Below are 57,671 nucleotides of genomic sequence, written 5' to 3' on the forward strand. Positions count from 1 at the left end.
TCAACGAAGGAACCATAGAACCCAAATCCATTGCGTTATGATGCGTCAATCTGAGAAAAAGCTAGCTAGTGTCCAATATTAAGGGGTTGAACCGTGAGAAACGCTATTTCACTCACAATCGTCGAAAAACAGCCTATTTCTCGCTTTTTCGATGAAATAACGTCGCTGGTGATCGTTAGAATTCTGATTCACCTTATTTTGCTCAAATAAGCTCACCTGTGATCGTTAGATACTTAGCGCAATAATTCATACAATTAATACACCAACTTACTCCTTAATGCTCCTTAATGCTTCTCAACGATTCTTAACACTTCTCAAAATTCCCTTAATTTTTATAACGCCTCTCACTTCTCCCCAATAAAGTTACAACTTCGTGGAATCATTTCATTTTTTTAAACACACATTGCAATTTCCCTCAAACTATCCTCTTCTTTAACATCAAAAAAACCTTCCTACCCTAGAAAAGGTGGTGGACTATCATCCACAGCCTATTTGCCAGGTAAAGAAGGCTTACATTTTTATTCCAACTCAGTATCTAATTAAGCAGTCCTAAAGCACAGCACCGCGCTCTGGTGTCGCGTGCCGTGCAAAAAATCTCACAACTCCACGGTCTAGAGTGTCACACACGCCATAGAGCATCTGCGTAATTGACTATAAGTAATTCAATTTACAGATTTGCTACGCTCTTACTCTTACGCTGACTACTCCGCCAGTTGCAGAGCTCTGCTCCGCTCTGTATCGCGCTCCAGTACAGGTTTTAGATACTTACCCGTATAGGATTCCTGCACTTTAATAATATCCTCTGGTGTTCCTGTTGCTACAATTGTACCGCCGCCGCTTCCACCTTCTGGACCCAGGTCAACAATATAATCGGCTGTTTTGATGACATCCAGATTATGCTCAATGACAAGCACAGACTCTCCTGAATCGACGAGGCGATGCAAGACGTTCAGCAGTCGGTCGATATCATCGACGTGCAGACCAGTCGTAGGCTCATCCAGAATATAGATCGTCTTGCCAGTACTACGTCGATACAGCTCGGAAGCAAGCTTCACACGCTGTGCTTCACCACCGGACAGTGTTGTTGCAGGTTGACCGAGATTGATGTAACCAAGGCCTACATCAAGCAACGTTTGCATTTTGCGATGAATTTTCGGAATGTTCTCGAAAAACTGAGTTGCATCCTCTACGGTCATTTCAAGCACATCTGCAATATTTTTGTTTTTGTACTTCACTTCAAGTGTTTCGCGGTTGTAACGTTTGCCTTTGCAAACCTCACACGGCACATATACATCCGGCAAGAAGTGCATCTCGATTTTTATAATTCCATCTCCACGGCAGGCTTCACAGCGTCCACCTTTGATATTAAAGCTAAACCGGCCTTTTTTATATCCGCGTACTTTTGCTTCATTGGTCTGTGCAAACAGGTCACGAATGTCGTCAAATACACCGGTATAGGTTGCCGGATTGGAACGTGGAGTTCGTCCGATCGGGGACTGATCGATATCAATAACTTTATCGATATGCTCCAGACCACGAATCTCCTTGTGTTGCCCTGGACGTACTCGTGCACGATTCAAATCACGTGCCAGCGTTTTGTACAAAATTTCGTTGATCAGTGTAGATTTACCTGAACCGGACACTCCCGTTACAGCGGTAAACACACCCACCGGAATCTTTACATTCAGATTCTTCAAGTTGTTCTCTTTGGCTCCGCGCACTTCCAACCAGCGATCGCCAACACTTCGGCGTTCGGTACGAATCGGGATAAACTTCTTGCCACTGAGGTACTGACCTGTCAACGAATTCTCGTCATTCATAATCTCTTCAGGTGTACCTTGTGACATTACTGTCCCGCCGTGAATACCTGCACCTGGGCCAATGTCGATAATATAGTCCGCTGCCATCATCGTATCTTCATCATGTTCGACAACGATCAACGTGTTCCCGATATCCCGCATATGTGCGAGCGTGGAGATCAAACGATCATTATCCCGTTGATGCAGTCCGATACTTGGCTCGTCCAGAATGTAGAGCACTCCCATCAGGCTGGAACCGATTTGAGTCGCTAGTCTGATCCGTTGTGCTTCACCACCGGACAACGTTCCCGCAGCACGGCTTAGCGTCAGGTAATCCAGACCTACGTTAACGAGAAAACCCAAACGGCTGTTAATTTCTTTTAAAATCAGTTTGGCAATGGTCTGTTCTTTTTCGGTCAGTTGAAGTGACTCAAAGAAACGTCCCGCTTCACCGATGGACAAACTAGTCACATAAGCCATGTTGTGGTCATTAATGGTTACAGCAAGACTCTCTCGTTTCAGACGTTGCCCTTTACATGTACCACAAGGCTTGGCACTCATGTATCCTTCAATGAACTCACGGATACCTTCTGAACCTGTTTCGCGATATCGACGCTCCAGATTATTAACGATCCCTTCGAACGTAACTAATGCTTCTTTACGCTGTCCGAAGTCATTTTCATAACGGAAACGAATTTTCTCAGACCCTGTTCCTTGCAGCAGCTTGTTCATCTGTTCAGCAGGAAGATCCTCTACAGGAACATCTTGCGGAATGTTGAAATGTTCGCATACGGATTTGAGAAACTGCGGATAATACGTGGACGTTCCTCCTGTCCAGGCATCAAACGCTCCTTCTTCAATCGATTTACTGCGATCCGGCACAAGCAGATCCGGATCAACAATCATTTTGACACCCAAACCGTCACAATCCGGACATGCACCAAATGGACTATTAAAAGAGAACATCCGAGGCGCCAGCTCATCAATACTGAATCCACACACCGGACAAGCAAAGTTGGAACTGAAGCGCAGTTCTTCTTCACCGATAATATCCACGAGCAGCTGCCCACCAGACAGATTAAGTGCCGTTTCAATGGAATCTGCCAATCGAGCTTGAACATCATCCTTCACAACGATCCGGTCAACGACAACATCGATGGTATGTTTTTTATTTTTCTCTAGCTGGATGTCCTCTGACAGGTCTCGTAATTCCCCATTAACCCGTACACGGACAAACCCTTGTTTAGATACATCGGCAAAAACACTTTTGTGCTCTCCTTTGCGTCCCGCAACAATGGGAGCCAAAATCTGCAACCGGGTACGTTCAGGGTATTGCATGATACGATCCACCATTTGTTCTACGGTTTGGGATGTAATTTCGATCCCGTGATCCGGACAATGCGGATGACCCACACGAGCAAACAGGAGACGCAGATAATCATAAATTTCAGTAACGGTTCCTACTGTGGAACGCGGGTTACGACTTGTTGTTTTCTGATCAATGGAGATCGCAGGCGATAGCCCCTCAATCGAATCGACATCCGGTTTCTCCATCTGACCTAAAAACTGACGTGCATAGGCAGACAATGATTCTACATAACGCCGTTGTCCTTCGGCATATATCGTATCAAACGCCAGCGAGGACTTGCCTGATCCGCTCAAACCGGTCAATACGACAAAGCGGTCACGCGGAATAGTAATATCGATGTTTTTTAAGTTATGCGCTCGTGCGCCTTTGATGACAATGTTCTCGCTCGCCAATGGTATTCATCCTCTCATTGCTTTTCTATAAACCTCTTAACCAAATTCGTCATTTTTATCAGTATAGACCTGATTTTGCGATTTCAACATGTCTTATTATCGGGTCAATGGATACATTTATTTACTTCGATTTACTCAATAAGAGAACGGCCAGACTGGCCGTTCTCTTATCATCCATGTTCAATCAATGAAGCTTCCTCTATCGATTTACATCTATTCTGCTCGCAATTCCAGCAATGCATCACGAAGCTCGGCGGCACGCTCAAACTGCAAGTTTTTGGCTGCATCTTTCATCTCCGCTTCCAGACGCTGAATAAGCGACTGGCGCTCCTTCTTCGACATCTTCTCGGCGGCGCCAGTCAGATACTCGTTTTTGGATTCAGCAACCTTCGTTGCCTCAATGACATCACGCACTTTTTTGCGAATGGTCTGCGGTGTAATGCCGTGTTTTTCATTGTACTCCATCTGAATGGTACGGCGTCTCTCGGTCTCTTTTATCGCTTTATCCATGGAATCCGTTACTTTGTCACCATACAAAATAACTTTACCCTCACTGTTCCTTGCGGCACGCCCGATTGTCTGAATCAGGGAACGCTCGGAACGCAGGAAACCTTCCTTATCCGCATCCAGAATAGCTACCAATGAAACCTCCGGCAAATCCAGACCTTCCCGTAGCAAGTTAATACCAATCAATACATGGAAGGTACCCAGCCTCAGATCACGCAGAATGGACATCCGTTCCAATGTTTTGATCTCCGAGTGCAGATATCTAACCTTAATGCCAACTTCCTTCAGGTAATCCGTCAGGTCTTCCGACATCTTCTTGGTCAGCGTAGTGATCAGCACACGCTCGTCTTTGGCAATCCGGTCGTTAATCTCTGCAATCAGATCATCAATCTGTCCTTTTGTTGGACGCAGCTCAATAACAGGATCAAGCAGGCCAGTCGGACGAATGATCTGTTGCACCATCGTATCGGTATGCTCAATTTCGTAAGGTCCTGGCGTCGCCGATACATAGATGATCTGGTTCATCTTTTCTTCAAACTCTTCAAACTTCAGCGGACGGTTATCCAGTGCAGAAGGCAAACGGAAACCGTGATCCACCAACACCGTCTTCCTCGCTTGGTCACCATTGTACATCGCACGGATCTGCGGCAATGTAACGTGTGACTCATCCACCACGATCAACATATCATCCGGGAAGTAGTCCATCAGGGTGTATGGCGTATCCCCGCGTTCACGGAAGGTCAGCGGCCCGGAGTAGTTCTCGATCCCTGAGCAGAACCCGACTTCCTTCATCATCTCGATATCGTAACGTGTACGCTGCTCCAGTCGCTGTGCTTCCAGCAACTTGCCTTGCTCACGCAATACTTCAAGCCGTTCTTCCAATTCACGTTCGATGTTCACCAGTGCCACACGCATCGTTTCTTCTTGGGTTACGAAGTGAGATGCCGGGAAAATAGCAATATGCTCGCGCTCACCGATTAATTCTCCGGTTAAGACGTCAATCTCGGTAATTTTCTCGATCTCATCCCCGAACAACTCCACTCGAATGGCATGTTCACCCTTGGAAGCCGGGAAAATCTCAATAACATCGCCACGGACACGGAACGTGCCACGGACAAAGTTAATATCATTCCGCTGATACTGTATCTCTACAAGACGGGACAGAATCTGATTACGTGGTTTCTCCATTCCAACCCGCAGAGACAACAACATACTGGAGTAGTCATGAGGTGATCCCAAACCATATATACAGGATACACTTGCTACGATAATGACATCACGACGTTCGAACAAGGAACTGGTCGCGGCATGTCGCAACTTATCAATCTCTTCATTAATACTCGAATCCTTCTCGATATACGTATCTGAGGAAGGAATATAGGCTTCTGGTTGGTAGTAGTCGTAATAACTGACAAAATACTCAACCATGTTATTTGGAAAAAATTCTTTGAACTCACTCGCCAACTGTGCCGCCAGTGTCTTATTGTGTGCAATAATCAACGTGGGTCGCTGTAGCTTGGCAATAGTCTGTGCAATGGTAAACGTCTTACCCGTACCCGTTGCACCCAAAAGCGTCTGGTATCTCTTCCCTTCCTGAACACCCTTCACCAATTCCAGAATGGCTGCTGGCTGATCACCTTGGGGAGAAAACTCTGACTCGATTTCGAACGTTTTGTCGCTCATAATAATATCGCTCATTGCCGTATCTCACCCTATCGTCTAAAATAATAGTCACTATATATTGTCGAAGTTCCCCGAATTTCCAGTTGGGAAAACTTATAGTAATAGGAATATTTGTTCCCGTTCAATTATACCTTGTTCGTTTTAGTGATGCAAACGTGAAATGAAGATAGGAGTGGGTTAATTTATGGATATTGCGACACTTATCGGTATAATTGCCGGAATTGCCGCAGTTATCAGCGGTTTTTTGTGGGAAGGCGGCCATATGTCCGGCCTGTTACAAAAAACGGCTGCTCTAATCGTGTTCGGCGGCACCATCGCTGCCGTTGTAGCCAGCTTCCCTGCACATCGTCTGCGAACGATCCCTGCTGCTTTACGTATGGCCTTTGGACGTCGTGCTCAGGATTCCAAACAATGGGTCGAAGAACTGATCGAGATGTCATCCATTGCCCGCAGATCCGGTGTGCTTGCTCTGGAACGCAGAGTTGTGGATCATCCCCATCCCTTTTTACAAGATGGCATCCAGATGGTTGTCGACGGTACAGACCCGGATGTTGTTCGGCAGATTCTGGAGATGGAAATTGATTCTGTAGAGCAGAAACATGAGGGTTATGCCAAAATATTCGAATCTGCCGGTGGTTATGCCCCAACGATGGGGATCATCGGAACCGTAATGGGACTTATTCAGGTACTCGGAAGCTTAACCGATCCAACCGGACTCGGACCAGCCATTGCCGTTGCTTTTACAGCCACTCTATATGGAGTTGCCAGTGCTAACCTGATCTTTTTACCTATCGCTTCCAAAATCAAATCCAGAGGTGCTGACGAGGTGCAAGAAATGGAGATGATGCTTGAAGGAGTGCTTGCCATTCAAAATGGCGAAAATCCACAGCTCGTTCGCAAACGGCTAGAGTCTTTTACACTGTCGCACCGCCAGGTCTTGCAATCTCCGCTCGCAAAGGAGGGATTAGATGAGTCGTCGCAGTAAACGGCGTGCCAAACGCGAAGCTGCTGACCATCGGGATCGCTGGATGATTACCTATGCGGATCTCATTACGTTGCTACTGATTTTTTTCGTCATCATGTACGCCATGAGCAATCTGGATACCGGTAAATACGACGTCGTGACCCAATCCCTTCAAAGCACTTTTAATAAATCCGACTCCATACTTGAACTGGGGAACGGACTCGGCGAGACACCAGGTCAAACCATCACCAAGCCCCCCCAGGGAAGCTCAGAGGATGATCAAGATTCGTCATCAGATTCGGACAAAGATACCCCGGATGATAGCAACCGTCCGCTCACGGAGCGGGAAGAACAATTCAGGACTCAGGAACAGGAATTACAAAATCTGTTCAATGTGATTACCCAATATATCGAAGATAATAAACTGGATAATCAAATTTTCGTGGCAGACAAACCGCAAGGTATCTCCATTACGCTCAGTGATCGTTTTCTGTTTGATCAAGGACAAGCTGCCTTGAAAAAAGATGCTGCTCCTACACTTAGCAAACTCGCCAGTTTGTTTCGTAATCTTCAAATGGTGGTCAGTATTGAGGGACACACGGATAACATCCCAATAGGAGCCAATTCCGCGTACAAGGATAACTGGGAGTTGTCCGGTGAACGTGCGTTATCAGTACTACGCTTTTTCATCGATCAGGAGAAACTCGACCCCGACCACTTCCAATATGCAGGGTATGCGGATACCAGGCCAACCGGAGACAATACAACAGCAACTGGAAGACAGAAGAATCGCCGGGTTGAAATTACGGTGCTTCGCCAATTACAGCCATAGTCAGTTATCCCGCAAAAAAATACATGCATGACCTCAGCCTCTATTAACCGACTACGAAGTCATGTTACAAAAAAACAACTCAGTAAAAAGCACGTTTGACTGTATTCATCCCGTCAAACGTGCTTTTTTGACTGTATTCTAAATTACCCTTGCTCTTGCTCCTACTCTTGCTCTTGCTTTAACTCTTAACTCCTAACTGACTCCCTCTATCTCTTTTCCTATTTACGCCGCCACCAATTTACGCATCCATCCCCGGTTGATTGGGACGAAGAATCACGGAACCGACAGCCAGCAGGATCACGGCCATGGCAAACAGGATCAGCAGCGGCAGGGTGATGTCTGCCAACGTGCCTCCGGCAGAGATCGTTTCGACTGCCTGAATCGTCCATTTTTGCGGTACGAAGTTCGCCAGCTTCTGCATATACTCCGGCATGATGGATAACGGCCAGAAGCAACCTCCAATCATACATGTTGGTACAATGATAAGAGAATTCAGCATACTGGCATTTTTCGATTCACGAATCAAACCGCTCACAGCACTCGCTAATCCCATCGATACCAGCATAAACGCTCCAAGAATCAGAAAGTGAATACCAAACGGAATCCCTGCATCATAATGCAGCACCCAACGGCTTATACCGAGCACGAGCATAATCTGGATGACTCCAATCGCCAGACTACCCAGAAAGTTTCCTAGCGCGATCTCATATGACCTAACTGGAGCGGTATACATTCGAGCCATCGTACGTTGTTTTCGATCGTCCATAATAACAGCCACTGCACTCGTTAACAGTCCCATCATGAACATAATCGTGAATCCGGTGACGTTATTTAAACCTGGCTTGGGATACAGTTGCAGATGTGATGCTTCCCCGGATAGATGATGCCTCCCAATCTCTTGCAGGAGCTGTTCGAGTTTCGCCTCCTGACTCTTAGCGTCAGCTTTAGAAGGCAACATGGTAGCAGATGTTTGTACGGCAGCAGCAGACTGTTTCAACCCATCCGCAACCCCTTCGGCGGCTGCTCGTAGGATGTATGAGCTTTCGCTGACACGCATTTCAATCCACTGGATCTCCACGGGCTTCCCCTGTAACAGCGATTCGGTGTAATTGGCGGGAATTACAATTCCCATGCTTGCTTTTTGGCGAACGATATCCGATTTCACTTCTGCCTCGTTACTCGCAGCTTTGAAGCTGTAGTCCTTCGTACGAGCGAGCTCGTTGATCATCCATGATCCAGCGATCCCCTCATCCATATTGACATAAGAAACAACCGCACGACTGGCCTGCTCACTTCCAAAAAGAGCAACTGCACCTGTCACAACAAGGCATGGTAGCAGTAAAAATGCAACAAACCCACGTTTACGTCCCAGTGTTCTCCGGATCATTAACCAAGCGATATGCAGACTATTCATAACGATATCCAACCTTTCTGTATATCACTGCAGCTGCTGCTGCTAGCACTGCACACACGGCCCCAAGCATGAAAATATTGTGCATGACCTCCTGCAAAGTTGCACCAAGCATCATACTCAGAAAACTTTGAAGCGCCCAATGATTCACCGTGAATTCGCTAATGCGCTGTACAAAATCGATGGCGATCGGAGTAAACCCGCCGCTAATAAAAGTCATCACGATGATAATTCCCTGCATTAATGCAGTAGCTGAAGTAGCGCTTTTACTAACCAAGGCTACAATAATGCCCAAAGTCATTGACGCCAGCGTAATAAGTATACAGATTAGTACAATCAACCACGGATGACCACCCCAATTCACGCCAAATAACAGGTTGGTCATGACGATAATAATGATCGCTTGTAAAAAGGCAAGCAGACTGTTACCTGCAACTTTGCCAGCAAAGATGACTCCATTGCCTACTGGTGTTGCCTGAAGACGCGCGAGCGTTTGTTTGTCGCGCTCCGTAAACAGGCTGTTAACGGTGGTCATGCCAGAGTACAGCATAAACATCGCCAGCATGGCTGCTGCGTAATATTGTGAAGCGCTGTAGGATTGACCGGAATGTCCTGGGCTGCTGACCTTAATATTTGGCTGTGCTGATGGCAATCCAGTCCCATCTTGCGTTGAAATCGCCATCACCGTTTCTGGTCCAAGGACTTTTGCAATGGCAGCCTGTCGATTCAACTCATCCGTAAAGCTAGTGAATAATGTCTGCCCCACTACATTAAGTGTATTATCTTTTCCAAGTATCCATTGTAGCTTAACGGTTTTTCCTACCATCCATTGTTGCACCATATCCGAAGTAATGATTACCGCAAAATCAAGATCTCCTTGTTTTAACGCATCCATCGTTTCGTCCTGTGAAGACATGTTTTTCACTTTTACCATTTGGGCTACTTCAGGTGCAGCCACAAAGGCTTTCAGGGCTTCACCTACAGGAGAGGATGCCGCTTCATTTGATTGCACAATCCCCACGCGCAACGTATCAGGCGTCGTATCTTTTCCTGTTCCCATCGCGCTCGATAATGCCGTTCCCAAGATGAAAATTAATAATAAAGGCAGAATGAATAGATTAATCACTACAGAACGAATTTTCAAAATACGTCTGAGTTCAAAGATACAAATATGCCATATGCTCATGCCATCTCCTCCTAGTCTCGAAGCGTTCGCCCGGTCAGATTGAGGAAAAGCGTTTCGAGATCCGGTTCTTCGACCTGGAGGGATTGAATGGATATGTCATGTTTACTGCAAATAAACAGCATATCTTGCAGTGCCTGCTGTGCGGAAGGTAGCATAATCGTTATTGTGTCTTCGGTGACTTCTACTGCCCGTACACGCGGGTGAAGTTTAAGTTCTTCCACAACACCGACATCCAGGCCGGAGGTGGTAAGTACAATTTTTTCCTCCGATGCAACGCGTTCCCTTAACTCAGCCTCGGTTCCACAAGCAATAATCCGGCCTTGATCCATGATAGCCACCCGATTACTGATCGCTGCAACCTCCTCCATATAATGACTTGTATAGATGATGGTCGAGCCCATCTTGTTGAGCGTTCGCACCGATTCAAGAATGTGATTGCGAGATTGTGGATCAATGCCCACGGTAGGCTCATCCATAATGATCAGATCCGGCCTGTGACTGAGCGCACATGCGATGTTGAGTCTGCGTTTCATGCCGCCCGAGAAGGTGGCTGGAGCATCCTTGGCCTTATCTTGCAAACCAACAAATTCAAGAGATTCCTGCACTCTTTCTTTGAGCTTTTTCCCTCGTAATCCATAGAGCCGGGCAAAAAAAGTAACATTATCCACGGCACTCATCGTTTCATACAAAGCCAAATCTTGCGGAACCAGTCCAATCTTACGCTTCACATCGAGTGGTCGCTCCTTCACCGATATGCCATCCAGTCTGATCTCTCCCTGATCCATGCTGAGCAGACCTGCAATCATGCTAATGGTGGTGCTTTTTCCCGCTCCATTCGGGCCAAGCAGACCAAAAATCTCTCCCTTTTGCACACTTAAGTTGAGGTGATCCACCGATAACTTGCTGCCATACCGTTTTACAACGTGATCCATTTCCAGTATGTTCATCTACGTATGCCCCTCCCATATGAGCTCTTACCGCGATATTTCTAAGTCTATTGTATCGAATGTCTCCCCTTGGCGAAGGTACATAAAGTCATCATTCAAAGGTGACTTAAGTCATCTCCTGATGTTGCGGTGGCCTATGTTATAATCAAGGATGCGTTATCGTCTTATTCTCCATTATGTTAAAAAAGGATGTCATCTACATATGCCCTTGGGATCCCTGCAATATGGTTTATTGGTTGTACCTGCTGTGTTGTTCAGTTTGACCCTACCTTTACATGGCGAAGCACTGTACACCTTTTACATCCTCATCTCGACCTTACTCGCTGTAGCGAACCGCTTTACCCGTTCAGGCGCACAGCAATCACTGTTATTTCTGGCAGAAATAATGTGGGCCAGCTGGTTGATCGCGCTATACGGCCCCTTTATGATTTTCATCTCTCTATCGGTTCTTTATGTTTATATGTATCGGCTCGGTGGATCTATAAGATGGTTCATATTAGGGTTTCAGCTGATTACAACGAATCTTGCACTGTATTGGCATGTTGCAACTCCAACTACGCTCAGTTCTGGAGCGATGGAAGTTCAAATAAACACCATTAGCTGGTTCTCGGACTCTGTGAAGATAAACATTGGCGTAAACCTGCTCCTATGGATGACAGCGGCTCTCTCCTGGCAAGGAGCCAAAGCGGCAAACCGTCGTCAGCAACTGGAGCATGTGTATGACGAGTTACGGCATAAGCATTATGAGCTACAAGAGACGCGTGCACAATTGCTGTCATTTTCCAAACAATTAGAAGATGCGGCTCAGGCAGAAGAGCGTATTCGAATATCCCGTCAGCTTCATGATGATATCGGACATCGGCTAATCCGCACCAAAATGATGTCAGAAGCTGCATTGCTCACGCTACCTTTGAATAACGAACAGGGCACTGAAATGGTCAAGCAGATTCGAGACCAGCTGGCTGCAAGTATGGATGATATGCGTAACACCCTTCATAAACTTCGTCCTGATTTTCATGCATCCGATGCCTACGCTTTGGATCGTCTATTAGAAGAAGTCGGCCGCGATACAGGGATACAGACTCATTACGAAATGGTTGGTCAACCACACACTCTCTATCCGAGTATACAGATTGTGTTGTACAAAAATGCCAAAGAAGCTGTAACGAATGCCATTAAACATGGAAAGGCCACTTCCATTCGTTTGCAGCTGGCTTTTGGGCATCAGGAGATTCGTATGAGCATCAGTAATGATGGCAGCATGCACTCCCTTTTAGATACAAGTGTAACAACTGGCCTTGGGCATGAGGGTATGCGTCAGCGTACACAGTTCATTGGAGGTACCATTGAGGTTCAACCCACCGCCCCATATACCGTTATCACTCGAATCCCCATGACAAACAAAATGAATTTACTGTAAAACGGAAAGGAATATGCTCATGCCAGAACCGAACAATAGCACTCAGAAAACATTGTCCGAGCAACCTTCAATGATTCAAGTCCTCCTTGTCGATGACGATCCCTTCATCCGGGAAAGCCTGAAAGTGGTGCTCGGCCTCGATGCGGATATCCACATTACAGATACGGCTTCCAATGGGACGGAGGCACTTGCGTGCCTTGAATCAGGAACACCTGCAGATGTTGTACTCATGGATATACGTATGCCCGAATGTGATGGGGTCGAAGGAACTCTTCTGATCAAAACCCGTTTCCCCGATATCCAGGTACTGATGCTGACAACCTTTGACGACGATGAATATATCATTCAAGCTATACAGAACGGAGCGAGTGGTTATCTACTCAAAAACCTCCCTCCTGCCCGTATCGTGCAGGGCATCAAAACCGTCCATAACGGGGATATGCTGATCCACCCGGATATTGCACGCAAACTCGCGGGTTTGCTTCGAACGCCAGCTTCTCCTCCGGTAAACGAGCCACTTGAAACGCATGGGCTTACACGCATGGAGCTTTCCGTTGCCGAAGCTATATCAGAAGGACTATCCAACAAAGAAATTGCCACTAAACTGTTTCTCAGCGAGGGTACCGTCAAAAACTATGTAACTGAAATCCTGGGTAAGCTGCATTTGCGTGATCGCACCCAAATCGCCATTTTTATTTTGAGAAAATAAAGCAAAAAGGTACTTCCTCACGCCAGCCAAGGCGTTTGGAAGTACCTTTTATTACATTTCGACTGACCCTTTGTCACTCACTACAGGGGCCGGTGGTAAAGCCAGTGGAGCTTCGTCGATACGCTGCTGCTCTTTCCGGCGTGTGAATAATTTGAGGGTAATCACATGAAACAACGTCACCGGACGTGGCTGAACTGCCCATGCTTCATGTTTATCCGGTGCCATAATCACACCAAGTTGGTGGTGCTCGCCTTCGTAAATCGCTCGTTGCATAAACTTGCTCTCTCCCTGATGATTACGCACCTCCAGCTTGCAAAAAGCCGGATTCATCCGCAGTGCCCGGTGTAGCTCTTCGGGAGAATGAACGAGTATACCGTTCACTTTATACAATGTCTCCCCTGCCTCAATTCCGAGCTCTGCTGCAGGACTCTCTGGAATCACACTAAGTACCTTAAGTCCATGCTGAGGGTGAACAAATGCAGGACTAAGTTGCTGCTCTTCCAATGCGCTGTACCACACCAGGAGTTCATGTCCGGCAAAAGCTACCAAGGCTGCAATCACTGTCAATGGTGACCACCATACGGCAAGCAGACTGAATACAAGTAATGCCAAGCTATATAGCATCAAACGTTTAGCTGAAACCTGGAGTTTACGCCCAGGTAGCATACTTTGTGTATTTTCGCTAAATCCCAGCAAGATGGGCAGTGCCATTAGCGTGTAGCCCTGACCTGCATGAAGTAGCGGAGTCCACGCCAGTTCTGTGATACCTCCGGTTGTCGGAACAAGAATTAGTAGTGGAACCGCCCAGAAGAGTTGCATCTGATATCCGCCTACCAACTTCCCGCGTTTACCTTCCATCAGAAACGGTGAGGCCATAGATACACCCTGCATTCGTGCCAGTATAGCTTCGCCAAAATGCAGCAATGCAGCCAGCACGAGCAATGCAGGCATGTCCAATGCACGCACCGTCTCCACAGCATGTCCAAGCATACCGGAAGGTTGCCAGCTGGAAGCCACATTCAAAGCAAATTGCAGTATTCCCAGCGCCCCTGCTGCATAGGCGAAACATAAATAGCGGATACGAATAAGAGCTAAGACCAATGCTGCAATCCATATGCTAATCAGACTTCCCAGCGTAAGATAAGTGCCAAGGAAAAGAGATATCATGGACACAATTACACCAATGACAATTCCCCCAAGAACCGCTCGAATCGCCTGCGTGATCGAACTCTGCATACGTACATGGAAGAGTTTCCGTTCCTGGAGCAACTGACGATGATAAATTAAAGCAATCAGAATCACTGCCATATAATAAAACGGCTGAATCAACAACTGTAACAATGCTTCCCCTAATACAGTTAACCAAGGCCATACCCATTCCATTGTAGCATTTCACTCCTCTCCATCAGCCGGTTCAGAAAAAAAGAAGGCTGAAAATCAGCCTTCTTTATGGCTTCGACACAGCGGACGAAATATCCTTTGAGACATTTTCGATCGCGCGTTTCAGCTGTGCATCATATTGAGGATTGGCAATACGTTCAATCAGAGATGCTTCCAGAGACTCTGCCGTTTTCTCATCGATTTGGCCAGTAACCTGAATGCCTTTTTTCTTCTGGAACGCCTTGACGGCTTCTTCGGTCTTCTGGTCGTAGTATCCGTCTACACGATCCGGCTTGAAGTCAAGTCCTCTCAGCATCGTCTGCGCGCTCTTCACATCCATGCTATTGCTGGCATATTTCAGTGGCAACTTCTCTTTATTAATCGGCGCAACCGAGAAATAGTCTGGCTGGTTCACTGCAATATCCGGTTTGATGCCTTTTTCATGAATCCAGGTACCGTTTGGTGTCAACCACTTGGCGATCGTAATCTTCAGCAGGCTACCGTCGCCCATCTGTTTATCGTAGCTGGTCTGCACCGTTCCTTTACCAAATGAATTTTCACCTACCAGTGTAGCACCAGCAGATTGTTGCAAAGCTCCTGCCAGGATTTCGGAAGCACTCGCGCTACCTTTGTTCATCAAGACGGTAATAGGATAAGGTTTGGCTGATCCATTCGATTTACTTTGTTCCTTCTTGCCATTTTTATCTTCAACCTGAACGATGACTTTACCTTTCGGTACAAACTGTTCTGCTATATCGATAACGACTTGCAGTACACCGCCCGGGTCATTCCGTACATCGATAATCAGGCCTTTCATATTCTGCTTCTCGAGCTTAGCAAGTTCTTCTTTGAAGCGTTCACCTGTATTCAGAGAGAACTGCGTAATGTTGATGACACCAATACCGCCATCTTCCATATGCGCATAGACGGTTTCCAGATCTATATCATCACGAACAATCGTGAATTCAATTGGCTCTGTTGATCCCGCACGTTTCACCTGTACTTTAGCTTCGCTACCCTTTGGACCTCTAATCTTGTTAACCGCTTTGTTGAGCTCAAGTCCTTGAAGTGATTCGCCGTTAACAGACATAATGATGTCTTTCGCACGGATACCTGCTTTTTCAGCAGGTGAGCCTTTGATTGGGGAAACGACAACGACATTACCGTCTTGCGAGGAAACCTCTGCACCAATACCGGTAAATGAACCTTCGATAGACTCTTCAAACTGGGCAGCTGTTTCCTGTCCCATATAGTTGGAGTAGGGATCACCGAGAGATTCCATCATGCCGTTAATCGCACCATCAATCAGCTTGGTACGGTCGACATCTTTATAATAGTTACTGGAGATCAAATCCATTGCGGTTTCAATCTTCTTTAAATCGTTTTTCTGCTGCGAGCTGCCGGTTACACTTGCCAGCAGTCCTTCGCCGGGTTTTACCTGGCTTGTAATGCCCGGGTAAGTCATTAACACGATGGTTAACAGACTCCCGCCAAGCAGTCCCAAAATAACGAACAGCAGCGCCGATCTTTTTTTCATCATCCGTATGTCACCGCCTTTAGTATTGAAGCGCATCCGATTCGAACTGCCCCGAATCATTCCCTGAACATGCCAGCTTAGTATATGTCTAGCTTGTACGGATTATGATTTTTCCATTCGAAGTTTAAACTATATAAGTTGCAACGCATTAAATCAGACAATCTACAAATAGTTCATCGGATTCACAGCTGTTCCATTATCACGCACTTCAAAGTGCAAGTGAGGCCCAGTTGAGTTCCCTGTATTGCCAGACTCGGCAATCGTATCGCCTTTATTTACCGTATCTCCCTTGCTAACCTTGAATCCACCTTCACGCAAATGGCCGTACAATGACCACAGACCTCCGCCATGATCAATAATAACCGTGTAGCCATAGCCACTATACCATTCAGCCATAATGACAATCCCGCCGGAAGCCGCATGAACGGATGTGCCTACTGGAACGGCAAAATCGACACCTGCATGTAGTTTGCCTACTTCCCCTGTAATCGGGTGAATTCGCGGACCGAACGGTGAAGAAATGCGTCCACCAGACACCGGTCTTGCAAAAATACCGCTACCTGACGAATAAGTTACCTCACCGTTGCTGCTTGAACTTACACGTGTTGGCGCCTTGGCTGCTGCTTTGGCACGTGCCGCAGCTTGGGCCCGAGCTTTGGCTGCAGCTGCGGCCTGTTGCTCACGCAATTTATTTTTCTCCTGTAACAGAGCTGAGCGTTTGCCAGCAATCTGCATCAACACAGCTTCCTGCTCAGCCGTCAACTCTTCGGATTGTTCAATTTTAGCATCATATGAAGCCAGGAGCACCTGCTTTTCTTTCTCTTTATCGTTCAGCTGCGACTTGCGCTGTTTCTTCTGTGAATACAGGCTTTTGGCCTCCGCATATTGTCGGTCCAAATCTGCCTTTTTCTCTACCACAAGTTGCTTGTCCTTTTTATGTTCATCCAAGAGATGCTGATCCTGATCCACAATCGTTTTAAGCGAGTCCGCACGGGTCAGAAAATCGGTAAAGCTGGTGGAAGATAAAAGGACATCAAGGTAGGATACTGCCCCATCCGTATACATCAGGCGTACACGTGACTCTAGCAGTTTTTCTCTTGCGACGATCCGGTCTTCTGCTGCTTGCAGATCTTTTTTCGTTGTACGAAGATCTTCCTCCGTATTTTCAATCTGCAACGATACACTGGCCAGCTCATCACTCACGACATTGATCTGTTCCAAGACAACCTTCAGGTAAGCATTGGTTTTGTTCTTGTAATGTTGCGCTTCCTGTTTATTGGCCGCAGCCTTTTTTTGCTCCTGCTTGGCGGAAGCCGCCTTGCTCTCCAGTTGCTGAATCTGTTGATCAATATCGCTGATGCTATTCTTGGCATATCCGTCAGAAGGTTGAAACGTCATACCGGCCAGTAACATAAAGGCCAGCAGCGAAGCGGTTTTTTTCAAAATGATGATCCCCCATCCTATGAATTCACAAGAAAGCAACCTGCACAGGTGGTGAACAGCATGTTCTTTGCTTTCTTTCATCAAAACAACAGTTGCGTCTTTTCTACATATCGTCAAACAGCGTTCAATAATGAACCTGTTTTTTCATTCTTTTCGACATTTTCTACACTTTGAGCGACTTGCGAATGGACAGTGTACTGCCCAAAATGCCTACGAGCACACCAAGACCAATCAGCAACGTTCCCATCAGTGGCCAGATCTCGCTGAGTGGAATTAGATTCAGCATCTGCATGAAGACATCCTGACCAATCGTTGACATCAATTGACTATATCCGAAGAACAGAACCGCGACCGTAATGACGGAACCGATCAGTCCAATTAACGCCCCTTCAATAAAGAAAGGCCAGCGGATAAAGGTGTTGGTTGCACCCACCAGTTTCATAATGCCAATCTCCCGGCGGCGCGCCAGAATCGTTACGCGAATCGTATTCGAGATCAGGAACATCGACATCAGGCCCAGTCCCCCGACAAAAATAAATCCGATATTACGAACAAGCTTCGTAAATTTGAATAACACATCTACCGTTTCCTTGCCGTAGTTCACTTTCATGATCGGCTTCTCGGCATGTTTCTCGTTCAATGCTTCAATCTTCTGCGCGACAAAATTGACCGTTTCCGGTTCAATTACTTTAACTTCAATCGTATCTGGCAATGGATTGTTATCTACATCGAAACCACCGAGAACATTATCCGCATTTTCGCCTAGACGTTCACGAAATTCTTTTAATCCTTCATCCTTCGGAACAATTCGAATCTCGCTGACTTCAGGCATGGCACTGATCTCCTGACCAATGACATTGCGCAGGTTCTCGTCCACATTCAGCTCCAGAAACGTACTGATCTCTACCTGGCTGTCTACCTGATTGGCCATAGAGTTCACGTTAAGCACAAGCAACATAAACACGCCAAGAATAAACAGAGAGACGATAATCGACATGACGGAGGCCACTGACATCCAGCCATTGCGGAATACGTTCTTGAAGCCCTCCCGCAGATGTCGCAAGAGAGTACTAAAATTCATAACCGTATTCCCCTCTCATCTGATCCCGTACAATCTGTCCGCGTTCAATGGCGATAACCCGTTTACGCATCGTATTAACAATATCTTTGTTGTGTGTTGCCATTACAATCGTTGTGCCCCGGAAATTGATCTCGTCCAGCAGTTGCATAATGCCCCATGACGTCTCCGGGTCCAGATTCCCTGTAGGCTCGTCCGCAATAATGACGGAAGGATTGTTCACAATCGCACGTGCGATTGCAATCCGTTGCTGTTCCCCGCCTGATAGCTGTGAAGGTTCGCGATTAGCCTTGCTGCGCAGTCCTACCAGATCGAGCACTTCCATAACCCTTTTCTTGATGTGACGCTTCGGCGCTTCAATAACTTCCATCGCAAAAGCCACGTTCTCATATGCTGTCATCTTCGGTAGCAGGCGGAAATCCTGAAATACAACACCGATATTACGACGTACATAAGGGATTTTTCGTGGTTTCAACTTGCCAATATTAAATCCGTTAATGGATATTTGCCCTTTGGTTGGCACTTCTTCTCTGTACATCAATTTCATGAATGTCGATTTGCCTGCACCGGATGGACCAACGATATAGACAAATTCATTGCGGTCGATCTTCACCGACACCCCTTGTAATGCGTGGGTACCATTGGCGTAGGTCTTCCACACGTCCTGCATTTCTATCACATCATCACTTCCTGCTCACATAGTTAGCCATTATGATTTCGACACAATCCCGGCATTTCCTTTAAAAAGGCCTGAAATTCATCAGGAAAAATCCATCCTGTCCCTCTTTTGCTGGTGAAGCATGGATTCATATGAAGTTTATTGTAACAAATTTGTTACCTATTGAGTACCCGAAAGTTTTCCACCCTTGGATCATATAGATAGAGAGTGTTACGAATTCCGGAACAACAGAAGCCAAAAGGAGCGTTTGGTTATGAAAAAAATACATGTAACGGTCATCGCCCTGTTCTCCCTGCTCTTGATCGGCTCCGCGTCCTATGGATTGCTCTATATGTACGTAAACCAGCCTACTTTGCCAAAAGGGGTACAGATTAGCGGCTGGGCCATCGATGGCAAACATCGCAAAGAGGTACTGGCAGAACTGCACACTCGCATTCAACAATTACAGGACTGGCCTGTCACACTGGAAGTGGCTGAACCAAACCCGATAACGATGTCACATACTGCCGCCGAACTAGGAGTGAGTTACAGTGCAGACAGCTTCAAGGCCGCAGTACAACAGCTGGATGAGGGGAACCTGTGGGAACGCGCGTATGCACGGTATCAATTTCCCCAGACCTTCTCTTTGGATATGAACTACAATGAACAAACCTTTCAACAATTGCTTAGCCCTGCCTGGGAAAAAGAAACCTTCGGTACGCCGACCGAAGCCGTCCGCCGCATCACCGCAAATGATCAAGTGCAGTACATTCCGGAGAAAAGCGTGCGCCGGATTGATTGGAAAACACTTAGCACCCTCATGCAGACCAGGTTGCACAGGGAGCTGAGCGATGTGATGGATGGAGTAAAACCAGAACCCATCCGCATTCTTTTACCTCTATACACCTTGAAACCAGAGGTAACGATCGATTCACTAAAGCAGGAAGGCATCGAGCGAAAAATCATTCAATTTTCCACAGGGCTGGGAAACAGCAGCCAAGGTCGGATACATAACGTCAGCGCGGCGGCTCAGGCCATCAACGGGATGATTTTGCCGCCTGAAGGTGTGTTCGACTATGAAAAGGTGATTCGCAAAGCGGAGAAGGAATATGGTTTTCGGGAAGCACCAGTCATCGTGAATGGCAGGCTGATGCCCGGAATTGGCGGAGGAATCTGTCAGGTATCCAGCACCGTATATAATGCCGCTCTGCTAACGGGCCTGGATATTGTGGAACGGCGTAATCACTCGTTGCCCGTTAAATATATACCGAAAGGGTTAGATGCCACCTTTGCCTCGGGCGCCATTAACTTTCGTTTTCGAAACAGCACCGAGAAATCCCTGTTGATCCATGCCAAGGTGCAAGGCGGGCGCATGGTGGTGAAGTTTTTCGGCACATTCCCCGAGAACGTCAGTTATGCGCTGGAGTCTCGTACGATTGAAACGCTCAGTGCACCTGTAAAGTATGTATCCAGTAACGTGCTACCTGACGGTGCCCAGCAAGTGCTTCAGAATGGACAGCCCGGGTACATCGTTGAGACGGTACGCACGAAGCGAGTTGATGGCAAAGTCGTTGAAACCAAAACAATCTCACGCGATACCTACAAAGCACAGAGCCGTCTGATTGCCCGCTCAGGTCATATTAGCATGCCTGATCCACAGCAACCTTCCGTGGTGGAGGATGGCATTCGTGAGGGGAATCAGCCTTAAATTCAGGTGGAAATATAAGTTAAACGGGGAAGCTTTACACTGGACACTTCGCTGACAGAATAACCTTCCGATCGCTGTTATCCCCGGATTTTTTGGATTCCCTTTTCCAAAGGGGAAAATCCAGGGATAAAGGCGAGCGCTTCGCTTCTTCAGGTTTTTTCTGTCCTCTCCGTTATTGTGTAAATGAAAGTTCAACTTATTTTAGTTTAAAGTAAATGTAAGCCTTAAAAACAACTAACGAATGATCCTTAAAAAGTAAAAATGCACCTGTCTCATACCCTTGTACGGGATATGAGACAGGTGCACTAGATTTACGGATTTGTAAAATCCGTTTATTGCATAACCTTTTGTTTCCTTAGCTTAAAGCTTGCAAAACGTTATAACTCAAGCTCACCGGATCTATGCTTCAAATACACGGTCGATGATGGCTTAACTTCGTTCTCATCTGCTTTAGTGCCCACCTGTATACTCGTGTTGCTCTTCTCCAACAACCATTTTCTCTTTCCCCATGAAGAAGGACGCGATAAGTGCAAGAGCTGCCGGAATAACCGCCCAGGCAAACAGCTGTACAATGGAAGAGGATAACGCATGTGTGATGGACTCCAGCACCTGTGAGGGAATCCCTTGACGCAGCTCTGGTGATAACAGTGCATGCGGATCTGTCAGATCCATCCCGGCAGGCAGACCACCTGCAGGCGCCCCAGCCGTTGCACCAGCTTCTCCAGCGGCACCAGCCATGCTGTCTGTCATTTTGCGCGTAAACACTTGACTCTGTACAATGCCAAAGATCGTGATGCCCATCGTCATGCCCAAGGAACGCAGAAAGTTCAGCGTTGAACTGGCGGCACCGCGTCTTTGCGGTTCGAAGGCATTCATAGCTGCATTGCTAAGTACGGAGAAGGATGCACCGACACCAAGGCCAATCAAGACCATGTATACCCGAATTGTCCATAGGGATGAACCTTCATTCAATGTCGTGAGCAACCCCAGACCCACTACAAGCAATGCCAGCGTTGGAATCATAATATTGCGGTATTTCGTTTTGGTCATGAGCACACCGCCCATAGAAGCCGTCACGACGGAACCCAGCATCATAGGCAGAAGGACAAGACCCGAGTTGGTTGCTTTACCACCGAGTACGCCCTGGATGAAAATCGGGATATATACCGATGCCGTAATAAACGCAGCGCCACTGAACATGGCAATGACGTTACTTGACCAGTACACCCGCTTGCGGAACATACCGAATGAAATAATTGGCTCTTTGGCCTTCGTTTCTGCATACAAGAAAATCAACGCCAGCACGATAAATCCGGCAAACAGCCCCAAGATCTGTGCAGAGTCCCAAGCAAACGTCTTGCCACCCAGCTCCAGCGCAAAGATCAGGCAAACCACAGCACCGATAAGTGTAATGGCACCCAGCCAGTCAATCTGCTGTGACTGATGCTGGTGAGATTCCTTATAGAAAAATGCGATAAACAGAAATGCAATCAAACCGAGCGGCAGATTGATGTAAAACACCCATTCCCATGTGGCATACTCTGTAATGTACGCACCTAGCAGCGGCCCGAATACACTCGAAAGACCGAACACTGCTCCAAACAGACCACCCAGCTTGCCCCGCGATTCAGGCGCAACGACGTCGAACATAATCGTGAACGCAATCGGCACCAGTGCTCCTGCACCAATCCCTTGAATTGCTCTGTACATCGTCAGTTCCACGATGGATGTCGCAGTTCCACACAAAGCGGAGCCAAGCATAAATACGATGATCCCGAAGACAAAAAACTTTTTACGTCCATACATATCCGACAGTTTACCGAAAATCGGCATACCTGCCATCTCAGCCACCATGTAGGCAGAAGTTACCCAGACGAACTTGTCGAGCCCGCCGAGCTTGCCCACAATATCCCCCATGGCCGTAGCCACAATGGTATTATCCATAGAGGCCATTAAGATGCTGAGCAGCAAACCTGCCAGCACAAATCCAATTTTATTGTTACGCGCAGCCATTGTTGTTAATCTCTCCATTCCCGTTCTATTCATATGACTGCATTAGTATATCCGAAAAGAAGTAACAAGCAATCAGTCCAAGGACCGATTGCTTTATGGCAAAACCTTCTACCTTGGGGATAACCATAAGTTCTACTTTTATAAGATTATACGAGCCGTCTCTTGCATCTTGCCTCTTGGCTAAATTCGCTCGCTGTTGCCAACCTTCGCTTCCGGATCAACGGATAGTTCGCCAGAGTACTCCACAAACCGGATATTACAGCCGCGCCCAATATGGACTCGACTCCCTCGAACCGTATCCGCTTCGGTATCTTCCAGTACAATCTCATCGCCCTCGATCAATTGAGCCCTGAAGGATGGCGCACCGCCCAATCCGAGTGCTTTCCATAATCCGCTGCGTTCCTTGCGCCGAATGTCGATACGCTCACCGCCTACTTCTCTTGCTGAAGAGGACGTGTATAAACGAATCTCCACACTGTCTGCATTAAGAAGTCCGCCGACCTTAATATTGCCCTGAACGTTGATCACTTCACCCTGCACATCTCCATCAATCGTCGCCATACCACCGATATCAATACGCTCACTGTCCACTCTACCGCGCACATTACACTTTCCGTTCACAGTAAACTCAGGCGTAGATAAGTCTCCATTAATCGTGGTCATGCCATCCACACGTACCCGATTGCTGACCAATGGACCATTAATGGTACACATTCCGTTAACCATCGTACTCTCGGCACGCGCTGCACCATGAACTCCCAATGTTCCATTGACATCTAGAGATTGGGTCCGCAGTTCTCCCTCCACTTTGGCCATTCCGTTGATCGTTGTGCTCTCGGAGACGAGGGAACCGTAGATTTTCAGCGTCCCGTTAACGCTTAGGGAGGAACAATCCAGATCACCATCCAGTTTAGCCATACCGTCAATATTTACTCGGTGATAAGAACCGCCTGTTGTTTTGCGAGAGCCTGTGACATTCAAATCATTTCTTAAGTGACGTTCTTCCATTCGTAAAATCCCCCTCAGCCCAATTTAAGTTTTAATTCTTCCATGAACGTTGCAAGCGGAATGCGAAGTACCACTTTTACCCCTTGATCAAAATAAAGTTCAGCTCCCGAGTTCACCACCATAAAGGCAGGTACGCCCATCTTGCGAATAAGCAGCAATTCACTAGCACGGTCACGGAACCGGTAATAGTGTTCAGACATTACATCAATAAGGAGTAACCCCTCCTGTTGAGTGATATCCCCGCTGAGAAGCAGCTTTTCAAGCACATAAAGCATCATAATCTGTTCGAGACCATATAATGACTGCTGGCGACCAGCCTCGTTTAACAGATCAAGCGAAGCTAACGAAACAATGTTTCGATCCAGCAGTTGTTGGTCTGACATCTCCACCTCACCAAGTGTTGGCGAGAACACATCTGCCAGTTCATCCAGCGACAACCCGTCTTTCATATGAACAATCTTGTCGATCCGCTGTAAAATCTGCTGTTTAGGAAAAAATGTTTCCTGTCCCGTAAAAGAAGACTTTCGAATAAACCACTCCTCAGGAATGAGGTTTTTTCGTTTCCAACGATATAATTGACCGTATGAAATGCCTGTCAGGTCAAGTAGCTCTTTTTTGGAGATCAAATCATCCGTCAAATTCAGGACCCCCTTTTCATTAAAGTCAGTGTAACAAAACATTGTTACGTTGTAAAGATACGAGGGTCATATGTAATGAAATAATCTATTCTTTGTTTATTTATTTCTTTGTTTTGTCCAGAAAATGGATTATACAAAGATTATTTACGCAGATATCGAATACGTTTTATATCCCGTCATTGCGTTTACTTTATTTTGAGTATAACCTTGAATAGTAGCTGATATTATTCAGCTTTCGTACCTTTTCCATTGCATAGAAACATCCTTTTAAACTTCCATATATGAAAGGGGTTACTTTTTGGTATGGCACTCATTAAATGTGATTTCTACTCGGATGCCCTCGGATTAAGTACAAGCATGCATGTGATTCTGCCACAGCAGACCCACAATCAGATCGGAATGGAAAACGTCACTGGTTCTGTTCTACACCCAACCCTGTATTTGCTTCACGGGATGTCCGATGACGATTCCATCTGGCTACGCCGCACTTCGATTGAACGTTATGTCGCTTCACTCGGAATTGCGGTCGTTATGCCTCAGGTTCATCGCAGCTTCTACACGGACATGGCAGAGGGAGGACAATACTGGACATTCATTAGTGAGGAATTGCCTAAACTTGCGCGCTCCTTCTTCCCGCTGTCACCGAAACGCGAAGATAATTTCGTTGCTGGCCTATCCATGGGCGGATACGGTGCCTTCAAGCTGGCTCTGCGAAAACCGGATCAGTACGCTGCGGCGGCAAGCCTTTCGGGTGCTCTTGACATGGCCGCTCATTTGAGCAACGACGCCCCATCCGCTTTACGGCAGGCCGAACTGTTACGTATCTTCGGGCCTCAATTTGCAGGCTCAGAGAACGATTTAATCCATTTGCTCCAGGAGAGTAAACATAACCCGGCTCCACGGCCACTCCTCTATCAATGCTGTGGTACAGAGGATTTTCTGTATGAAGATAATCAGACATTCCGTAAAGCCTGCGCCGAGACAGACTTCAAGTTAACTTATGAGGAAGAACCCGGGGAACATGAATGGGGTTACTGGGACCTGAAAATTCAGAATGTGTTGAAGTGGTTACCGCTGTCTAAAAGAGACTGAGGCACATAAGAGAGGCCTCCCTCTCCTGTATTAATTGCCAACTAAAAAAGCAGGCTTAAAGTGGACTGTGCCTCCTCGGTTACTATAACTAACCTGGGGGTACAGTTTATCTCAGCCTGCTTGTAATCATATTTGGTCACTCTCTCAATACGCCGCTTTTCCTTCTTCTGGTAGCAACGCTTTGATCCGAAAGGCCATCCGAAGACGCAATGTCTCCTCAGGGTCTTTCAGGCTACGACCAATAATCTCTTCGCATTTTTCCAGTCGATAAATTACAGTATTCCGGTGAATATAAAGCCGCTTTGCCGTTTCGGCAAGATGACAATGCGTTTCCAGATATACAGACAATGTATGAAGCAACATATGGTGATCCTTAAGTGTCTCATCTTCGAATCCTTGCATCGTATCCACATAAAATTTTCTCAGATGATCATGGGGGATCAAACGCAAAATTTCAGATACTTCCTTCGGCTGATACATTTCGATAAAGCGTATTTTTCCCGATATACTCCCGAAATAGAGAGCTTCATTCGCCTCTTTAAAAGATAAAGGAATCTGGCTAAGTGGCTGGGCATAACTGCTAAGACCAAATGACAGCTCCGATTCGTAATACATGGCAATTTTACGTTGCAGACGTTCCAGTAGCTCGATAAAGGAAGGTTTGACCATCTCCCACTCTTCAACCAGCGGCATGAGTAGCACATAGGATCGGTCATGGGTGAACAAATATATAGGATGGCGGAAGTGTGCTAACTCCCCTTGAAGATGTTCAGCAATCTGATCCTGTTCTGCCTTGTATTGCATGAATGACGTCGCTCGATCCTTGCTATTCAGCTTGCCGACCACACAAAGGTATCGTTGATCACTGGACAGTCCGAACTCCCTTGCCCGGTTTGCAATCTCCTCGTTGCTCGAGAAGACCCCTCCAATAAAGTTAGTAAAAAACTCATTCTGGATCCGGCGCCGATTCTGCTTCAATGCATTATCCTTCATTAATTCAAACGCAATCACATTCGTTGCCTGTTCAATGGTCAGAATGCTTGAACGTTCAGCAGGTGATATGAAACCGGTAATACACAGGAAATGCACTTGTCTATGGGTGTATACGGGAAATAATGTTAACGTTTCACGTTCCTCACCTAACAAGGAAAATGCGGAGAACACGGAAGGCGCAACATGAATTTGACCGCCGCCAGATAATAACATCTCCAGTTGCGCAGCCGTTTTAGCAGGAACTCGGCCGAAGATTGGCTGCAGATACGGCCCGAGCAAATATACAGGAAATCGCAGCAAAGCAGATAATTGATCAAGCAACTTAGGTATACCTTGACCGCTCATAATTTGTTGGGTGAACTGGCGATGGGTCTGTATGGCATTATGCAACTCCGTTGTTCGCACATCGAGGATATGGCTCAGCGATTTGTTGACAATATCACCTAGCGAAGGATCAACAGGCAGTTCCACCAGAGGCAGATCCAACTCGTTTGCCAGCTGAACTGCGGATTCAGGAATGTTGCCGAGAAATCTTTTGCTTTTGATACCCAGTCCTGCACATTCCTGTTGCCCCATCTCACGAATCAGTTCAAGCAGAGCCGGCAGGTCATCCTTGAAGTGAAAAGCCGTCGTAATCAGTAACTCATTTCTTTTCAAGTACGGAATAATATCAGGAGCATCCATCATATTGACGGTATGAACCTCCCGATTCAAACCACCGCTTCCCCCTACCACGATTGTGCCGTTGAATACACCCAGCTTCAGCAGGTCACTCATTTTCATCCTTCTCCACCCCTATGGTTAACATGCACAACGAATTCAGCTATTCTTCTACATTTTCGTGAATGCTTTTTAATTTTTTTTATTTTACGATGAATTAAACGCAATGCCAAGTTAATTAATCTAACATCGGTCGGAAAGCTAGCGTTGCCGGAATGGGGGATACTGCACTTGATGATTGAACAACCAAAACCATCTGCCTTGTCTAAGCAGATCGAAGAGATGGTCGAATGGCTGGCTTCGTACGGAAAAGACAACAGCGGCGGTGTAACCCGTTTGCTCTATGACCCGGCTTGGAGCGCAGCTCAGAAGGCGATTCAAGCTAAAATAGAACAACTTGGTTTATCCGCACGCTATGACGATGTCGGCAATTTGTTTGGTCGGCTCTCTGGACGTGATCCTGAAGCAAACGTAGTGTTAACCGGGTCTCATGTCGACACCGTGATTGGCGGTGGCAAATATGACGGAGCCTATGGGATCATTGCAGCACTCATTGCTGTGGAACATTTGCTCACACATTATGGTCAGCCACTCAAACCTATTGAAGTGGTATCGTTGTGTGAAGAAGAAGGCAGTCGTTTCCCAATGACTTATTGGGGCTCAGGCAACATAACGGGAGTAAAAGAGCGCGAGGCCATCCACCACATCAACGATGTAAACGGAATCCCCTTCGAACAGGCCATGCACGAGGCAGGATTCGGACTCGGACTTCATGCGCAGCCAACACGCAAAGACCTGGAATGTTTTATTGAACTGCACATCGAACAAGGCCAGGTGCTTGAACGCGAAGAGAAATCAATCGGCATCGTCAGTCACATCGTGGGGCAACGCCGTTATAACATTACGGTATACGGTGAGAGCAACCATGCCGGGACAACACCTATGCAGTGGCGTCGTGATGCGATGTTTACTTCAGCCGAGTTGATCCGAATATTGATGCATCGGGCCAAAGCCCATGAGTCTGGACTTGTCGCCACCGTTGGACGCATGGAAGTTAAACCGAATGTAGGTAATGTCATTGCACGCGAGGTCACCTTTAGCCTGGATGTTCGTCACAGTGATGCCAAGATCATTGAGCAATTTTGTGAGGCATGCTTCAGTGACTTCGAGACCGTCGCCTCTGAACATGGAACAACGGTCGCTTGCCATAAGTGGATGGATGAACCTCCCGTTGCGATGGATTGCACGTTAAACCAAACGGCTGAGGACATTTTAAAAAGCGAAGGTATTTCATACAAAAGAATGACAAGTGGCGCAGGACATGACTCACAGATTTTCGGCACGTATTGTGCAACAGGATTATTATTCGTTCCAAGCCAGGGCGGCATTAGCCACTCCCCTGCTGAATTCACCCATACGGAAGATTTGCAGCGCGGAGTTCGCCTGTTAATCGACCTGTTATATAAGCTGGCATATTGAATGAACAACTAGAACCAGGAGGCGATGACGAGATGACACAGTACCGGGAAATTCATGCACCTTTGAGAACCATTATGACCCCAGGACCAGTCGAGGTTGACCCGAGAGTTTTAAGAGCCATGGCAACACCCATTCTGGGCCAATTCGATCCGGAATTCACCCGAATGATGAACGAAACGATGGACATGTTGCGGCAGACATTCCAAACGACGAACCAGTGGGCCTTTCCGGTTGATGGCACTTCACGTTCCGGTCTGGAAGCCGTGCTGTGCAGCCTGATCGAGCCAGGGGACAAAGTGCTTGTTCCTATCTTCGGACGCTTCGGACATCTGCTGACTGAAATTGCCGAACGTCACGGCGCAGAACTCCATCTCATGGAATGCCCATGGGGAAAAGTATTCGACCAACAAGCAGTAATCGATGAGGTAAAACGAGTTCAGCCGAAAATTTTAGCCATCGTACATGGCGAGACTTCAACAGGTTGCATGCAGCCACTGGACCAGATCGGTCCAGCTTGCCGAGAACGTGGTGTATTAACGGTCGTTGATGCTGTTGCTTCCATTGGCGGCGCCCCAGTCAAAGTAGATGAATGGCAACTCGATGCCGTGATTGGCGGCACCCAAAAGTGCATATCCGTCCCTTCTGGCATGGCTCCTGTAACTTACAATGAGCGGGTAGAACGCATTCTGGCAAGTCGGAAAAAGGTAGAACGTGGTGTTGCACTTGAGAGTGATCGCCGGGATGTCGCACATCCAATCCGCAGTAATTACTTTGATCTGAGCCAGTTGCAAGATTACTGGGGGCCACGACGGCTGAATCATCATACAGAGGCAACATCCATGCTGTACGCACTGCGTGAAGGCTTGCGCATTCTGCTGGAAGAAGGGCTTGAAACACGCTTCGAACGTCATCGATTACATGAAAAAGCACTGATGGCAGGTATCCGCGGCATGGGTCTGGAGCTGTTCAACGATAAAGCATGGAAGCTTCCAGTCGTCACCTGTGTAAAAATTCCTACAGGGATAGATGGCGAGTCTGTACGAACTACACTTCTGACCCAGTTTGGTATTGAAATCGCTAGCTCATTCGGACCGTTGCATGGGCAGATCTGGAGAATCGGCACCATGGGTTACAGTTGTCGGAAAGAAAACGTACTATTCGTCCTATCCGCACTGGAAGCTGTGTTAATCCGGCATAAAGCTCCGATTGTGATCGGACGCGGGGTGCAAGAGGCCCTTGACGTTTACGAGCAAGCAGAATAAAGCGCCGAGGGATTTAAACATCGCATAGGAGCACTGTTATTGGTCAATTAGAATCAAGGCTATTTATTAATATTGAAAGGATTCCGGGAACTGCCGGAATCCTTTTGTACAATTCAGACTTCGTTAAAATACATCAACTGCATCATGGATTGCCTGAATGCACAAGAAACATTTTCAACGAAGATCCACACGGAAGGTGACACATGCTTAAAATCAACTGGCTCCGCTCCGGTCTGGGCGGGCTGCAATGGCTGTTTTTCTTATTTACCAATACAGTAGTTATACCTATTACAGTTGGGGCGGCATTTGCATTGCCACAGGAACGAATTCAATTTCTGATCCAGTGTTCATTCATCCTCACCGGAATCACATGTGCTGTACAAGCATGGCTTGGACATCAAAGATCCGTCATGGAAGGACAGTCGGGGTTATGGTGGGGTGTCATCCTGAGCCTTAGCGCATCCGCCCCCTCCCTTGGTATATCCTTGACGGAACTCGGGGGTAGTCTCGCCGTCGGCATTCTGATCTCGGGTGTGATCACAATCCTGATTGGCTTATGCGGTCTGGCTACGCCTTTATCGAAATTATTTACGCCAGGAGTCATGGCTGTATTTATGTTCTTACTTGGTTGCCGACTGAATATCATTTTTCTCGAAGGTATGCTTGGTATCTCATCAGGTTCTTCCGACAAGGCGAACGTCATCCAACCTGCCATCTTCCTACTAGCCGCAGCAGTGGCTGTTTTGGTTGCTGTCTTATCCATAAAAGCACGGCCAGCCATAGCGCAGTATGCTTTGCTGATTGGTATTTTGGGCGGCTGGGCATTACATGTATTTATCTTCGGCAGCTCTGGGGGAACATCCAATTCAGGAACACTCGATGCAGTCTGGTTCCCGCTTGGGGAACCTGCGGGTGGATTGAACACTGGCGTAATCGCGATCGCCGTGATTGCCGGTTTAATCAACACTTCAAACACATTTGGTGCCCTGAAAGGTACGGATGCTATCTATGAGCACGAAGCGGCCAGCAGCCAGTATAAACGTTCTTTTACAATCAGTGGCATCCTCGCAGTGATATCAGGTGTGCTCGGACTCGTTCCATACGCTCCATATGTTAGTTCTGTCGGCTTTCTCCAACAAACCCGTATGCGAGAAAGACTTCCATTTGTTATTGGGGGTCTGATGTTTGCAGCTATCGGCCTGATTCCAGCCGTCACCGGTTTACTGACACAACTTCCGCTCAGTATCGGAAGCGCTATACTATTCGTGACATACCTTCGCCTGTTAGGTTCTTCACTCCAGTATTTCGGACAGCTTCATATGGATGCGGCAAACCTCTACCGGACGGCTGCGCCATTATTCATAGGTATTATCGTTATGGGATTACCGTCGGAAATTTTTACAACATTACCCCCACTGCTACGTCCACTGCTCGGAAACGGGCTTTTGGTAGGTATTTTACTGGCTTTGTTATTGAACCAAGTCCACTCCCGCTCCTCCCTGAGTGCACTAAGCCCTAGTATAAGAACGAAAGGGGAATAACTAATGAAACATTCAAATCAGGAACAGACAGAAACATCTGCAATGAAAACGGGTCCAAAAAAAACAACCGATGCGCTCCAGCCTAATCACTGGGGGGCATACGTTAATGCAGACATCAGACTTCCAGCTAATCAAGCCGGCTCACTAAGTGGACTAACCTTTGCAGTCAAAGATGTTTTCAATATTCAGGGAGAAATAAGCGGAGCAGGCAATCCGGATTGGCTTCGCACACATGATCCTGCAACCTCTACTGCCCCTGCATTGCTTACCCTGCTGGAGAATGGCGCAATTCTCGAAGGCACAACACAGACGGACGAACTGATGTACAGTCTGAATGGGGAAAATGCTCACTACGGTACACCAACCAATCCCCTCGCTTCGGATCGGATTCCAGGCGGTTCATCGAGTGGGTCTGCCGTTGCAGCAGCGGCAGGACTGGCCGATTTCGCCATCGGAACGGATACGGGTGGGTCCGTACGTATCCCCTCTTCGTATTGCGGACTATACGGCTTCCGCCCAACGCATGGAGCTGTATCGACAGAGGGGGTCATTCCTCTTGCACATAGCTTTGATACAGTTGGCTGGATGAGTCAGGATGTAACTATTTTACGCAACGTAGGCAACGCGCTACTGAAAGAAAAACTTCTTCTAAAAGACAACGGTTCGGATTCTACATCTGAAATAGATACGAAGCCGTTCACTCAGTTCTTCATAGCGACAGAAGCATGGGAGCTGCCAGAAGCTGAAGATTGTTCGCTTTTGCTCTCAACATTACACGGAATTGAGGGATGGCAGCCGGAAGGTTATCAATGCATTAATCTAACCGAACCCGCCGAGAGCTTGGCAGACTGGTCAGCGGCGTTCCGTGTTCTTCAAGGGCTGGAAATTGCGAACGAACACAACGACTGGCTTACAAAAGAACGCCCGACATTTGGCCCAGGAATCGCAGAACGTTTTGAGTGGGCTTGCTCCCTTGAAAAGTCTGCTAGCGAGGCCGAAGTGAAGTTGCGCGCTCGCGTACGGCGTAACCTCGTTGACTTGTTAGGAGAAGAAGGTCTGCTGGCTATTCCAACCGCACCGGGCCCGGCTCCCCTTCTGGGATTGAAAGGTCCTGAAGCAGAAGCCTACCGCGCCAAAACGATGCAACTCTCCTGTATTGCAGGGCTTTCGGGGCTACCCCAGGTTACGGTTCCTGTTCTCCGTCCCGATGGACTGCCCATAGGGTTATCTTTTATCGGTGGTACGAACACTGATCCTAGGCTATTGCATTGGACAGCAAAACAGTTTGCGGAAGAGGTGTGCCGATGAAACTTGTAACGATTGAAGATAAAGGGCGGGAGCAAGTTGCTTTTTGGACGGATCGAGGCATTACTCCACTGGCTTGGCTGAACGAGCAATTCGGCACGAGCTGGGATACAGATCTGTTTACTTTGCTGCAAAAAAATCAATTCAACGCACTACGTAACTGGTACCGCAATGAACACGGGCAACTTGCTTCACTGGCTCCTCTGCCCGCCAGTGACGTATCCTATCGCGCACTGTATCGCCGTCCAGGGAAAATTATTGGTGTAGGCATGAACTACTGGGACAAAGCCATCGAACTATCTGGACGCCCACCCGAAGATGAACCTGTTATTTTTCTCAAACCTGACTCATCCCTGATCGGCTCGGGGGAAATGATCCGTCTGCCGGTTGGAGCGGGACAGATCACCGCTGAGGCAGAACTCGCAATTGTCATCAGACAAACATGCAAAGGCATTGGTGAAGAGCAGGCAATGGACGTTATAGCAGGTTACACGACCTCACTTGATATGACCGCCAAGGATATTCATGCCCGCAACCCCCGGTTTATGCAGCGTGCCAAAAGTTTTGACACGTTCCTAAGCCTTGGCTCTTCTCTCTCAACGCCTGAAGAATACGAAAATCTGAACGAACTTGAGATTCAAACGGTGCACAATGGTCATGTTGCCCACAGCAATACCGTTAATCATATGATCTTTTCTCCTGCGTACCTGATTTCTTTTCTGTCGAACGTGATGACACTTCATCCGGGAGATGTCATCTTAACAGGCACCCCGGGATCAGTCACCATTCAACCAGGCGATGTGGTTAGCTGTCAGATTGATGGACTTCGGAAACTAGATAATAAGGTAGAGAGCGAAACCCGAACATTGTAAGATGTTTTGAACACAAAAATGCGTTTTTTACACCATTTTATCCTAACTTCACATAACACGTCATATTTTTTCATACAAATTCAACAGAAATTACGAGAACAATCTACGTTTTTGTCAATGAATTGTACAAACAAGATGATAAAATAAGAGATACAAAGAACAAGTAAGGATACATAACATTATTAAGTTATTTTATCTTACATGTTTAATATCATCTGTGGTGTGCAGACAGGAATGGATGGAACGACTCGTTAATTCAGAGATCAACCAGCCTTGCGGCACCCCATATCAAAGAGGAGTGGGGCAGATATGTCAACGAATTTGGCAGGACAAGTACTGAAACAGACGCAGCTACACGAAGAAATCAGCATCGACGACTCCTTAAAACCGAAACAGGAGAGCGAGAGAACAATCGGATCAGTACCCTACATGTTCATGTGGATCGGGGATGGCGTGAACCTCGGTAACATGACCCTCGGAGCGAGCCTCATTGTTGCTGGTGTCGCCACGCTCAATGTGTTTCAGACATTTGTAGCTGCGATGATTGCCATTGGTATTATTTCCGTGATCTTTGCGATCAATGACCGGTTTGGTTATCGAACAGGCATCCCCTATGTTGTTCAACTGCGAATGTCCTTTGGCATCAAAGGATCGATCATCTCCTCCTTTTTACGTGGTGTGCCCGCCATCGTGTGGTACGGCTTCCAGAGCTGGGTCGGAGCAACGGCTTTGAATGAAATTGTCAAAGTATTAAGCGGTGGCAGCTTAGACAGTATTCCTGTTTGTTTTATCTTGCTACAGGCCGTTCAGATTGTCCTGTCACTTTATGGCTTTCACGCAATCAAGTGGGTTGAAACTCTCGCTTCCGTCGTTATTATGCTTGCACTCGTCTATGTATTCACCTTATTACTTAACTCCCACAGCACAGCCATTACCGAAAATTGGGTGAATGCCAAAGGGACATGGGGACTTCCATTCTTTGCTTTCATCATGGTATTCCTTGGCAACTACGCAGCCATCTTCCTAAGCGCAGGTGATTATTCTCGTGAGCTGAAGAGCGGCATGAGTGACAAAAAGCGTAGTATGCTCTACTTCTTCCCGATCGTTATCGCTTATGGATTCGTTCTGACGATCGGTGCAATGATGGCCGCAGCAACAGGCATCTCTAATCCAGTCAAGGCCTTTGCTGTTATTGTGGACAACCCATACATCACCGTATTTGTCTCAGCCTTCATCGTTATTGGTGCAGTAGCCGTTAATATGGTCGCTAACATCGTACCACCCGCTTACGTCATCTCGCTTGTTACCAAGCTTAAATACAAAGCATCTGTTGTCATCACCGGCTTACTCGCCCTCTGTTCGTTCCCATGGGTACTCGTACAGGATTCCTCGGCTCAAGGTTTGAATACATTTATTCTAATCTATTCCGCATTCCTGGGCCCCATTGTAGCGATCATGCTAGTCGAATATTACATCTTGCGAAAACAAAAGGTCGATACAGCAGAGTTATATCTGGATAACGGCTCCTTCAAAGGGTATAACCCAAGCGCCTTGTTAGCTATGCTCATCGGAGCTGGAGCAGCCTTCCTGCTCGTTGACATCGGCTGGATCATCGGATTCATCACAGCAGGCCTATCCTATCTGCTACTTAGCAAATTCGCTTTTAAGGGTTCCTCATTCAAGAAAGGCACCATCTACGAGTAAACCACAGGCCTGACTTAACCATCAGCGCCATATAATGCAAACACCCAAAGAAAGAGGGATGGATATGGAACATTATGATCTGATCATACGTGGCGGAAGCGTGGTGTTGCCAGACGGCGTCGCACAAGTCGATATGGGTGTAAAGGATGGTAAGATTACGGCAATTGCCGCCACACTTGAGGGAGAAGCTACACATGAGTGGAATGCCACCGGACAGCATATTCTTCCAGGCATGATTGATGTACACGTGCATTTCAGCGAACCAGGAAGGGAGCACTGGGAAGGATTCACTACCGGATCAGCGATGATGGCCGCAGGTGGCTGCACGACCTTTTTCGATATGCCGCTAAACGGAATCCCCTCGACAGTTACGGAAGAAGCACTGCTGGAGAAAGCACGCATCGGCAATGAAAAATCACTCGTCGATTTCAGCCTCTGGGGCGGACTCGTTCCTGGCAACGAAGATGACTTGCAGCCATTAGCCGAGTCTGGTGTCATTGGGTTTAAAGCCTTTTTGTCGACCACAGGTAATAAAGAGTTCGAAGCGGTAGACGACATGACACTGCTGACGGGCATGAAAAAGATTGCAGCTCTCGGCAAAATTCTGGCTCTGCACTCGGAAAGCGCGGCAATAACGAACTGGCTGAAAGCTGAAAAGGAAGCGGCAGGACTCGTCAGCGCCGATGATTATCTGGAGACAAGGCCCATCCTCGCTGAAGTCGAAGCGGTTGAACGCGCACTCTATTACTCCGAAATTACAGGCTGCTCCCTGCATTTTGTTCATATCAGTTCCGCAGCAGCCGTGGCTAAAATTGAGGCGGCAAAAGCCCGTGGTATGAATGTCACGGTAGAAACTTGCGCACATTACCTGCTCTTTAACCACGATAGCCTGCGTGAAAAAGGGACTATCGCCAAATGTGCCCCTCCCCTGCGTGAGGCGGATGAACAACAGCGACTGATCTCCCTCCTGGCAGAAGGTAAATTCGATATGCTATCTTCCGATCATTCACCATGCCCTTACGAGATGAAAGATCCGAAAGATTATAATCTCTTTCAGGCATGGGGCGGAATCAGTGGTGGACAATTCACACTACTCTCTGCTCTGGAACTTGCATTAGCCCACAACATTCCATTAGAGCACGTCGCTGCTTGGACAGCTTCGAATCCGGCAACACGTTTTGAACTTGCAGATCGTAAGGGCAGTATCGCCATCGGAATGGATGCAGACCTTGCCATCGTAAATCTGAATGAAGCATTTACCGTGACGGAAGAGAATTATTACGCCAAGCATAAACAGAGCCTCTATATTGGGCATACTTTCCCGTCGAGTCTGGCAGGTACAATCGTCCGCGGACATATCGTTGTGCAGGATGGCAAGGTGCTACCTTCTGTAAACGAAGGTAGCTGGCTGAAGCCTTAATTTAAAGCAATAGGAAACACACAAAAGAAGCATGTCAGAGATTCGTCTCTCGAACATGCTTCTTTTTTAATCTTTTTGAGTCCTAACCTTGGATTGTAGCCTATGCCTTAACCCCGATTTTCAATCCACTGCTCGGTTGCTCCGAGCATCTTCTCACTGCGAGCAATAGCCTCTGCCACTTGACCCGACGCTGTTCCACCGTAAACATTACGAGCGTTAACTACTGCTTCAGGCTGTAACACAGCATAGATCCGATCATCGAACAGCGGTGAAAATTGTTTGAATTCATCAATCGTCAGATCAAGCAAATATTTGCCGTTCTGGATGCAGTACAATACGGTTTTACCAATCACCTCATGCGCTTGACGGAAAGGCAGACCTTCACCGACGAGGAAATCCGCAATATCCGTTGCATTGGAGAAGTCCTGGTTTACCGCTTGACGCATACGATCCTTGTTTACTTTCATCGTAGCGATCATTGGAGCAAATAACTGAAGCGCCCCTTCAAGCGTTGCTACCGTATCAAACATACCTTCTTTGTCTTCCTGCATATCCTTGTTGTAAGCCAGCGGAAGAGATTTCAGCACGGTCAGCAATCCAATCAGATTGCCGTATACACGTCCTGTTTTCCCACGAACGAGTTCGGGCACATCGGGATTTTTCTTTTGCGGCATAATGCTACTGCCTGTGCAGAACGCATCATCCAATTCTACGAAGCCAAACTCCGTACTACTCCACAGTACCAGTTCTTCGCTCAAACGGGACAAGTGAGTCATGATCAGGGAAGCGGCGGCCAGGAACTCCACGATGAAGTCACGGTCACTTACCGCATCCAGACTATTCTCATATACTCCATCAAAGCCAAGCTGCTCTGCTACAAAATGACGATCAATCGGGAACGTTGTGCCCGCAAGTGCCCCTGCACCAAGTGGCAGTACATTAATCCGTTTGTAGCTGTCCATCAGACGCTCCGCATCACGCTGGAACATGGATACATAGGCCATCAAGTGGTGTGCAAACAGAATCGGCTGTGCACGTTGTAAATGGGTATAACCCGGTACAATCGTATCCAGATTGTCTTTAGCCTGTCCGATTAGCGCCTCCTGCAGAGCATGTAACATGCCAACAAAACCTACAACACGTTCACGCAGATACAAGTGCATATCGGTTGCCACCTGGTCATTCCGGCTACGACCTGTATGCAGTTTACCGCCGACAGGGCCAATCGTTTCAATCAGATTTTTCTCAATATTCATGTGGATGTCTTCATCTGATACGGAGAATTCCACTTCACCTGCACGGATTTTATGCAAAACGGTAATCAGGCCTTCTTTGATCGTTTCCACATCTTCAGCCGGCAAAATACCGCATTTGCCCAGCATCGTCACATGGGCCAAACTGCCTTGAATATCTTCTTCCGCCAATGCTTTGTCAAAATTAATGGATGCGGTATATTCTTCAACCAGATGGTTGGTTTGCTTCGTAAAACGTCCTCCCCACAGCTTGCTCACAGTGAGTATCCCCTTTCGCTCATGGACAAAGCCGCCCCTGCCAGAATGTGCAAGAACGGCCCGCCTTGTCAGTAATTATGATGTAGCGTGAACCACACGCCGTGAATTATTTTTTGTTTTGTTCCACACCGGAATGTACTTTCAAACGCAGTGCGTTCAGGCGGATAAAGCCTGTTGCATCGCCTTGGTCATAAGCCTCCGATGGATCAGCTTCCATGGTAGCAATGTCCGGATTGTACAGGCTGACAGGGCTTTTCACGCCTGCGCCAATAACATTTCCTTTGTACAGTTTCACACGAACCGTACCGGTTACGTTCTTCTGGCTTTCCGTTACCAGAGCTTGCAATGCCAGACGTTCCGGTGCGAACCAGAACCCGTTATATACGAGTGTGCTGTAACGAGTAATCAAGCTGTCACGCAGGTTCATCACTTCACGATCCATCGTAATGGATTCCATTTTGCGATGTGCCGTGAACAGGATCGTTCCACCCGGTGTTTCGTATACGCCACGGCTCTTCATGCCGACAAAACGGTTCTCTACCATATCTACACGTCCAATACCGTGTTTGCCGCCCAGTTCATTCAGTTGCTCCATCACTTGCAGTGGGCTCAGACGCTCGCCGTTCAGGGCGACACAGTCACCTTGTTCAAACTCCAGTTCGAGGTACTCCGGTTGGTCCGGTGCATCCTCAGGTGCGCTGCTCAGCAGGAACATATCTTTGTTCTCATCCGCGCTCGGATCGAACCAAGGATCTTCAAGCACACCGCTCTCATAGCTGATATGTAGCAGGTTACGGTCCGTGGAATAAGGTTTCGCCGCAGAAGCGGTAACCGGAATGCCATGTTTCTCAGCGTAAGCGATCATTTCTGCACGTCCCGGGAACTGATTGCGGAACTCTTCCAGACGCCAAGGCGCGATCACTTGAATGTCCGGTGTCAGTGCAGCTGCGTTCAACTCAAAACGAACCTGATCATTTCCTTTACCCGTAGCGCCGTGAGCAATTGCTGTAGCGCCTTCTGCACGCGCGATATCCACCATACGTTTAGCAATAAGCGGACGCGCGATACTTGTACCGAGCAGGTATTGACCTTCATAAAGGGCACCTGCTTGGAACATGGGATAGATGAAATCTTTCGCGAATTCGTCGCGCAGATCATCGATGTATACTTTGGAAGCGCCCGTAGCGAGTGCTTTTTCTTCGAGTCCGTCGAGTTCATCCTTCTGACCGATATCCGCGGTAAACGCGATAATCTCTGCATCATACGTTTCTTTTAACCATTTCAAAATTACAGATGTGTCTAGTCCGCCGGAATAGGCGAGTACGATTTTTTCCTTAGCCATGTGATATGGTCCTCCCCAAGATCAATTACTATATTGCATCTATCATCGCCAAATTGGCGTGTAAAATCAACCCATCGCCGCAAATCGCGACTATTCGCTCATCAAAGCGGCCATCAGTGCTTTTTGTGCATGCAGACGGTTCTCTGCCTGATCAAAGATCAGCGAGTTCGGGCCGTCAATGACACCTGCGCTCACTTCTTCACCGCGGTGTGCTGGCAAGCAGTGCAGGAACATGTAGTCCGGCTTCGCACCTTTCATCAATTCCTCATCGACCTGATACGCCGCAAACGCCTGCTCACGAATCTTTTGCTCTTCTTCAAAGCCCATGCTCGCCCATACATCCGTATACACAATATCGGCATCTTTCACGGCTTCCTGCGCACTGTAGGTTACGACTACTTCGGAGCCACTCTCCTGTGCAATCGCACGAGCTTGCTCGACCACCGTGCTGTCCGGCTCATACCCTTCCGGTGTGGCTACTGCAACATGCATCCCCATTTTCGCTGCGCCCAGCATCAGAGAGTGTGCCATGTTGTTGCCATCGCCGACATAAGCCATTTTCAGACCCGCCAGTTTGCCTTTATGCTCCAGCACCGTTTGAAAATCCGCCAGTACCTGACATGGATGCGCTGCATCGCTCAGGCCGTTAATCACCGGAACATCGGCATGTTCTGCCAGTTCAATCACATTATGGTGTCCAAACGTACGGATCATGATGCCGTCAAGATAACGAGACAGTACCTTAGCCGTATCATGCGTCGTTTCGCCGCGTCCCAGCTGAATGTCGTTTTTGCTCAGGAAAAGCGCATGTCCACCCAACTGGAACATACCCACTTCAAAGGATACACGAGTACGTGTCGATGATTTTTCAAAAATAAGTCCGATCGTTTTGCCCTTCAGGGGCTGGAACGGTACACCGCTTTTTTGCTTGCCTTTAATCTCAATCGCGAGATCAAGCAGATAACGAATTTCTTCTGCCGTATAGTCCGTGAATTCGATGAAATCCCGGCCTCTCAAATCAATTTTCTGGACCTTGTCTGTGTGCTGTACTGCCATTATTGGTTCCTCCTCATTTCCGGTTCCCTGCACCCGCACGGGCAGAAGTTTTACATTCTTTGCTGACTTGCCCGGCTGAATTAACCCTCTCCATATCAGCTTAGGTAGAGCAAATTCCCATTCAATCTATACCGCGGATGGATCGTCAGCCTCTGCTACTTCTGCGCTTGAGCACCATGCGGCTACAGGGATTCTTTCGCTTTAATCTGCGCCGGGGGCCGTGATGGCCCCGGTCCAGTACATTATTTTATCATCAAGGGATCAAGCTTTCGCCGCTACATGCTCCTCAATCAACGTCGCCACCAGGGACACAGCCTCGTCGATTTCTTCTTTACTTACATACAGGTTAGGAAGCAAACGAATCACATTTGGCCCAGCCGAGACAAACAAAATACCACGTTTCTGTCCTGCGAGTACGATATCACCGATCGGCTCTGCGCACTCAATGCCGACCAGCAAGCCCATACCGCGCACTTCTTTCACGAATGAGTTGCCCGCCAAACGATTGCGCAAGGACGTCATCAAATAGTCGCCCATCTCGGCTGCACGCTCTGGCAAACGATCTTCCAGCATCGTCTCAATCGTCGCAATAACAACGGAGGAAGCAAGCGGTGTGCCACCAAACGTCGTTGCATGGCTACCCGGTGTAAATGCATCACGCAGGAAGCCTTTCCCCAACATTGCGCCAACAGGGAATCCACTGCCTATGCCCTTCGCAACCGTGAACACGTCCGGTTCAACACCATAATGCTCGTGAGCAAAAAGCTTGCCTGTACGTCCCATTCCTGTCTGTACTTCGTCCACGATCATGAGTAATCCGTGCTCGTCACAAAGTTTACGCACATGTTTCACAAATTCCGGCTCCACCGGATATACTCCACCCTCGGCCTGAACCATCTCCAGCATAATCGCTGCGGTCTTCGGTCCAATCGCCGCTTCAAGTGCAGGAATATCATGCAAAGGCACAGTTACAAATCCAGCTGGCAGTGGCAAAAATCCTTCTTTCACCTTATCCTGCCCGGTTGCCGTCAGTGTTGCCAATGTCCGTCCATGGAACGATTGAGCAAAGGTAATCACTTCGTACCGATCTTCACCCTTCACCTTCTGCTGATAACGACGTGCCACTTTGATCGCCGCTTCGTTCGCTTCAGCGCCGCTGTTGCAGAAAAAGACCGCGTCAGCGCAGGTGTTGGCTGTCAGCAAAGCTGCTGCCTTTTCCTGTCCTGGAATCTGGAACAAGTTAGATACGTGCCACAGCTCATCGATCTGAGCTTTCAACTTCGCTCCGACTTTCTCCGGTGCATGGCCCAGGCTCGTTACAGCAAGTCCACACATGAAATCGAGATAGCGGTTCCCCTGATCGTCCCATAACCAACTGCCTTTACCTTTGACCAAGCTAATTGGATACCGTGCATACGTTTGAAAAAGTGAGCTTTCCGTCGGTATCGTTGCACCTGTTGCTGCTACTCCTGCTACGGCTGTGCCAGAACCTGGCTGTTCGTTGCCTTTTGCCATGACCATATCACTCCTTGTCGATTTGTACACGCATAAGGTGAATCAAAAACATAACACTGGCCACTTCGATGAAAAAATAACCTTCTGATCGCATGTACCCATGGATTTTTCGATCATATTCATTGAACTAAAGACGGTTTACACCGACCACTCCGATGACAGAATAACCTTTCAATCGCTGTTATCCCCAGATTTTTTGGATTCCCTTTTCTCAAAGGGAAAATCCGGTGATAAAGGCGATCGCTTCGCTTTTTCAGGTTTTTTCTGCCCTCTCCGTTTTTTGTGTAAACAAATAGTTCAAGAATGATAAGAATGAAAATCCATCATACATGCGAACGTTTCGCTTCTTCAGGATTTTTCTATCCTCTTCGTTTTTGTGTTATGAACAGATTCACAAAAGTCGTGTACAAATTCTTTTTTTATATAAATAAAAGCCTAAAGTCTGAATTTCGTATTACATCTACTGCATTCGGATAATTCGTGTACCGATCGTCTCTCCACCAAGCACACGGCTCAGGATCTGCGGTTCGCTACCATCCACGATAATAACTTCGCGTACCTCGCCGTGGATACACGCAATTGCTGCGCGTACCTTCGGGATCATGCCACCGTAGATTTCGCCGGTTTGAATCATATCCTCGATCTCCTGAACGGATACGGATGGCAGTACTTTTTTCTCGCCACCAATCGTTTTCATAATGCCTGGTACGTCTGTCACGACGATCATTCGACTTACGCCTAGATGAGACGCTACCGCTCCCGCAGCCGTATCGGCATTAATGTTGTAACGCTGTCCGCTCGCATCAACACCCACAGGTGCAATAACAGGCATATAGCCAATGTTTACGATCCCCTGGATAATCTCTGCTTTGACGCTTGTTACATCACCAACCCAGCCAATTTCGGCATGGTTTGCTACCGGTTTCGCTTGAATGAGACCGCCATCGACACCAGATACACCCAAAGCCTGACCGCCTACACGCTGGATCAGACGTACGATCTGTTTGTTAATGCTACCTGCCAGCACCATCTCGACAACGTCCAATACAGGTTCGGTAGTCTTGCGCAAGCCATTCACAAATTCGGTTTCGATCCCAAGCTTCGCCAGATTATCAGAGATTGCCGGGCCGCCGCCATGAACGATGACCGGGCCGTTTCCCGAGGACTGCAAATCACGCAGATCTGCAAAGAAAGACTCTGGCAATGCAGCCAGCGTACTGCCTCCACATTTCATCACAAACATTTGTTTTTCCGTACCCGCTTCCGTTGCAGTACTGCCGTTTGGCATGGTTGAATTCACGGGGCAAGACTCCTTTCTTATGGGGTTATAAAGGATTAAAACCTATATAAAAGACAAAGATAAACGCTAGCCGTTCCAGATTCGGATCGTTCTTTCGATCGCCGTTGTCTCCAGGTTTTTCGATTCCCCTTTTCCAAAGGGAAAACCCGGAGACAAATGCGAACGCTACGCTTCTACAGAATCGATTCCGCCTCTTCCACTATATTCGTTTATTTTTTATATTTAAAAGTTTAATCCTTATAAACATTTTTACATCTATGATGGTACGCAGCTTTCTAAGAGATGAAGCTGCAAGTTCAGTACCTTTAATAACGTTCAGATACTTTAACAAATGTTCAGGTAAATATGATTTTATGACGGGACTCACATCAATGAGCTCGAGCATGAATTAAGACAATCATATCTATAACAAAACTTCTACTTACGTGCGATATGCTGCATTAATTCGCACATAGTCATATGTCAGGTCGCATCCCCACGCTACAGCGTTGCCTTCACCGTGATGCAGGTCCACTACAATACGCACTGTATCGGTCTGCAAGTATGCCAGCGCCGCTTCTTCATCAAACACAACAGGACGAGACTGTGCGAGCACAGAAATGTCTCCGAGACGGATATCTACCGTATCCGGGTTTACGGGTTGGCCTGCACGGCCTACAGCAGCAATAATCCGGCCCCAGTTTGCGTCAGCCCCAAACATCGCGGATTTCACCAAGCTTGAGCCGATTACCGTTTTGGCAATGGCTTGTGCAGATTCATCGCTAACCGCACCCGTCACTTCCACTTCCACCAGCTTGGTTGCTCCTTCACCATCACGGGCAATCGCTTTGGCAAGCACTTGGCAAACATATGTGAACCCGGCAGCAAAGGCCTCCCAATCCGGGTGATCCATCGTCAGTTCTTCATTACCTGCATAACCGCTAGACATTGCTACGAGCATATCGTTTGTGCTGGTATCACCGTCTACGGTAATCATGTTAAATGTATGGTTCGTCGCCTGGCGTAGCAGACGCTGCAACGCTTCTGCGCCGATGACCGCGTCCGAGGTCATAAATGCCAGCATGGTCGCCATATTCGGATGGATCATCCCCGAGCCTTTGGCCGCTCCCGCAATTGTTACCGTCTTGCCGCCAACTACGACGGAGACGCAAGCTTCCTTTTTCACCAAATCGGTAGTCAGAATCGCTTGTGAAAATTGTTCTGCTTCGTTCGTTTCCTTGCCCAGCTGCTCTGGAAGCGCCTTGATGCCCGAATGTACCGCATCCATCTTCAGCAATTCACCGATGACACCTGTGGAAGCCACAGCTACGTCCTCTTCAGCCACGCCCAGTTCACGAGCCGCTGCCGCACGCATCGCATACGCATCCTCTTCACCCTGCTGCCCTGTACATGCATTGGCATTACCGCTATTTACAATCACTGCTTGCAACCGTCCGTTGCTCAGACTTTCCCGAGTGACTTTGAGCGGAGCAGCCTGAAACACGTTCGTCGTGTAAACCGCTGCAGCTGTCGCAGGGATATCACATCGAATCGCTCCGATGTCGTTGCGTGATGTTTTTTTCAGACCACAGTGTAGTCCTCCTGCCGAGAATCCGCCTGGTGTAACAATGGTTCCATTTTCAACTACGGTAAAAGCTTGATGCTCCACTTTTGTTCCCATATCATATCCCCCGTATGCGTTCAGCCATATGCTGATGAACCGCCTGCTTCAACTGAAACTCCCCCAACTGATACCCATGCCTTATGACTTTTAGATGAAACACCGCTTCTTCGCGCGCTCCCCCTGCGATGTTCACAAGCCACATGTTATGGATATACTGGTGTCATGTTCAGCCCGAGGTTTTCCTCCCATCCCATCATCAGGTTCATATTTTGAATCGCTTGCCCGGATGCACCCTTCACCAAGTTGTCGATCACCGAAATGATCGTCAAACGTCCTGTGCGCGGGTCTACCGAAAATCCGATATCACAATAGTTCGATCCAGACACTTCTTTTGTCGAAGGCCAAATACCCGGTTCACGTACACGTACAAAAGATCTGTTTTCATAGTATTTACGATATAAGTCCACAATCTCCTGATCACTATGCTCACCCGTCAGCTTTGCATACATCGTACTCATAATGCCGCGTGTCATCGGCACGAGCTGTGTTGTAAAAGTTACCGTCACCGGGCTTCCGGTGATATTGCCGAGCACTTGCTCGATCTCAGGGATATGCTGATGTTTATTCAATTTGTACGCTTTAAAATTTTCATTCATTTCTGCATAATGGTTGGTCAGACTCGTTCCGCGCCCTGCACCCGATACACCTGATTTCGCATCAATAATGATGGTCGATGGATCAATCCATCCCGCTTCCACCGCAGGAATCAGACCCAGCAACGTAGCTGTTGGATAACAGCCAGGATTGGATATAAAATCCTTACCTTTCACTTCATCTCCATACACCTCAGCCATACCGTATACGGCCTTCTCCAGCAATTCTGCTGACGGTGCAGGGTGTTTATACCATTGCTCATACACCGATCCGTCTTTCAAACGGAAATCACCCGACAGGTCGATCACTTTCAGTCCTGCTTCCAGCAGACTCGGTACGAGCTTCGCGCTTACGCCAGACGGGGTCGCGGTGAATACGAGATCTGCACGACTTGCGATCTCTGCCGGATCGACACCGTCGAGTGGCCTGCGAATCACGTCCGTCAAATGCGGAAACCCATCGGCGATGGACTCCCCGCTGCTGGATGAAGAGATTACCGATGTAATTTCAACTTGCGGATGATTCTGAAAAAAACGAATCAGTTCCACCCCGCCGTAGCCGGTGGAACCGACGATTGCCACTCTTAATTTGTTATTCACTCTCGCTCCCCCAATCCTGTTGTATGCGCTACTTGTGCCTTGCTCAAGGTTTTTGTCAAAGCTTGAGCAGACAATTCCGTCGCTTCTATGCATATTTGTGTATTATTATACGACTCTAGTTATATAAATACAACCATCTATCATGAATTTTACACGGATTCCCAACAAATCCGAACGATAACTTTTTACCTTAGGGACGAACAAGGATTCTTCTGTTAAAATACATAGTAGAAGGAAACATTACATACAGAGTCCTGTTCATACACATACCTTTTTTATTTAAGGTCACATTGAACCGGACTCCGAAGGTCATTATGAGACATGGGGGACTACAGTGCATATCGAATCCATATTACTTATTGTGCTCCTGGGACTGAATATTATCTTCGCTGCCGCAGTCGTTTTCTTTGAACGCAAGGATGCCAGTGCTTCCTGGGCTTGGCTGCTGGTATTGAACTTTATTCCGGTCTTCGGGTTCATCCTTTATCTATTGACGGGTCAGAATCTGACTCGGTATCGCCTCTTTCAATGGAAAGAGCGCAAGAAGCTTGGCTTGGAGGAACGAATCGAGGCGCAGCTTGCCCAGCTGCAGGATAATCGCACGCCTTTCTCCAACAAGGCAACAGAAAATAGCCAAGACATGATTTATATGAACCTCAAACAAAATGGGGCACTCCTGACAGAGCATAACGCCGTTGAGATCATCACCGATGGAACAGACAAGTTCCAACGGCTTCTCGATGACATCGAGGCGGCACAAGATCATGTGCATGTGCAATATTACATTTATCGTGGGGATAGCCTCGGCAAACGAATTCGGGACGCTCTGATCCGTAAGGCGCGTGAAGGCGTGAAGGTTCGTCTGCTGTACGACGCGCTGGGCTCGCGACGGGTAAGAAATCGATTTTTCAAAGAACTGCGTGAAGCGGGTGGACTTGTGGAAGTCTTTTTCCCATCCAAATTCAGTCTGATCAACCTACGGATGAATTACCGTAACCACCGCAAAATCGTTATCATCGATGGTAATCTCGGTTATACTGGCGGATTCAACGTTGGGGATGAATATCTCGGACTCAATTCGAAATTCGGCTACTGGCGCGATACCCACCTTCGTATTCGAGGTAATGCGGTGCATGCGTTACAAACACGTTTCCTGCTCGACTGGAACGAAGCTTCCAAACAACATGACACGCCGTATGTTCCCTCTCATTTCCCTCAAATTGAGGGTTCAGGTCAGACCGCCATGCAGATTGTATCCAGTGGCCCTGACGCCGAGATCGAGCACATCAAGAACAGTTACCTGAAGATGATTAACGGTGCCAAACATTCGATTCTCATTCAAACCCCGTATTTTATCCCGGATGCCAGTGTATTCGAAGCGATACGCCTTGCCTGCCTGTCAGGCATCGATGTTCGTATTATGATACCCAATAAACCGGATCATGCTTTTGTGTATTGGGCCACGCTGTCTTATATCGGGGAGTTGCTAAAAGTAGGGGCTAAAGTATTTATCTACGATAATGGGTTTATCCATGCCAAAACACTGATTATTGATAGTTTGGTCGCTTCGGTCGGAACTGCCAATATCGACTACCGTAGTTTCCGGTTGAACTTTGAGGTTAATGCCTTTATGTATGATGAGGCCATTGCAACGACGCTTGTACAGACGTTCGAACACGACCTGCATGTATCACGAGAGTTATCGCTGGAAGAGTACCAAAATCGCAGTTTTATGATACGTTTCAAAGAAGCTATTTCTCGTCTGCTGTCTCCGATCTTGTAAACTCGGCAGGGACAAAAAATAAAAGCAGAACCTTCCCTTCCCCGTAATCCGGGTAAAGAGAGGATCTGCTTTTTTTATATCTACCTCATGCTTTTAAACCTTAAATATGCTCACCGCGCTTAAAGCCTTCACCAAGCACCTCATGCGCATTACTAATGATGACAAACGCTCCCGGGTCCACAGACCGGATCAGCGCTTTCAGTCTCGGCACTTCATTTTGTCCCACGACTACCATCAGCACAGTTCGCTGGTCATCCGTATATCCACCCTTCGCCTCCAGCTTGGTCAGACCACGATCCAGATCAGCCAGAATGACTTTGGTAATCGGTTCTGTCTGGTTAGAGATAATATACGCCACCTTCGAGTATCCCAGTCCCATCTCCACGGCATCAATGACTTTACCCGTAACGTACAACCCGATTAATGCATACAGAGACTGCTCCAGCGACAGCACAAAGGCTGCCAAAATAATGACGGTTGCATCCATGATGACAACACATAGCGAGTAACTGAGTCCACTGTATTTTTGCACAATGCGAGCCAGAATACTCATGCCCCCAGTTGAGCCCCTGCCCCGGTACACGATCCCAATCCCGAGCCCCACACCAATGCCCCCATACAGAGAGCCGAGCAACGGATTAGCCGTCGGAATCTCCCAATGACTCGTCAAATATACAAAGAGCGGCAACACAATGCTTCCAAGGATGGAACGCAAACCATATTGTTTACCAATCAACAGGAAACCTGCAATTAATAACGGGATGTTAATCGCCCATTGGGTATATGCCGGTTCCCAGCCCAACCACTCGTCTCCGAGGATGGATAAACCCGATACACCACCTGAAGCGATTTGATTGGGCAATAAAAATAAATTAAAAGCTACGGCAATCAAAAACGAACCCACAATAATAAACAGGGTATCGATGACGTTCCGCCATGGTCCATTCAGGGGAATGAAGGTGGTTAACCTCTTTTTGCGTTGAGGATATGAATGTTGTTGCTCTTGCATGTTGTCGCGCGCTCCTTTTATATAACGTATCCATAATCTTCTTAACATTCCTTAAAATTGTTCAAAAAAAAGCCCCTGTATACACCAGCATGCGCCTCAGCGCACGGGTCCATACAGGAACTTGAATTAATCGTTTTCTACTTTAATTTGGCTACGCAAATAACCGTCGATGAATGCATCGAGGTCGCCGTCCATCACTGCTCCTGTATTACCTGTCTCTACGCTTGTACGGTGATCCTTTACCATACTATAGGGATGGAATACATAGGAGCGAATCTGGCTACCCCACGAAATTTCCGATTGGTCCCCTCGGATTTCGTCCAGCTGTTGTTTTTGCTCTTCGATTTTACGCTCATACAATTTCGAACGAAGCATCGTCATGGCTCGCTCACGGTTTTTGATCTGTGAACGTTCGTTCTGACAGGTCACAACCACTCCGGTCGGTATATGTGTAATCCGTACAGCGGAATCGGTAGTGTTAATATGCTGTCCACCCGCACCGCTTGCACGATACGTATCGATCTTGAGGTCTTCGGTACGAATGTCGATCTCGATGGTATCGTCGATCTCCGGCACCACATCACAAGATACGAAGGAAGTATGTCTACGGCCTGATGAGTCAAAAGGAGAGATCCGCACCAGACGGTGAACCCCCTTCTCTGCTTTCAGATAACCGTATGCGTTATGCCCTTTGATGGACAACGTCACACTCTTGATCCCCGCTTCATCACCCGGAAGATAATCCAGCACCTCAACCTTGAAGCCCCGTTTCTCTGCCCAGCGTGTGTACATACGGAGCAGCATCTGACCCCAGTCCTGCGACTCGGTACCACCAGCGCCTGGATGAAGCTCCAGAATCGCATTCATCTTGTCATACGGCTGGTTCAGGAGAAGTTGTAATTCAAACTCTTCCAGTTTGCCTACAATTGCAGCGACACTGTTGCCAATCTCCGTAGCGAGCTCTTCGTCGCCTTCTTCATCAGCCAGCTCAGCCATCATCAATGCATCATCATAATCCTGTTGCAACTTCGCGTACTGATCTACCGAACCTTTCACTGCGTTCATCTCTGCAATGACGGCTTGCGCTTTCTCATTGTCATCCCAGAAGTCTGGAGCTGACATCTTCTCTTCAAAGTTCTCAATCATCTCTTGCTTGAGATCTAAGTCAAAGAGACCCCCTAAGGTTTGTTAATTTCTTGCCTATTTCACGCAGGTCCTGCTTCACGCTTGGATCGATCATGTGCAATTCCTCTTTTCATTAAGATAAGCTCCCCGCATCCGGGAAGTTCACTAATCAAGATCAAGTCTCGGATACAATATACCGTGAGGCTTGCGCATACTGTTACCAGCAGGCACGTCACCCCTCAATCAGCATCATATGATTATTCATATGCACCGATTATCGGATATGCATCCTCCACTTTATCTTATTGAACCCCCGGCTGCAAGGAGCCGTATAAGTGAAACGATATAGATTAAACTAACCTATCTTACATTGGGTACTGCGATAAAAGGAATGAAACGAAAACTACTCTTGACCATGACAGTGTTTAAACTTTTTGCCACTGCCACACGGACATGGATCATTACGGCCGATTTGGTCAGAAACTTTCACCGGACGTTTCTCAGCAGGTTCACCGCTTGTCGAGATCTGACTCTCGTCCACTACGGCTTGACGCTCCTGGTTGCTTTCGATCTGTGCTTTCATCACATACGTCGCAACTTCTTCCTGAATCGAAGCGATCATCTGATGGAACATCTCGAAACCTTCGAATTGGTACTCACGAAGTGGGTCTGTACCACCGTATGCACGGAGGTGAATACCTTGGCGCAATTGATCCATCGCATCAATGTGATCCATCCACTTGCTGTCTACTGCACGAAGCACAACCACTTTTTCGAATTCACGAACCATATCTTCACCGATACGTTCTTCACGGGCATTGTACTTGTTCTGTACTTTCTCGAACAGATACTCAATGATCTCTTCAGCTTCTTTGCCCCAAAGGTCATCTTTGGTAATCGAGCCTTCATCCAGCAATTTGCTGTTCATAAAGTCCGCAACCTCTTGCAGCTCCCAGTTCTCCGGAATCTCGTCACTGCAGTGTGCTTCAACGATACGTTCAATGGAAGGTTTGATCATATCCATAACGATTTGTTTAATATTTTCAGACTCCAATACCTCACGACGCTGTTTGTAGATAATCTCACGTTGTTGGTTCATGACATCATCATACTGGAGTACCACTTTACGTACGTCAAAGTTATTACCTTCAACCCGCTTCTGCGCAGATTCAACAGCACGCGTAATCATGCGGCTCTCGATCGGCTGATCTTCTTCAAAACCAAGACGCTCCATCATGTTGAGCACGTTGTCGGCACCGAAACGTTTCATCAATTCATCGCCCAGCGACAGGTAAAACTGTGTGGAACCCGGGTCACCCTGACGTCCCGCACGACCACGCAACTGGTTATCAATCCGGCGTGATTCGTGGCGCTCTGTACCGATGATATGAAGGCCGCCAACTTCAGCCACACCTTCACCCAAAATAATATCTGTACCCCGACCGGCCATGTTCGTTGCAATCGTTACTGCACCCGCTTGACCCGCGCCAGAGATAATTTCAGCTTCTTCCGCGTGAAACTTAGCATTCAAGACCTGGTGTCTGATGCCGCGACGTTTCAGCATGTCCGATAGACGCTCCGAGTTCTCAATGGATACCGTACCCACCAGAACCGGTTGGTTTTTGCTGTGGCGCTCTACAATCTCTTCCACAACCGCTTTGAACTTGCCATCAATGCTCTTGTAGACCACATCCGCCATATCATCCCGTTTGTTTGGACGATTCGTCGGAATTTGCAGTACTTCAAGTCCATAGATTTTCTTGAACTCTTCTTCCTCTGTTTTTGCTGTACCTGTCATCCCCGCAAGTTTACGGTACATCCGGAAGTAGTTCTGGAATGTGATTGTTGCCAGCGTCATGCTCTCGTTCTGAACCTCAATGCCTTCTTTGGCTTCAATCGCTTGATGCAATCCATCACTGTAGCGACGGCCAGCCATCAGACGGCCAGTGAATTCATCAACAATCATGACTTCTTCATCTGAAACAACATAATCCACATCACGGCGCATAATGACGTTAGCTTTCAGAGCCTGTACAATGTGGTGGTTCAGCGTCACGTTGGCATGATCATACAAGTTCTCAATACCAAAAGCTTTCTCCGCTTTGGCTACGCCACCCTCAGTCAGCGCTACGGATTTCACTTTGATATCCACCGTGAAATCTTCTTCCGGCACAAGACGTTTCACAAAGCGGTCCGCTGCATAGTACAGATCGGTCGATTTCTGAGCTTGTCCGGAAATGATCAATGGTGTACGTGCCTCATCGACGAGGATCGAGTCTACTTCGTCAATGATACAGAAGAACAATGGACGTTGTACCATTTGCTCTTTGTACAGCACCATGTTGTCACGAAGGTAGTCGAACCCGAATTCATTGTTCGTACCATACGTAATGTCACATGCATATGCATGCTGTTTCAGTGCATGGTCCATACCGCTGAGGTTAACCCCAACTGACATACCCAGGAATTCATAGATTTGTCCCATCTCCTGGCTATCCCGTTGCGCCAAATAGTCATTGACTGTGACTACGTGTACACCTTTGGACATCAATGCATTCAAATATACCGGCAGTGTTCCTACCAGTGTTTTACCTTCACCCGTTTTCATCTCAGAAATACGGCCTTCGTGCAGCGCAATCCCGCCAAGCATTTGTACATCATAATGACGTTTGCCCAATACGCGGCGTGATGCCTCACGTACGGTTGCAAATGCTTCAGGAAGAAGTTCATCCGTCGTTTCTCCCTTTTCAATCCGGGCACGGAATTCCTCCGTTTTGCCTTTCAACTGCTCATCAGACAATGCCTGAAATTGTGGTTCCAGTTTATTGATCACATCGACCGTCTTCATCAGACGTTTCACATCACGCTCGTTCATGTCTCCGAAGATCTTTTTGACAAGTCCTAACATGGTATACCCCTTTCGTGCAAAACAGAATAGACCCCCTGCTGCCGCCATACGACACCATCGGATGGATTGTTGATCCATTTCCCCCTGGAGGTAACAAACAAAAAAACATATGAGATGAATCAACTCCAGGCTTGCCACAGTTACCTCATGAAGCTGATCGTATTCACCCGGCTCTGGTTTATGAAATACATGCCAGAATTCGAGCTATTGAATCATGTTCATGGTGCTGTGTCTGTCATTGATTATGATTAGCGATCATTCGTTGACAATTCCTCATCAGGACAATGATTCTCTTTGCATAAATTGTAACAGTTTGTAAGGGTCGCCGCAACACGCCGTAGCAGACTTCTTTGAACTTCATTCCCCGTATAAACCGAGTTTTAGTGCAAAAAATCATAGTCGTTATCGGAAGTGGCAAATGGACTGTTTTATTTCCCGAGATGTTGCAAGGATCAATCGATCATTTGTGGGAAATATGGAATTTAATATCAAAATTCATTTTAACTTTTATAATTCTACTTTTATTTTAAATTTCCTGCTGACTCCTAATCTATTAGACGCAACAATATAGCGAATAGTTTCATCATTTTATTTCCATATTCCAATTCATTCGCTACGCACAAAAGAGCCCCATCCCTAGAAGGATGGAAGCTCTCGTTAAGTTCAATTCAGGAAGCATAGGCTCCTGCTTATATTCAATACTAAGGGCTATCTATTCAATTGAAGCGATGCTGTAAGTATACTTAACCTTGCTCAATCAAGCCATACTTGCCATCGTTCCGTTTGTAAACGACGCTTACTTCCTCATTCTCGATGTTGGAAAATACGAAGAAGTTATGACCAACCATGTTCATCTGGAGGATTGCCTCTTCCACATCCATTGGTTTTAACATAAAACGTTTCGTACGTACAACTTCCAAATCATCATCCGTATCCGTGTCCAGTTCGGCTGTAGCCACTGTGCCTGTCGGATCTTCTACGAAGAGAGTCTTCAGGCTACCTTCCTGACGGAATTTACGGTTAATTTTCGTTTTGTGTTTGCGAATTTGACGTTCCAACTTGTCCACAACGGCGTCAATGGATGCGTACATATCATCGCTCTCATCTTCAGCACGGAGCACAAAGCCCTTCAAAGGAATCGTCACCTCAACTGTATGCAAGCCTCTAGTTGTGCTCAGTGTAACGGCACCGTCAGAGGTAAGGGGTGCATCGAAATACTTCTCGAGTCTACTCAACTTTTTGTCGACATAATCTTTCAAAGCTTCGGTAACCTCGATTTGTTGACCTCGAATACTTAAATTCATAGGGCACTCCTCCTTTATCTTTGCCACTTCATTATAACACGAATGTAAGCGCCATGTAAAAACTCTCGGTGACCGAATAATGACATCTGCTCCAGTCACATCAACCAACGTAAGTTTAACGCCATATTTCGTGATTTTTCGGCATTTTCGAGCAAAATCACAGATTTAACTGGATTGTATATCTGGCGCTTGATCATCTATTTAACCGTTTTTGAGGTTCCTCAATCTGTTATGTAGAACTAGCTTATCCTGACCCTTAAGTTGCCCCCGTTTTGTCCGGTAATGGAGAGATCAACTTTCTTATATTTTAAACTCTATCAACACAAAAAAAGACCCCGGATCACCGGAGTCTGATGCTAGCGATAATTCAATTTGGTAACCATCTAACCATATATGTAGGTCGGATTGTCCGGATGATTATAATTTGATTACGTTAGCTGCTTGCGGTCCACGTGCGCCTTCGACGATGTCGAATTCTACGGATTGACCTTCTTCCAAAGTTTTGAAGCCTTCGGATTGAATTGCGGAGAAGTGTACGAATACGTCGCCGCCGTCTTCAGTCTCAATGAAACCGTAACCTTTTTCTGCGTTGAACCATTTTACTTTACCTTGCATGCACTAACATTCCCTTCGTCATCAAATGAAGTGAAGCTCTGGCCAAGACCCTAGCCCACAACTCAGATGATATCACCTAATCTTATCCATTGTCAATTGGTAAAGAAAATGTTTTATTGGTATTTTTTGTAGATTAATCGAGGATTTTGAGGAATCTACGAGTTATTTGTAGAATAAAATTTATAGATTTTCAAACACCACATACTATATATTATTCTGTCTGAGAGGAAATGTTAATACTGTTCAAAAATGATTTAACATTATGATATAAACGTGTAAGAAGAATAGAGTTGAATCCATCCATTCTTCGGGTATCAGAGAAAAATATCACGTATGCTCCTGCCTTTAAGTTTGCGGCTGTACAAGCCTATGAGGCGGAACATATACCCATGGGAATTTTCGTACAGGCAGGCTTTAATATTGAATTGATCGGGCTGGAGACGCGAAAAAGATGTTTGGAGCGTTGGAGGAAAACATGTGCTTCTTCAGGTGAAGCTGGGCTGCTGGAAGAGCGTAGGGGGAAGGGACGCTCAGGGAGACCGGTCAGTCGTGAACTATCGAGTCAGGAAAAGCTTCATCTTGCTGAGGCACGTATCAAGCTTTTGGAAGCCGAGAATGAACTCTTAAAAAAGCTAGAAGCGCCCTAAAGGCACAAAGGCAACAATGAACTACTACCGTCTTCCGAGCACTTTCAGCTCATCAATCAGGTCGTTCGTAAGCATTAACTGAGAAGCGTGACTCGTTATCTTTGTAAGTTGAATCATAAAAAAAGTCGTCGTTTGATGCGAAAATTCAGACTTATTGCTGTGATTCGTAAAGTGAATCCTTATCGTAAAATGGCTGAAGCTAAGCAAGACTCTTGTTCAACGAACACTGAAGCAGTTCAAGGATTGCACGTCTTTACAATAACTGCGAGTTCGCTTCAACGAGTACATCACGTATTACAATACCGAATGGTTCCAATGGACATAAAAAAAGATGACTCCCGATGAGTACAGAAGTCATCTCAATGCTGCTTAATGAATAGAACCCCTTTTTAAAGGGTCCACAAATAGGGGCACAGTTCAAAGTAAGATGCAGCAGTTCTTTAATTCTTCTAGTTTTTTCATTCTTTTCATAAGTGATACACTTTAAATATAAATCCAAATTCAATCACAAAAAGTTACTTTCTTTTATCCATAAGGTAGCTATCCGCTGCAAATTTGGCTTCATAGACATTACGTTGATTCCGTGCTACATTCCGCTGAATCAACCATTGCTGCGCTTCATTCTTTAAGGCCAGCATACGTGACTCAATCACAGAATCATAGGTAAGAATATGGTTTAACTTCTCCTGCTGATCCTGGCTTGTCTGATACGTAGCGCTCAACTCAATTAATCTTCCGACTATAACCTGACGTTCATTCACAAAGACTTCGACCTGATCTGATGACTTCTCTTCTAAATTTATAACAAATGTTTCTGTCAAGATATTTAGTTGGTTAAGCAATTGGTCTATTTGAGGCTTGATTTCCATACTACAAAGTTCCTGCAGTTTGCTTGTTTACTAAAACCCAGGTTTCTCTTAACTCCAGTAGGTATCCTATTGCCTCTTCACCAAGACTCTTGTCCTTTTTAATGTTTGCTTGAATTAACAGATGGTTCATATATTCGTATAGAGCAAACAAATCTTTAGCTACAGGATAGGCTTGATTTAAAGTTGACATTAGTTCACTGATTATCGTTTGTGCTTTACCTAAATTCATATTGGCTTTGTAGTAATCTTTAGTTTCTATTCCATCTAATCCTGCCTTAACAAAGCGAAGAGCCCCATCATATAACATAATAACGAGTTGACCTGGTGTAGAAGTCTGTACCGAATTTTGCTTGTATTTATCGTAAGGAGATGTAATCATTTCAAATCCTTCCTCCTCTTTTACTTAAAGTAGCCTGCCAAACTGGAAGATTGGGATTGGAATTGACTCATTGCTTTTTCCATGGCTGTGAACTGTTTGTAATATCGAGTTTCCCAATCTGTCATTTTCCGTTCTAAGTTTGAAATCCGGTTGTTGTAATCTTTTAGTTGCTCTCCCATGATACTCTCTGTTTTTAAAGTCGCAGAAGCATTCGTGTCAAACTTGGATGTTCCTACTTTTTTAGTAAACATATCCAAAGTTTTGCCCAGTTGGCTCCTTAATTCACTAAAAACAGGTTTACCATTAAGATCCGAGACCGAACCTCGAAAAATAGTTAACACCTTTTCTGGGTTGGAAGCTAGAGCCGTAGTCAACTTGGCTT

At 47.0% G+C, this 57,671-nt stretch carries 44 protein-coding genes (1 of these 44 running past the window's edge); 15 read left to right on the forward strand and 29 right to left on the reverse strand.

Annotated features, from left to right (window positions below):
• Positions 1-701 precede the first annotated feature (701 nt).
• Complete coding sequence (gene uvrA, locus J2T16_RS13380) at positions 702-3,560, reverse strand: excinuclease ABC subunit UvrA (protein WP_221790427.1); 2,859 nt, start codon at positions 3,558-3,560, stop codon at positions 702-704.
• Positions 3,561-3,773: 213 nt separating this feature from the next.
• Positions 3,774-5,765, reverse strand: coding sequence for an excinuclease ABC subunit UvrB (uvrB, locus tag J2T16_RS13385; RefSeq protein WP_154959322.1), 1,992 nt, complete (start codon positions 5,763-5,765; stop codon positions 3,774-3,776).
• A 169-nt stretch (positions 5,766-5,934) separates the two neighbouring features.
• Between uvrB and J2T16_RS13390 the strand changes: the two genes are divergently transcribed.
• Positions 5,935-6,735: a flagellar motor protein gene (locus tag J2T16_RS13390; RefSeq protein ID WP_221790429.1), complete on the forward strand. Its 801-nt coding sequence runs from the start codon at positions 5,935-5,937 to the stop codon at positions 6,733-6,735.
• Positions 6,719-7,546, forward strand: coding sequence for a flagellar motor protein MotB (locus tag J2T16_RS13395; RefSeq protein WP_221790431.1), 828 nt, complete (start codon positions 6,719-6,721; stop codon positions 7,544-7,546). The genes J2T16_RS13390 and J2T16_RS13395 overlap by 17 nt, the downstream gene beginning before the upstream one ends.
• A gap of 238 nt (positions 7,547-7,784) precedes the next feature.
• Here J2T16_RS13395 and J2T16_RS13400 read toward each other — a convergent pair whose 3' ends face one another.
• The 3 genes from J2T16_RS13400 to J2T16_RS13410 are packed head-to-tail and all read right to left on the reverse strand — an operon-like array spanning position 7,785 to position 11,090.
• Positions 7,785-8,960: an ABC transporter permease gene (locus tag J2T16_RS13400; protein WP_499018478.1), complete on the reverse strand. Its 1,176-nt coding sequence runs from the start codon at positions 8,958-8,960 to the stop codon at positions 7,785-7,787.
• Positions 8,953-10,143: an ABC transporter permease gene (locus tag J2T16_RS13405; protein ID WP_336121793.1), complete on the reverse strand. Its 1,191-nt coding sequence runs from the start codon at positions 10,141-10,143 to the stop codon at positions 8,953-8,955. The genes J2T16_RS13400 and J2T16_RS13405 overlap by 8 nt, the downstream gene beginning before the upstream one ends.
• A gap of 11 nt (positions 10,144-10,154) precedes the next feature.
• On the reverse strand, positions 10,155-11,090 hold the full coding sequence (locus J2T16_RS13410) for an ABC transporter ATP-binding protein (RefSeq protein ID WP_336121792.1): 936 nt from the start codon (positions 11,088-11,090) through the stop codon (positions 10,155-10,157).
• 202 nt (positions 11,091-11,292) lie between these two features.
• Between J2T16_RS13410 and J2T16_RS13415 the strand changes: the two genes are divergently transcribed.
• Together J2T16_RS13415 and J2T16_RS13420 are read left to right on the forward strand one after the other, a co-directional pair.
• Positions 11,293-12,510 (forward strand): sensor histidine kinase, encoded by a 1,218-nt coding sequence (locus J2T16_RS13415; RefSeq protein WP_336121791.1) that lies wholly within the window; start codon positions 11,293-11,295, stop codon positions 12,508-12,510.
• Between the two features lie 70 nt (positions 12,511-12,580).
• Positions 12,581-13,219: a response regulator transcription factor gene (locus J2T16_RS13420; RefSeq protein ID WP_499018610.1), complete on the forward strand. Its 639-nt coding sequence runs from the start codon at positions 12,581-12,583 to the stop codon at positions 13,217-13,219.
• Positions 13,220-13,270: 51 nt separating this feature from the next.
• On the opposite strand, the gene J2T16_RS13425 is transcribed toward J2T16_RS13420, so the two are convergent.
• From J2T16_RS13425 to ftsE, 5 genes are all read right to left on the reverse strand, one after another.
• Positions 13,271-14,602 carry a PDZ domain-containing protein gene (locus J2T16_RS13425; RefSeq protein ID WP_336121790.1) on the reverse strand — a complete coding sequence of 444 codons (1,332 nt, stop codon included), beginning with the start codon at positions 14,600-14,602 and terminating at the stop codon, positions 13,271-13,273.
• A 64-nt stretch (positions 14,603-14,666) separates the two neighbouring features.
• Entirely contained in the window at positions 14,667-16,139 is a 1,473-nt protein-coding gene (locus J2T16_RS13430; RefSeq protein ID WP_499018479.1) for a S41 family peptidase, read from the reverse strand.
• Positions 16,140-16,298: 159 nt separating this feature from the next.
• Complete coding sequence (locus tag J2T16_RS13435) at positions 16,299-17,579, reverse strand: murein hydrolase activator EnvC family protein (protein WP_221790441.1); 1,281 nt, start codon at positions 17,577-17,579, stop codon at positions 16,299-16,301.
• A 163-nt stretch (positions 17,580-17,742) separates the two neighbouring features.
• Positions 17,743-18,660, reverse strand: a complete 918-nt coding sequence (ftsX, locus tag J2T16_RS13440; RefSeq protein ID WP_090922996.1) for a permease-like cell division protein FtsX — start codon at positions 18,658-18,660, stop codon at positions 17,743-17,745.
• Positions 18,650-19,336, reverse strand: a complete 687-nt coding sequence (ftsE, locus tag J2T16_RS13445) for a cell division ATP-binding protein FtsE (protein ID WP_154959330.1) — start codon at positions 19,334-19,336, stop codon at positions 18,650-18,652. The genes ftsX and ftsE overlap by 11 nt, the downstream gene beginning before the upstream one ends.
• A gap of 253 nt (positions 19,337-19,589) precedes the next feature.
• On the opposite strand from ftsE, the gene J2T16_RS13450 reads away from it, so the two are divergent.
• Positions 19,590-21,023, forward strand: coding sequence for a VanW family protein (locus tag J2T16_RS13450; RefSeq protein ID WP_221790445.1), 1,434 nt, complete (start codon positions 19,590-19,592; stop codon positions 21,021-21,023).
• 450 nt (positions 21,024-21,473) lie between these two features.
• On the opposite strand, the gene J2T16_RS13455 is transcribed toward J2T16_RS13450, so the two are convergent.
• The 3 genes from J2T16_RS13455 to J2T16_RS13465 all read right to left on the reverse strand — a co-directional run bounded on the left by J2T16_RS13455 (position 21,474) and on the right by J2T16_RS13465 (position 24,682).
• A complete protein-coding gene (locus J2T16_RS13455; RefSeq protein ID WP_499018611.1) occupies positions 21,474-23,036 on the reverse strand; it encodes an MDR family MFS transporter in 1,563 nt (520 codons plus the stop codon).
• Positions 23,037-23,216: 180 nt separating this feature from the next.
• Entirely contained in the window at positions 23,217-24,044 is an 828-nt protein-coding gene (locus J2T16_RS13460; RefSeq protein WP_090922989.1) for a polymer-forming cytoskeletal protein, read from the reverse strand.
• 14 nt (positions 24,045-24,058) lie between these two features.
• Entirely contained in the window at positions 24,059-24,682 is a 624-nt protein-coding gene (locus tag J2T16_RS13465; protein WP_090922987.1) for a YhbD family protein, read from the reverse strand.
• A gap of 303 nt (positions 24,683-24,985) precedes the next feature.
• Here J2T16_RS13465 and J2T16_RS13470 point away from each other — a divergent pair, with 303 nt between their 5' ends.
• Positions 24,986-25,774: an alpha/beta hydrolase gene (locus J2T16_RS13470; protein WP_499018480.1), complete on the forward strand. Its 789-nt coding sequence runs from the start codon at positions 24,986-24,988 to the stop codon at positions 25,772-25,774.
• Positions 25,775-25,918: 144 nt separating this feature from the next.
• Here J2T16_RS13470 and J2T16_RS13475 read toward each other — a convergent pair whose 3' ends face one another.
• Positions 25,919-27,550: a PucR family transcriptional regulator gene (locus tag J2T16_RS13475; RefSeq protein WP_499018481.1), complete on the reverse strand. Its 1,632-nt coding sequence runs from the start codon at positions 27,548-27,550 to the stop codon at positions 25,919-25,921.
• 171 nt (positions 27,551-27,721) lie between these two features.
• Here J2T16_RS13475 and allC point away from each other — a divergent pair, with 171 nt between their 5' ends.
• The 7 genes from allC to J2T16_RS13510 all read left to right on the forward strand — a co-directional run bounded on the left by allC (position 27,722) and on the right by J2T16_RS13510 (position 37,070).
• A complete protein-coding gene (gene allC, locus J2T16_RS13480; RefSeq protein WP_154984793.1) occupies positions 27,722-28,966 on the forward strand; it encodes an allantoate deiminase in 1,245 nt (414 codons plus the stop codon).
• Positions 28,967-28,998: 32 nt separating this feature from the next.
• Positions 28,999-30,228 (forward strand): pyridoxal-phosphate-dependent aminotransferase family protein, encoded by a 1,230-nt coding sequence (locus J2T16_RS13485; RefSeq protein WP_499018483.1) that lies wholly within the window; start codon positions 28,999-29,001, stop codon positions 30,226-30,228.
• A 203-nt stretch (positions 30,229-30,431) separates the two neighbouring features.
• A complete protein-coding gene (locus tag J2T16_RS13490; RefSeq protein ID WP_499018484.1) occupies positions 30,432-31,769 on the forward strand; it encodes a uracil/xanthine transporter in 1,338 nt (445 codons plus the stop codon).
• 42 nt (positions 31,770-31,811) lie between these two features.
• Positions 31,812-33,077 carry an amidase gene (locus J2T16_RS13495; protein WP_499018612.1) on the forward strand — a complete coding sequence of 422 codons (1,266 nt, stop codon included), beginning with the start codon at positions 31,812-31,814 and terminating at the stop codon, positions 33,075-33,077.
• On the forward strand, positions 33,074-33,946 hold the full coding sequence (locus J2T16_RS13500) for a fumarylacetoacetate hydrolase family protein (RefSeq protein WP_499018485.1): 873 nt from the start codon (positions 33,074-33,076) through the stop codon (positions 33,944-33,946). Before J2T16_RS13495 ends, J2T16_RS13500 begins: the two co-directional genes overlap by 4 nt.
• Before the next feature lie 309 nt (positions 33,947-34,255).
• A complete protein-coding gene (locus J2T16_RS13505; RefSeq protein ID WP_154984715.1) occupies positions 34,256-35,650 on the forward strand; it encodes an NCS1 family transporter in 1,395 nt (464 codons plus the stop codon).
• 64 nt (positions 35,651-35,714) lie between these two features.
• A complete protein-coding gene (locus J2T16_RS13510; RefSeq protein ID WP_499018486.1) occupies positions 35,715-37,070 on the forward strand; it encodes an allantoinase in 1,356 nt (451 codons plus the stop codon).
• 107 nt (positions 37,071-37,177) lie between these two features.
• Here J2T16_RS13510 and argH read toward each other — a convergent pair whose 3' ends face one another.
• The 7 genes from argH to argC form a co-directional block, all read right to left on the reverse strand.
• Complete coding sequence (argH, locus tag J2T16_RS13515; RefSeq protein ID WP_221790459.1) at positions 37,178-38,581, reverse strand: argininosuccinate lyase; 1,404 nt, start codon at positions 38,579-38,581, stop codon at positions 37,178-37,180.
• A 106-nt stretch (positions 38,582-38,687) separates the two neighbouring features.
• Positions 38,688-39,923 (reverse strand): argininosuccinate synthase, encoded by a 1,236-nt coding sequence (locus J2T16_RS13520; protein WP_090922968.1) that lies wholly within the window; start codon positions 39,921-39,923, stop codon positions 38,688-38,690.
• A 90-nt stretch (positions 39,924-40,013) separates the two neighbouring features.
• Entirely contained in the window at positions 40,014-40,979 is a 966-nt protein-coding gene (gene argF, locus J2T16_RS13525; RefSeq protein WP_090922966.1) for an ornithine carbamoyltransferase, read from the reverse strand.
• 261 nt (positions 40,980-41,240) lie between these two features.
• On the reverse strand, positions 41,241-42,494 hold the full coding sequence (locus J2T16_RS13530; protein ID WP_336121779.1) for an aspartate aminotransferase family protein: 1,254 nt from the start codon (positions 42,492-42,494) through the stop codon (positions 41,241-41,243).
• Positions 42,495-42,954: 460 nt separating this feature from the next.
• Complete coding sequence (argB, locus tag J2T16_RS13535; RefSeq protein WP_499018613.1) at positions 42,955-43,782, reverse strand: acetylglutamate kinase; 828 nt, start codon at positions 43,780-43,782, stop codon at positions 42,955-42,957.
• A 433-nt stretch (positions 43,783-44,215) separates the two neighbouring features.
• Positions 44,216-45,454, reverse strand: a complete 1,239-nt coding sequence (argJ, locus tag J2T16_RS13540; protein ID WP_145414118.1) for a bifunctional glutamate N-acetyltransferase/amino-acid acetyltransferase ArgJ — start codon at positions 45,452-45,454, stop codon at positions 44,216-44,218.
• 146 nt (positions 45,455-45,600) lie between these two features.
• Positions 45,601-46,650, reverse strand: a complete 1,050-nt coding sequence (gene argC, locus J2T16_RS13545) for an N-acetyl-gamma-glutamyl-phosphate reductase (protein WP_221790467.1) — start codon at positions 46,648-46,650, stop codon at positions 45,601-45,603.
• Positions 46,651-46,984: 334 nt separating this feature from the next.
• On the opposite strand from argC, the gene cls reads away from it, so the two are divergent.
• Complete coding sequence (gene cls / locus J2T16_RS13550) at positions 46,985-48,433, forward strand: cardiolipin synthase (RefSeq protein WP_090922960.1); 1,449 nt, start codon at positions 46,985-46,987, stop codon at positions 48,431-48,433.
• A gap of 100 nt (positions 48,434-48,533) precedes the next feature.
• Here the strand turns inward: cls and J2T16_RS13555 are convergent, their stop codons facing one another.
• From J2T16_RS13555 to J2T16_RS13575, 5 genes are all read right to left on the reverse strand, one after another.
• On the reverse strand, positions 48,534-49,442 hold the full coding sequence (locus J2T16_RS13555) for a YitT family protein (RefSeq protein ID WP_336121778.1): 909 nt from the start codon (positions 49,440-49,442) through the stop codon (positions 48,534-48,536).
• Positions 49,443-49,568: 126 nt separating this feature from the next.
• Positions 49,569-50,682, reverse strand: a protein-coding gene (prfB, locus tag J2T16_RS13560) for a peptide chain release factor 2 (protein WP_154891301.1) whose coding sequence is annotated in 2 segments (ribosomal slippage) — positions 49,569-50,609 and positions 50,611-50,682 — 1,113 coding nt in all. Because the reading frame shifts where the segments join, the coding sequence is not laid out codon by codon here.
• Positions 50,683-50,970: 288 nt separating this feature from the next.
• Positions 50,971-53,475 carry a preprotein translocase subunit SecA gene (gene secA / locus J2T16_RS13565; protein WP_090923074.1) on the reverse strand — a complete coding sequence of 835 codons (2,505 nt, stop codon included), beginning with the start codon at positions 53,473-53,475 and terminating at the stop codon, positions 50,971-50,973.
• A gap of 743 nt (positions 53,476-54,218) precedes the next feature.
• A complete protein-coding gene (hpf, locus tag J2T16_RS13570; RefSeq protein WP_090922954.1) occupies positions 54,219-54,779 on the reverse strand; it encodes a ribosome hibernation-promoting factor, HPF/YfiA family in 561 nt (186 codons plus the stop codon).
• A gap of 417 nt (positions 54,780-55,196) precedes the next feature.
• The gene (locus J2T16_RS13575) at positions 55,197-55,394 is read right to left on the reverse strand and encodes a cold shock domain-containing protein (RefSeq protein ID WP_024631599.1); all 198 of its coding nucleotides are present in this window, start codon (positions 55,392-55,394) and stop codon (positions 55,197-55,199) included.
• A 290-nt stretch (positions 55,395-55,684) separates the two neighbouring features.
• Between J2T16_RS13575 and J2T16_RS13580 the strand changes: the two genes are divergently transcribed.
• Positions 55,685-56,041 carry a hypothetical protein gene (locus J2T16_RS13580; RefSeq protein ID WP_499018487.1) on the forward strand — a complete coding sequence of 119 codons (357 nt, stop codon included), beginning with the start codon at positions 55,685-55,687 and terminating at the stop codon, positions 56,039-56,041.
• A gap of 515 nt (positions 56,042-56,556) precedes the next feature.
• Here the strand turns inward: J2T16_RS13580 and J2T16_RS13585 are convergent.
• The 3 genes in view from J2T16_RS13585 to fliD are tightly spaced (at most 20 nt apart) and all read right to left on the reverse strand, a layout consistent with a single transcriptional unit that may run on beyond the window.
• Positions 56,557-56,910, reverse strand: a complete 354-nt coding sequence (locus J2T16_RS13585) for a hypothetical protein (RefSeq protein WP_499018488.1) — start codon at positions 56,908-56,910, stop codon at positions 56,557-56,559.
• A gap of 1 nt (position 56,911) precedes the next feature.
• Positions 56,912-57,289, reverse strand: a complete 378-nt coding sequence (fliS, locus tag J2T16_RS13590; RefSeq protein ID WP_499018490.1) for a flagellar export chaperone FliS — start codon at positions 57,287-57,289, stop codon at positions 56,912-56,914.
• Between the two features lie 20 nt (positions 57,290-57,309).
• On the reverse strand, positions 57,310-57,671 hold the 3' portion of the coding sequence (gene fliD, locus J2T16_RS13595) for a flagellar filament capping protein FliD (RefSeq protein ID WP_499018491.1). Its footprint extends 1,141 nt past the window's final position; 362 of the gene's 1,503 nt are visible here — the last part of the coding sequence; its start codon lies off the right edge, out of view; it ends in the stop codon at positions 57,310-57,312.

Source organism: Paenibacillus intestini, assembly GCF_030803945.1.
GTDB lineage: Bacteria > Bacillota > Bacilli > Paenibacillales > Paenibacillaceae > Paenibacillus > Paenibacillus polysaccharolyticus.

Bases quoted from the DNA above. Each gene is read 5' to 3' on its own strand.
- uvrB (WP_154959322.1), bottom strand. From the start codon at position 5,765: ATGAGCGATATTATTATGAGCGACAAAACGTTCGAAATCGAGTCAGAG.
- J2T16_RS13390 (WP_221790429.1), top strand. From the start codon at position 5,935: ATGGATATTGCGACACTTATCGGTATAATTGCCGGAATTGCCGCAGTT.
- J2T16_RS13395 (WP_221790431.1), top strand. From the start codon at position 6,719: ATGAGTCGTCGCAGTAAACGGCGTGCCAAACGCGAAGCTGCTGACCAT.
- J2T16_RS13400 (WP_499018478.1), bottom strand. From the start codon at position 8,960: ATGAATAGTCTGCATATCGCTTGGTTAATGATCCGGAGAACACTGGGA.
- J2T16_RS13405 (WP_336121793.1), bottom strand. From the start codon at position 10,143: ATGAGCATATGGCATATTTGTATCTTTGAACTCAGACGTATTTTGAAA.
- J2T16_RS13410 (WP_336121792.1), bottom strand. From the start codon at position 11,090: ATGAACATACTGGAAATGGATCACGTTGTAAAACGGTATGGCAGCAAG.
- J2T16_RS13415 (WP_336121791.1), top strand. From the start codon at position 11,293: ATGCCCTTGGGATCCCTGCAATATGGTTTATTGGTTGTACCTGCTGTG.
- J2T16_RS13420 (WP_499018610.1), top strand. From the start codon at position 12,581: ATGATTCAAGTCCTCCTTGTCGATGACGATCCCTTCATCCGGGAAAGC.
- J2T16_RS13425 (WP_336121790.1), bottom strand. From the start codon at position 14,602: ATGGAATGGGTATGGCCTTGGTTAACTGTATTAGGGGAAGCATTGTTA.
- J2T16_RS13430 (WP_499018479.1), bottom strand. From the start codon at position 16,139: ATGATGAAAAAAAGATCGGCGCTGCTGTTCGTTATTTTGGGACTGCTT.
- ftsX (WP_090922996.1), bottom strand. From the start codon at position 18,660: ATGAATTTTAGTACTCTCTTGCGACATCTGCGGGAGGGCTTCAAGAAC.
- J2T16_RS13450 (WP_221790445.1), top strand. From the start codon at position 19,590: ATGAAAAAAATACATGTAACGGTCATCGCCCTGTTCTCCCTGCTCTTG.
- J2T16_RS13455 (WP_499018611.1), bottom strand. From the start codon at position 23,036: ATGGCTGCGCGTAACAATAAAATTGGATTTGTGCTGGCAGGTTTGCTG.
- J2T16_RS13460 (WP_090922989.1), bottom strand. From the start codon at position 24,044: ATGGAAGAACGTCACTTAAGAAATGATTTGAATGTCACAGGCTCTCGC.
- J2T16_RS13470 (WP_499018480.1), top strand. From the start codon at position 24,986: ATGGCACTCATTAAATGTGATTTCTACTCGGATGCCCTCGGATTAAGT.
- J2T16_RS13475 (WP_499018481.1), bottom strand. From the start codon at position 27,550: ATGAAAATGAGTGACCTGCTGAAGCTGGGTGTATTCAACGGCACAATC.
- allC (WP_154984793.1), top strand. From the start codon at position 27,722: ATGATTGAACAACCAAAACCATCTGCCTTGTCTAAGCAGATCGAAGAG.
- J2T16_RS13485 (WP_499018483.1), top strand. From the start codon at position 28,999: ATGACACAGTACCGGGAAATTCATGCACCTTTGAGAACCATTATGACC.
- J2T16_RS13490 (WP_499018484.1), top strand. From the start codon at position 30,432: ATGCTTAAAATCAACTGGCTCCGCTCCGGTCTGGGCGGGCTGCAATGG.
- J2T16_RS13495 (WP_499018612.1), top strand. From the start codon at position 31,812: ATGAAAACGGGTCCAAAAAAAACAACCGATGCGCTCCAGCCTAATCAC.
- J2T16_RS13500 (WP_499018485.1), top strand. From the start codon at position 33,074: ATGAAACTTGTAACGATTGAAGATAAAGGGCGGGAGCAAGTTGCTTTT.
- J2T16_RS13505 (WP_154984715.1), top strand. From the start codon at position 34,256: ATGTCAACGAATTTGGCAGGACAAGTACTGAAACAGACGCAGCTACAC.
- J2T16_RS13510 (WP_499018486.1), top strand. From the start codon at position 35,715: ATGGAACATTATGATCTGATCATACGTGGCGGAAGCGTGGTGTTGCCA.
- J2T16_RS13520 (WP_090922968.1), bottom strand. From the start codon at position 39,923: ATGGCTAAGGAAAAAATCGTACTCGCCTATTCCGGCGGACTAGACACA.
- argF (WP_090922966.1), bottom strand. From the start codon at position 40,979: ATGGCAGTACAGCACACAGACAAGGTCCAGAAAATTGATTTGAGAGGC.
- J2T16_RS13530 (WP_336121779.1), bottom strand. From the start codon at position 42,494: ATGGCAAAAGGCAACGAACAGCCAGGTTCTGGCACAGCCGTAGCAGGA.
- argB (WP_499018613.1), bottom strand. From the start codon at position 43,782: ATGCCAAACGGCAGTACTGCAACGGAAGCGGGTACGGAAAAACAAATG.
- argJ (WP_145414118.1), bottom strand. From the start codon at position 45,454: ATGGGAACAAAAGTGGAGCATCAAGCTTTTACCGTAGTTGAAAATGGA.
- J2T16_RS13555 (WP_336121778.1), bottom strand. From the start codon at position 49,442: ATGCAAGAGCAACAACATTCATATCCTCAACGCAAAAAGAGGTTAACC.
- secA (WP_090923074.1), bottom strand. From the start codon at position 53,475: ATGTTAGGACTTGTCAAAAAGATCTTCGGAGACATGAACGAGCGTGAT.
- hpf (WP_090922954.1), bottom strand. From the start codon at position 54,779: ATGAATTTAAGTATTCGAGGTCAACAAATCGAGGTTACCGAAGCTTTG.
- J2T16_RS13575 (WP_024631599.1), bottom strand. From the start codon at position 55,394: ATGCAAGGTAAAGTAAAATGGTTCAACGCAGAAAAAGGTTACGGTTTC.
- J2T16_RS13585 (WP_499018488.1), bottom strand. From the start codon at position 56,910: ATGGAAATCAAGCCTCAAATAGACCAATTGCTTAACCAACTAAATATC.
- fliS (WP_499018490.1), bottom strand. From the start codon at position 57,289: ATGATTACATCTCCTTACGATAAATACAAGCAAAATTCGGTACAGACT.